The organism is Algoriphagus locisalis (assembly GCF_900116615.1).
GTDB lineage: Bacteria > Bacteroidota > Bacteroidia > Cytophagales > Cyclobacteriaceae > Algoriphagus > Algoriphagus locisalis.
Map to the genome: position 1 here is coordinate 1 of NZ_FPBF01000005.1, position 57,671 is coordinate 57,671.

Annotated in this window: 46 protein-coding genes (1 of these 46 running past the window's edge); 30 read left to right on the top strand and 16 right to left on the bottom strand. The window is 41.4% G+C overall.

Annotation, left to right across the window (positions count from 1 at the left end):
* From BM386_RS14135 to BM386_RS14145, 3 genes are all read left to right on the top strand, one after another.
* A partial coding sequence (locus BM386_RS14135) for a DUF7507 domain-containing protein (RefSeq protein ID WP_139235919.1) occupies positions 1 to 6,864 on the top strand: 6,864 nt, incomplete at its 5' end.
* Positions 6,865 to 6,992: 128 nt separating this feature from the next.
* Entirely contained in the window at positions 6,993 to 7,967 is a 975-nt protein-coding gene (locus tag BM386_RS14140; protein ID WP_091695503.1) for a PorP/SprF family type IX secretion system membrane protein, read from the top strand.
* 2 nt (positions 7,968 to 7,969) lie between these two features.
* The gene (locus BM386_RS14145; protein ID WP_244545534.1) at positions 7,970 to 10,375 is read left to right on the top strand and encodes an OmpA family protein; all 2,406 of its coding nucleotides are present in this window, start codon (positions 7,970 to 7,972) and stop codon (positions 10,373 to 10,375) included.
* 80 nt (positions 10,376 to 10,455) lie between these two features.
* Here the strand turns inward: BM386_RS14145 and BM386_RS14150 are convergent, their stop codons facing one another.
* The 6 genes from BM386_RS14150 to BM386_RS14170 all read right to left on the bottom strand — a co-directional run bounded on the left by BM386_RS14150 (position 10,456) and on the right by BM386_RS14170 (position 15,242).
* Positions 10,456 to 11,520, bottom strand: coding sequence for a transporter family protein (locus BM386_RS14150; RefSeq protein ID WP_091695506.1), 1,065 nt, complete (start codon positions 11,518 to 11,520; stop codon positions 10,456 to 10,458).
* Positions 11,517 to 12,563, bottom strand: a complete 1,047-nt coding sequence (locus tag BM386_RS14155; protein ID WP_091695508.1) for a cytochrome-c peroxidase — start codon at positions 12,561 to 12,563, stop codon at positions 11,517 to 11,519. Before BM386_RS14155 ends, BM386_RS14150 begins: the two co-directional genes overlap by 4 nt.
* A gap of 36 nt (positions 12,564 to 12,599) precedes the next feature.
* Entirely contained in the window at positions 12,600 to 13,322 is a 723-nt protein-coding gene (locus tag BM386_RS14160) for an MbnP family protein (protein WP_091695509.1), read from the bottom strand.
* 206 nt (positions 13,323 to 13,528) lie between these two features.
* Positions 13,529 to 14,647, bottom strand: coding sequence for a cytochrome-c peroxidase (locus tag BM386_RS14165; RefSeq protein ID WP_091695511.1), 1,119 nt, complete (start codon positions 14,645 to 14,647; stop codon positions 13,529 to 13,531).
* A 39-nt stretch (positions 14,648 to 14,686) separates the two neighbouring features.
* The gene (locus BM386_RS23685) at positions 14,687 to 14,833 is read right to left on the bottom strand and encodes a hypothetical protein (protein ID WP_170857103.1); all 147 of its coding nucleotides are present in this window, start codon (positions 14,831 to 14,833) and stop codon (positions 14,687 to 14,689) included.
* A 34-nt stretch (positions 14,834 to 14,867) separates the two neighbouring features.
* Positions 14,868 to 15,242 carry a hypothetical protein gene (locus BM386_RS14170; RefSeq protein ID WP_139235920.1) on the bottom strand — a complete coding sequence of 125 codons (375 nt, stop codon included), beginning with the start codon at positions 15,240 to 15,242 and terminating at the stop codon, positions 14,868 to 14,870.
* 302 nt (positions 15,243 to 15,544) lie between these two features.
* Between BM386_RS14170 and BM386_RS14175 the strand changes: the two genes are divergently transcribed.
* Positions 15,545 to 16,396 (top strand): glycoside hydrolase family 16 protein, encoded by an 852-nt coding sequence (locus BM386_RS14175; RefSeq protein WP_091695515.1) that lies wholly within the window; start codon positions 15,545 to 15,547, stop codon positions 16,394 to 16,396.
* 101 nt (positions 16,397 to 16,497) lie between these two features.
* On the opposite strand, the gene rluF is transcribed toward BM386_RS14175, so the two are convergent.
* Positions 16,498 to 17,229 carry a 23S rRNA pseudouridine(2604) synthase RluF gene (gene rluF / locus BM386_RS14180; protein WP_091696122.1) on the bottom strand — a complete coding sequence of 244 codons (732 nt, stop codon included), beginning with the start codon at positions 17,227 to 17,229 and terminating at the stop codon, positions 16,498 to 16,500.
* A gap of 764 nt (positions 17,230 to 17,993) precedes the next feature.
* Between rluF and BM386_RS14185 the strand changes: the two genes are divergently transcribed.
* Complete coding sequence (locus tag BM386_RS14185; RefSeq protein ID WP_091695517.1) at positions 17,994 to 18,713, top strand: hypothetical protein; 720 nt, start codon at positions 17,994 to 17,996, stop codon at positions 18,711 to 18,713.
* A 521-nt stretch (positions 18,714 to 19,234) separates the two neighbouring features.
* Here BM386_RS14185 and BM386_RS14190 read toward each other — a convergent pair.
* A complete protein-coding gene (locus tag BM386_RS14190) occupies positions 19,235 to 20,542 on the bottom strand; it encodes a peptidoglycan DD-metalloendopeptidase family protein (protein ID WP_091695519.1) in 1,308 nt (435 codons plus the stop codon).
* Positions 20,543 to 20,865: 323 nt separating this feature from the next.
* Here BM386_RS14190 and aspS point away from each other — a divergent pair, with 323 nt between their 5' ends.
* The 3 genes from aspS (at position 20,866) to BM386_RS14205 (ending at position 25,695) form a co-directional block, all read left to right on the top strand.
* Complete coding sequence (gene aspS / locus BM386_RS14195; protein WP_091695521.1) at positions 20,866 to 22,617, top strand: aspartate--tRNA ligase; 1,752 nt, start codon at positions 20,866 to 20,868, stop codon at positions 22,615 to 22,617.
* Positions 22,618 to 22,936: 319 nt separating this feature from the next.
* Positions 22,937 to 24,025, top strand: coding sequence for a DUF3500 domain-containing protein (locus tag BM386_RS14200; protein WP_091695522.1), 1,089 nt, complete (start codon positions 22,937 to 22,939; stop codon positions 24,023 to 24,025).
* 143 nt (positions 24,026 to 24,168) lie between these two features.
* Positions 24,169 to 25,695, top strand: coding sequence for an amidase (locus BM386_RS14205; RefSeq protein ID WP_091695524.1), 1,527 nt, complete (start codon positions 24,169 to 24,171; stop codon positions 25,693 to 25,695).
* A 67-nt stretch (positions 25,696 to 25,762) separates the two neighbouring features.
* On the opposite strand, the gene BM386_RS14210 is transcribed toward BM386_RS14205, so the two are convergent.
* Complete coding sequence (locus BM386_RS14210; protein WP_091695526.1) at positions 25,763 to 25,981, bottom strand: DUF3820 family protein; 219 nt, start codon at positions 25,979 to 25,981, stop codon at positions 25,763 to 25,765.
* A gap of 134 nt (positions 25,982 to 26,115) precedes the next feature.
* Here BM386_RS14210 and BM386_RS14215 point away from each other — a divergent pair, with 134 nt between their 5' ends.
* Positions 26,116 to 26,601, top strand: a complete 486-nt coding sequence (locus tag BM386_RS14215) for a hypothetical protein (RefSeq protein WP_091695528.1) — start codon at positions 26,116 to 26,118, stop codon at positions 26,599 to 26,601.
* Between the two features lie 76 nt (positions 26,602 to 26,677).
* Here the strand turns inward: BM386_RS14215 and BM386_RS23690 are convergent, their stop codons facing one another.
* Entirely contained in the window at positions 26,678 to 26,842 is a 165-nt protein-coding gene (locus tag BM386_RS23690) for a hypothetical protein (RefSeq protein ID WP_170857104.1), read from the bottom strand.
* Between the two features lie 152 nt (positions 26,843 to 26,994).
* On the opposite strand from BM386_RS23690, the gene BM386_RS14220 reads away from it, so the two are divergent.
* From BM386_RS14220 to BM386_RS14230, 3 genes are all read left to right on the top strand, one after another.
* The gene (locus BM386_RS14220; RefSeq protein WP_091695530.1) at positions 26,995 to 27,372 is read left to right on the top strand and encodes a PH domain-containing protein; all 378 of its coding nucleotides are present in this window, start codon (positions 26,995 to 26,997) and stop codon (positions 27,370 to 27,372) included.
* Between the two features lie 439 nt (positions 27,373 to 27,811).
* Positions 27,812 to 28,825 (top strand): PDDEXK nuclease domain-containing protein, encoded by a 1,014-nt coding sequence (locus BM386_RS14225; RefSeq protein ID WP_091695532.1) that lies wholly within the window; start codon positions 27,812 to 27,814, stop codon positions 28,823 to 28,825.
* Positions 28,826 to 28,939: 114 nt separating this feature from the next.
* Positions 28,940 to 29,530 (top strand): hypothetical protein, encoded by a 591-nt coding sequence (locus BM386_RS14230; RefSeq protein WP_139235921.1) that lies wholly within the window; start codon positions 28,940 to 28,942, stop codon positions 29,528 to 29,530.
* Positions 29,531 to 30,012: 482 nt separating this feature from the next.
* Here the strand turns inward: BM386_RS14230 and BM386_RS14235 are convergent, their stop codons facing one another.
* On the bottom strand, positions 30,013 to 32,454 hold the full coding sequence (locus BM386_RS14235) for a TonB-dependent receptor (RefSeq protein ID WP_091695535.1): 2,442 nt from the start codon (positions 32,452 to 32,454) through the stop codon (positions 30,013 to 30,015).
* Positions 32,455 to 32,597: 143 nt separating this feature from the next.
* On the opposite strand from BM386_RS14235, the gene BM386_RS14240 reads away from it, so the two are divergent.
* From BM386_RS14240 to BM386_RS14255, 4 genes are all read left to right on the top strand, one after another.
* Positions 32,598 to 33,626 (top strand): sensor histidine kinase, encoded by a 1,029-nt coding sequence (locus BM386_RS14240; protein WP_211482914.1) that lies wholly within the window; start codon positions 32,598 to 32,600, stop codon positions 33,624 to 33,626.
* Positions 33,619 to 34,335: a LytR/AlgR family response regulator transcription factor gene (locus BM386_RS14245; RefSeq protein WP_091695537.1), complete on the top strand. Its 717-nt coding sequence runs from the start codon at positions 33,619 to 33,621 to the stop codon at positions 34,333 to 34,335. The genes BM386_RS14240 and BM386_RS14245 overlap by 8 nt, the downstream gene beginning before the upstream one ends.
* Positions 34,336 to 34,810: 475 nt before the next feature.
* Entirely contained in the window at positions 34,811 to 35,251 is a 441-nt protein-coding gene (locus BM386_RS14250; protein WP_091695539.1) for a hypothetical protein, read from the top strand.
* Between the two features lie 220 nt (positions 35,252 to 35,471).
* Positions 35,472 to 35,909 carry a very short patch repair endonuclease gene (locus BM386_RS14255; protein WP_280141014.1) on the top strand — a complete coding sequence of 146 codons (438 nt, stop codon included), beginning with the start codon at positions 35,472 to 35,474 and terminating at the stop codon, positions 35,907 to 35,909.
* A gap of 949 nt (positions 35,910 to 36,858) precedes the next feature.
* Here the strand turns inward: BM386_RS14255 and BM386_RS23480 are convergent.
* From BM386_RS23480 to BM386_RS14275, 3 genes are all read right to left on the bottom strand, one after another.
* Entirely contained in the window at positions 36,859 to 37,101 is a 243-nt protein-coding gene (locus BM386_RS23480) for a hypothetical protein (RefSeq protein WP_139235922.1), read from the bottom strand.
* A gap of 11 nt (positions 37,102 to 37,112) precedes the next feature.
* Complete coding sequence (locus BM386_RS14270; protein WP_091695544.1) at positions 37,113 to 37,427, bottom strand: hypothetical protein; 315 nt, start codon at positions 37,425 to 37,427, stop codon at positions 37,113 to 37,115.
* 64 nt (positions 37,428 to 37,491) lie between these two features.
* Positions 37,492 to 37,749 (bottom strand): hypothetical protein, encoded by a 258-nt coding sequence (locus BM386_RS14275; protein WP_091695546.1) that lies wholly within the window; start codon positions 37,747 to 37,749, stop codon positions 37,492 to 37,494.
* A 95-nt stretch (positions 37,750 to 37,844) separates the two neighbouring features.
* Here BM386_RS14275 and BM386_RS14280 point away from each other — a divergent pair, with 95 nt between their 5' ends.
* The 9 genes from BM386_RS14280 (at position 37,845) to BM386_RS14325 (ending at position 49,091) form a co-directional block, all read left to right on the top strand.
* Positions 37,845 to 38,054, top strand: a complete 210-nt coding sequence (locus BM386_RS14280) for a helix-turn-helix domain-containing protein (RefSeq protein WP_091695548.1) — start codon at positions 37,845 to 37,847, stop codon at positions 38,052 to 38,054.
* 262 nt (positions 38,055 to 38,316) lie between these two features.
* Positions 38,317 to 40,023 carry a DUF2075 domain-containing protein gene (locus BM386_RS14285; protein ID WP_244545535.1) on the top strand — a complete coding sequence of 569 codons (1,707 nt, stop codon included), beginning with the start codon at positions 38,317 to 38,319 and terminating at the stop codon, positions 40,021 to 40,023.
* An 81-nt stretch (positions 40,024 to 40,104) separates the two neighbouring features.
* A complete protein-coding gene (locus BM386_RS14290; protein WP_091695551.1) occupies positions 40,105 to 40,596 on the top strand; it encodes a hypothetical protein in 492 nt (163 codons plus the stop codon).
* Positions 40,597 to 40,750: 154 nt separating this feature from the next.
* The gene (locus tag BM386_RS14295) at positions 40,751 to 41,107 is read left to right on the top strand and encodes a hypothetical protein (RefSeq protein WP_091695553.1); all 357 of its coding nucleotides are present in this window, start codon (positions 40,751 to 40,753) and stop codon (positions 41,105 to 41,107) included.
* A gap of 929 nt (positions 41,108 to 42,036) precedes the next feature.
* A complete protein-coding gene (locus tag BM386_RS14305; protein ID WP_139235923.1) occupies positions 42,037 to 42,723 on the top strand; it encodes an ATP-binding protein in 687 nt (228 codons plus the stop codon).
* A gap of 24 nt (positions 42,724 to 42,747) precedes the next feature.
* The gene (locus BM386_RS14310) at positions 42,748 to 43,038 is read left to right on the top strand and encodes an STAS-like domain-containing protein (protein ID WP_091695558.1); all 291 of its coding nucleotides are present in this window, start codon (positions 42,748 to 42,750) and stop codon (positions 43,036 to 43,038) included.
* A gap of 195 nt (positions 43,039 to 43,233) precedes the next feature.
* Complete coding sequence (locus tag BM386_RS14315) at positions 43,234 to 46,533, top strand: type ISP restriction/modification enzyme (RefSeq protein WP_091695559.1); 3,300 nt, start codon at positions 43,234 to 43,236, stop codon at positions 46,531 to 46,533.
* Position 46,534: 1 nt separating this feature from the next.
* Positions 46,535 to 47,557: a PD-(D/E)XK nuclease family protein gene (locus BM386_RS14320; RefSeq protein ID WP_170857105.1), complete on the top strand. Its 1,023-nt coding sequence runs from the start codon at positions 46,535 to 46,537 to the stop codon at positions 47,555 to 47,557.
* A 268-nt stretch (positions 47,558 to 47,825) separates the two neighbouring features.
* Complete coding sequence (locus tag BM386_RS14325) at positions 47,826 to 49,091, top strand: ApeA N-terminal domain 1-containing protein (RefSeq protein ID WP_091695561.1); 1,266 nt, start codon at positions 47,826 to 47,828, stop codon at positions 49,089 to 49,091.
* Between the two features lie 283 nt (positions 49,092 to 49,374).
* Here the strand turns inward: BM386_RS14325 and BM386_RS14330 are convergent, their stop codons facing one another.
* Positions 49,375 to 49,674 carry a helix-turn-helix domain-containing protein gene (locus BM386_RS14330; RefSeq protein WP_091695563.1) on the bottom strand — a complete coding sequence of 100 codons (300 nt, stop codon included), beginning with the start codon at positions 49,672 to 49,674 and terminating at the stop codon, positions 49,375 to 49,377.
* A 351-nt stretch (positions 49,675 to 50,025) separates the two neighbouring features.
* On the opposite strand from BM386_RS14330, the gene BM386_RS23485 reads away from it, so the two are divergent.
* The 5 genes from BM386_RS23485 to BM386_RS14355 all read left to right on the top strand — a co-directional run bounded on the left by BM386_RS23485 (position 50,026) and on the right by BM386_RS14355 (position 57,402).
* A complete protein-coding gene (locus BM386_RS23485) occupies positions 50,026 to 50,217 on the top strand; it encodes a hypothetical protein (RefSeq protein WP_139235924.1) in 192 nt (63 codons plus the stop codon).
* A 560-nt stretch (positions 50,218 to 50,777) separates the two neighbouring features.
* Positions 50,778 to 52,415 (top strand): TlpA family protein disulfide reductase, encoded by a 1,638-nt coding sequence (locus BM386_RS14340; protein WP_091695567.1) that lies wholly within the window; start codon positions 50,778 to 50,780, stop codon positions 52,413 to 52,415.
* Positions 52,412 to 55,582 carry a SusC/RagA family TonB-linked outer membrane protein gene (locus tag BM386_RS14345; protein ID WP_091695569.1) on the top strand — a complete coding sequence of 1,057 codons (3,171 nt, stop codon included), beginning with the start codon at positions 52,412 to 52,414 and terminating at the stop codon, positions 55,580 to 55,582. Before BM386_RS14340 ends, BM386_RS14345 begins: the two co-directional genes overlap by 4 nt.
* A gap of 86 nt (positions 55,583 to 55,668) precedes the next feature.
* On the top strand, positions 55,669 to 55,884 hold the full coding sequence (locus tag BM386_RS14350) for a hypothetical protein (RefSeq protein ID WP_091695571.1): 216 nt from the start codon (positions 55,669 to 55,671) through the stop codon (positions 55,882 to 55,884).
* A gap of 183 nt (positions 55,885 to 56,067) precedes the next feature.
* Positions 56,068 to 57,402 (top strand): RagB/SusD family nutrient uptake outer membrane protein, encoded by a 1,335-nt coding sequence (locus tag BM386_RS14355; RefSeq protein WP_091695573.1) that lies wholly within the window; start codon positions 56,068 to 56,070, stop codon positions 57,400 to 57,402.
* A gap of 63 nt (positions 57,403 to 57,465) precedes the next feature.
* Here the strand turns inward: BM386_RS14355 and BM386_RS14360 are convergent, their stop codons facing one another.
* Positions 57,466 to 57,671, bottom strand: the 3' portion of a protein-coding gene (locus tag BM386_RS14360) for a hypothetical protein (RefSeq protein ID WP_091695574.1). The gene runs 88 nt beyond the window's last position; the window shows 206 of its 294 coding nt (coding positions 89-294); its start codon lies beyond the right edge, outside the window; the stop codon is at positions 57,466 to 57,468.

Here is a 57,671-nt window from a genome sequence, read left to right on the forward strand (position 1 = left end):
GAGGCTGGCGATGAGTTGACCTACACGTTTGTAGTAAGAAATACAGGTACGGTGACGTTGGGTAATGTCTCTGTGTCTGAGTTGAGCTTCAGTGGCACGGGCACAGCACCGGCGATCACGTTTGTTGCCGCAGAGAGTGATAATACAGAGGGCACGCTAGCTCCAGGCGAGGAAGCGACCTACACAGCCACGTATGTGGTGACTGCACAGGATGTTGAGGCAGGTGTGATCACGAATCAGGCGAGAGCGGCTGGTCAGTTTGGCCAGAACACTCCGGTGACTGATGATTCAGGTGAGAGCTTCGATGTGGATGGTTTGACCAGCTTCGAGCTATGCCAGAAACCTAATTTGGAAATCACCAAAACTGTGAATTCTAACGCGGACATCCTCGAAGGAGACTTGATCTTCGACATCACTGTGAAAAACACTGGTAATGTTACCCTTTACAATATCTATGTAGAAGATATAGAAACAGAGGATAACTGGACTATCGCTGAACTTGCACCTAACGCAGAGGATACCCGCCAAGTAACGGTGGAAATCACGCAGGAAATGATTGATGGCAAATGCTATGAAAATACGGCTATTGCAGAGTCAAGAGAGTTCATTGATGGACAGCAGCAATCTCCGGGTGAAGGAGAATTCCCAGGAGGATTGCTATATAGAGTGGTGGCTCAGGATGAGGACATGGCTGATGCTTGCTTTACTCAAACTCCTGAATTGACTATCGATAAAGAAATCACTGCCGGTGATCCATATAGCGAGGTTGATGATGTAGTTGAATACAGCTATACCTTGGAAAACACGGGTAATGTGACGCTTTATGGTCCATTCACAGTGGAAGATGATAAGATCGATGGAACTATTGCTGATGAGAATAATACTGTAAGCTTGGCTCCAGGAGATGAGATTGTGTTTACTGCTACTTATGCTATCACTGCAGCTGATTTGGAAGAAGGGTCAGTGACCAACATAGCAACAGGTAAAGGATTCATCGGTGAGGGAGAAGGACAGGAGCCTATAGAATCTGATCCTGATTCTGAAACTGCTGAAGCTAGCTTCAATGAGATCTTGGCTGTGGATGACTTCGCGGGAACATTTGATTATGAGACTACTGCCCAGACTTCAGCTGTCAATGCTTTGACAAATGATGAGTTGAAAGGTGGTCCGGCAACTCCTGCCAATGTGACCTTGACAACAGTGATTGCAGATCCAGATGGGGTATTGAGTGTGGATGCAAACGGGGAGATCACCATTGCACCAAATCCTCAGGCAGGTAACTACCAGTTAACTTATAGAATTACAGAAACTGGAAATCCATCCAACTGGGATGAGGCAGTGATTACAGTCACGATCAACCCTGAACTTGGGTTGATCGAAGTGGATGAGTATTGTGAACTGGATGCTCCATACTTGAGATGGTTGCTATCACCGGTGAACTTTGATCTACAGGATCTGGCTCCAAATGATCCTAATCCGTTGACCATGACTTGGTATGACAAGGATGACAATGTGATCATCAGCTACGATAATATCCCAATGGAAGGCTACATGCTGTTCCCTGGTGCTGATACATTGGCTGGTGGATACGGTAGTGCATGGCCAGGATGGAAATTTGAAAACCAACAGTGGGTGGCTGGAGAATTTAACTTCTATCAGGTTCGTGAAGAAGGTGCTTATGTGATCTTTGAATTGAATCCTGAAGTTCGAACAGAAGTAACATATCCAGGAGCTTCTGAAGGATGTAACCCTAATCCGAACCCTCCTATTGCTGAGGATGACGATATGACCAGCATTCCGGTTTATGAGTTTGGATACGATGATATTGTCAATGTATTGACAAATGACAGATTGTTGGATGGTACATCACCATTGAATACTACTTTGGTAACAATAACTGAGGTGACTCAATCTACTCCAGGCGCATTGATCTTGGATACAAATACAGGTTTGGTAAGTGTATCTCCAGGATTGACTCCAGGTATTTACACCCTAGAATATAGAATCTGTACCAATCCTAATCCAACCAACTGCGATACCGCGATTGTGACGGTACGTGTGGTGGCCCCAGGATTAATGATTGAGAAATCAGTTCTTGAAAATGATAATGTGGTAGAAGGCTTTATCACATACGGTATCAAAGTCACTAACACTGGAGATGTTGAACTATTCAACATTGAAGTGAAGGATGACCTGACTGGTGAAATGTGGACTATTCCTTCATTGGCTCCGCAGGCGACATGGGAAGAAACTACGGATCTAGAAATCGATCAAGATTTGATAGACGGTCTTTGTGTAACCAATACTGCATCTGCTACAGCTTATGAAGAAGTTTATGAGCAGGAATCAGAGGTTGCTGAAGGAAGAGTAATAGCAAGCGATGAAGATTCTGTAGAAGAATGCTTTGAAATTTCTCCGGAAATCGAACTGTTGAAAGACGGAGCCTTCGTAGATGGCAACAATGATGGATTTGCTCAGGTGGGCGAGACCGTGGTTTACACCTTCACGGTGAGAAACACTGGCAACGTGACCTTGACCAACGTGACTATCGAAGATAATAAGGTAGCAGTAGTAGGGGGCCCTATAGCAACATTTGCTCCGGGTGATGAGGACAACTCAACCTTCACTGCGACCTACGTATTGACGCAGTCAGATATAGACAACGGCTTGGTGTCCAACCTTGCAATAGCAAGAGGCGAAGCGCCAGGCGGAGATCCTGAAGATCCAAGTGATGACATCACCGACGAGTCCTCTGATCCTACACCAGTAGATCCAGAGGTTACGGATCCTGAGTGTGAGGGAGACTGTACCATCACTGAGATTCCTCAGAATCCTATGATAGAACTGTTGAAAGACGGAGCCTTCGTAGATGGCAACAATGATGGATTTGCTCAGGTAGGCGAGACCGTGGTTTACACCTTCACGGTGAGAAACACTGGCAACGTTACCTTGACCAACGTGACTATCGAAGATAATAAGGTAGCAGTAGTAGGAGGCCCTATAGCAACATTTGCTCCGGGTGATGAGGACAACTCAACCTTCACTGCAACCTACGTATTGACACAGTCAGATATAGACAACGGCTTGGTGTCCAACCTTGCAATAGCAAGAGGCGAAGCGCCAGGCGGAGATCCTGAAGATCCAAGTGATGACATCACCGACGAGTCCTCTGATCCTACACCAGTAGATCCAGAGGTTACAGATCCAGAGTGTGAGGGAGACTGTACCATCACTGAGATTCCTCAGAATCCGATGATAGAACTGTTGAAAGACGGAGCCTTCGTAGATGGAAACAATGATGGATTTGCTCAGGTAGGCGAGACCGTGGTTTACACCTTCACGGTGAGAAACACTGGCAACGTGACCTTGACCAACGTGACTGTTGAAGATGATAAGGTAGCAGTAGTAGGAGGCCCAATAGCAACATTTGCTCCGGGTGATGAGGATAACTCAACCTTCACTGCGACCTACGTATTGACGCAGTCCGATATAGATAACGGCTTGGTATCTAACCTTGCAATTGCAAGAGGCGAAGCACCAGGCGGAGATCCTGAAGATCCAAGTGATGACATCACCGACGAGTCCTCTGATCCTACACCAGTAGATCCAGAGGTTACGGATCCTGAGTGTGAGGGTGATTGTACCATTACTGAGATTCCTCAGAATCCTATGATTGAACTGTTGAAAGACGGAGCCTTCGTAGATGGAAACAATGACGGATTTGCTCAGGTGGGCGAGACAGTGGTTTACACCTTCACTGTGAGAAATACTGGCAACGTGACCTTGACCAATGTGACTATCGAAGATGATAAAGTAGCAGTAGTAGGAGGCCCTATAGCAACATTTGCTCCTGGTGCAGAGGACAACTCAACCTTCACTGCAACTTACGTATTGACGCAGTCAGATATAGATAACGGCTTGGTATCTAACCTTGCTATTGCAAGAGGCGAAGCACCAGGCGGAGATCCTGAAGATCCAAGTGATGACATCACCGACGAATCTTCTGATCCTACTCCGGTATCTCCGGATGTTACGGACCCAGAGTGTGAGGGAGACTGTACCATCACTGAGATTCCTCAGAATCCGATGATACAGATTGTGAAATCTGACAACGGATCTGAGGTAAATGCAGCAGGTGATGTGATCACCTATACTTTGACTGTGACCAACACAGGTAATGTGACCTTGACTAATGTGATGGTTACAGATCCACTGACTGGTCTAGATCAAAATGCAGGTACTTTAGCACCAGGAGCTTCTACTGCATTGAACACTGAATATGTGGTGACTCAGGCTGATGTAGATGCAGGATTTGTATTGAATACTGCACTTGCTTCTGGCGAAAGCCCAGACGGTGAAGATCCTGAGGATGAGACTGAAATTGAAACTCCAATTGATCCATTACCATCGATTACGCTAGATAAAACCGTTGATGTGACTTCTGTAAGTGAAGCCGGTGTGGTACTGAATTATACCTTATTGGTGAAAAATACCGGTAATGTAACTCTTACTAGTGGTGAGCTGACAGATCCCAAAACAGGTTTGGCAGTAGGTTCATTAACCTTGGCTCCAGGGGAAGAAAGAAGCTTCCAGACTACTTACACAGTTACATTGGAAGACATTCTAAGTGGAGAGCCTATTCTGAATGTGGCTACGGTGAAAGCAGTTCATGAAAATTCTGAAACTCCTGTAGAAGCTGAAGATGATGCGACTGTGAATGTTGATCTGACCGCTGGAATCCAGATAGACAAAACTGCAGATAAGACTGTGGTCTATGAAATCGGGGAAGTAATCACTTATACAATTACAGTTACCAATACAGGTACAGCTCCATTGGTAGATGTTCAGGTAAATGATCCAATGACTGGATTTACGGAATCTGTTGAAATGCTATTGCCTAATGAGGTACTTGAGTATTCAACTACGTACACTGTAACCGAGTCGGACATTGCTAATCAGGAAAACTTGGTCAACGTAGCAACAGTTACAGCGACAAATCCTGTTGATCCAGAAAATCCGGTATCTGAAGAAGATGACCATGTGGTAGAAGTAGGTTGTGAAGGCCAGACCCTGATTACGGGTATTGCATTCAATGCTGAGGCGGATCTTCCACTGGCTGGAGTGCCTGTTACGCTGATTCCGCAGGGAGATACTCCTGGCTCTACGCTACTTGTTATTACAGGTGCGGACGGTAGATATACCTTCCAGGATTTTGCTCCAGGCAGCTACCTAGTACAAGTGCAGGATGCTAATCTAAATGCGGCAAGAGGTCTGTATCCAGTAGAAAGCTCCTTGTTCTTTACGGATATCGCTGACTGTGCTTATCAGACGCATGACTTCGGTTATGAAACCTATGATGGTATTGTACTGGGAGACTTTGTATGGTATGACTTGAATGGTGATGGTATCCAGAACGAATGGTTTGATGCCAATAACGACGGTCAAGTAACACTGAATGATCCTACCCAAGGTCCAATTGATATTGCGGATTGGGAATGGTTCGATCTCAATGGTGACGGCAGATACGATGGCCCTGAAAACGAGGGTGAGTTGAACAAAGCCGGCTTCGGCAATGCTCAGTCTGCCAATGTTCATGTAGATGGTCCTGGAGGATATGCTGCAGATATCATCGTCGGTATCATAGGATACTGGAGAGATAGGCCAGAGGGAGTAGAGTTCGGTGAGTTTACTGCTTACTTGAATAATGACGAATTCCTGGATGCTGAAGCGCAGAGAATGGGTGCAACTGGATTAGTGAAAGTTCTTCCTGATGCAGATGCCAGAATGACTGATATCAATGCTTCTAGAACTGAAGTAAGATGTGGTGTTACAGGTGGGGCAGATGGCATATCGGCCATGATAACTGCTGAAAACCCTGTAAATCTGAATATGGACTTCGGTATGAGATGTCTAGAGGTAGATGTTGAAATCATCGCCAATGACGATGACTTTGGTACTCACTTCATAAGCTTCGGTGGATTGCTAGGAAATATCCTGGATAATGACCGACTAGAAGGTGAGCGACCAGACCCAGCAGATGTGGACTTCGAATTCACAGAACTTGACGGAATCGTAGGTCTATTGATCGATGAAAACGGAGAGTTGAGCCTGATCCCAGGAGTGAACGAAGCTAGAGAATATACTTTGAGATATACGCTACGTGAGACAGCATTCCCAGATAACCAGGATGATGCAATTGTTGTCTTTAGATTGCTAAATGATCAAGTTGATCTTGGAGTTACTAAGACTTCGTTTGATGTGGAGATATTTGAAGGTGACGATTTTGAGTATGAGATTGTCATTACCAATGGAGATACTCCTGCTACGAATGTGGTAGTAACAGACAACCTTCCTGCCGGAGTGACTTACATCAGTAACACGGTAACTGCAAATAGCACGAATGCTACAGTGAATGATAACGTATCGGGAAGTGCCATTACTTGGACGATCCCTACGCTAGAAGCTGGAGCTACAATCACTATAAGAGTGAAGGTGAATGCAGTAACCGCAGGGGTAATTACCAATACGGTGATTATCGGTTCTGATGAAGAGGATATTGATGATACAAACAATCAGGATGACGATGTGAATACAATTATGCCATTCCATATACCTAATGTGATCACTCCTAATAATGATGGAGATAACGATACATTTGAAATAGAAGGAATTAATATATTTGTAAGTACTGAGATCACTATCATTAATAGATATGGTGACCATGTTCTAGAGCAGGAAAATTATCAGAATGACTGGAACGCTCCAGGGCAAACAGCAGGTACCTACTTCTATGTACTAAAAGCTGTAGATAGAAGTGGTAGAGAACATGAGTACAAAGGTTGGATTCAAGTAATTAAAAACTAATCATTGGTCCACAGACAGGTAGAAAATAGATAGCATATGAAATCGAGCATGAATCAAATATCACACACTGGGATTATTATAGTTCATGCGAGATTCCATATGAGCTCTAAAAGATAAATTATAAGCATATGAAAACTACTTTTAAAATCATTGGAATGACCTTTCTGGTGGCCATATTGGCCACCGGGGGGACTTTTGGACAGCAGCTTCCGCAGTTCAGCCAGTATATCTTTAATGGGTTACATATTAACCCAGGGTATGCAGGCTATAAGCAGGAAGGCTACATTCAGTCAACTTACCGAAGCCAGTGGGTTAATTTCCCAGGGGCACCGGAGACCTTCACCGTCACAGCAGATTTATCTGCAAACGAAGGGACGATGGGATTCGGGGTGTCGTTTCTGAGTGACAACTTAGGGCCAGCCAAAACCACCGGAGGCTTGTTGACTTATGCTTATCGTATTCAAACGGGAGCCAATAGTCATTTGGGGCTTGGAGTAAGTGCAGGCTTTTCACAATATTCTATTGATGGAAGCATGCTAGACCCGAATGACTTTCCTGATAGTGAAATACCCGATGGAAGAATCAACCTGACGACACCAAATCTAAACACAGGCTTGTTTTTTAACACTAACAAGTTTTATGCAGGGTTTAGTGTTTATAATATGATTGGTAAGAAATCTCTCGAAAGAGAAGATGTAGCTCTAGCTTACCATGATTTTCACTTTTACCTTACTGCAGGTGCCATATTTGATTTTGGACAGACAGTGAAGTTCAAGCCTAGCTTCCTTATCAAGGAAGTAAAAGGAGCTCCGACCAATTATGATATCAACGCGATGTTCTTGTTTGCAGAGCGAATTTGGGTTGGAGGATCGTACAGAAGCAATATGAAAATCTGGAACGATAATTTGCAAGAGAATCTAGATAGTCGAAATGCATTGGCAGCGATTATTGAGATCTACGCTACCAAGCGTTTAAGATTAGGCTACGCCTATGACCATAACCTGAATGTGCTGAGCAACTACAGAAATAACTCCCATGAGCTTTCCGTAGGCTACTACATAACTCCGAAAACAGCAGTAATGAAAAACCAAAGATGGTTCTGATTATGAAAAAGACATTTACAATACTCAGTATTACCGCAGCCATGATCTTTGGATCAGTTGGAGTTACAGAAGCGCAGAAAAGTAAAATCCGTTATGCTGACAAGCAGATGGAGCTAATGAACTATACCCATGCCCTTGAAGTATATGAGCAGGCTTATGCCCATAAGCCGAATTATGAAACTGCAAAAAAGGTAGCTGGAGTAGAGGATATCATCCGCGATTACGATAAATCATACGAGTGGTGGAAAACTACCGTAGGATATGACGAGGCTACTAATTCCGACTACGCACAATTTCTTAGAGCTGCTCAGTTGACAGATAATTTTGATGAGGCTGTCAGCATAATTGAAGCTAAAGGAGTCTCAGCAGACAGTCTGGATGTAGCAAAATTATTGACCATTAAAAGTAAGAAGAAAGTTAAGTTGGAGCCTGCTGAGGGGCTAAACTCTGCTGGTTCGGATTTTGATTTGGCCATTGACTCTAATGGAAACAAGTATTTTGTATCTGATCGTGGCGGCATATATCCTAGTGAGATGGCAAGCTTGAGATTTGATGCAAAAAATAAATATTTCAGCGAAGAGAAAAGTGATTATACAGACCGAGAATATTTTTCAGTATATAAACAAGATACATCCGGGAACGTCACCGAATTAGTATCAAATGTGCCAGGTACCTATAATTTCTCAGATCCTAGTTACGATAAAGGACAAGGCATACTTTTCTACTCTATTACTAGGGATATCAAAAAAGTAAAGAAGCGTGAGGATATTGTAGTTCAGCCAGAGATATACTACAGCAAATTGAACGAAGATGGGACAATGGAAGGATTTTACCCTGTTCCATTCAATGATTCAATAAGATATGCAGTGATGAACCCTTATGTAGATGAGGAGGCAAAGAGGTTATATTTTACTTCAGATATGCCAGGGGGCATGGGTGGCACTGATTTATATTATGCGACTTATGACGCAGAGATGACATTTGGAGCTCCTGTAAACTTGGGCTCAACTATCAATACATCTGGAAATGAATCACATGCATTCAGAAAAGATGATAAATTCTATTTTAGCTCTACCGGACACCCAGGAGTAGGTGGCATGGATGTATTCCAGGCTGATTATACCGATACTCAATTCAGCAATGTGCAGAATATGGGTATGCCTATCAATTCACTGGCTGATGATTTTGCATATCGAGAGGTATTAAACGAAAAAGGTAAAGAAGAAGTATTTATTTCATCCAATAGAAAAGGTGGACAAGGACTGGATGATATTTATACCATTCAGGATGTGTATAAGCAATTTCTCGCTAGAGTTATTGATTGCGAAGGTTTAGTAATTACCGATAGCTACATGGCTACCTTAAGAGACAAAACCCAGAATGGAAATGTGCAGACAACCAGAAGCGGTAACGGTGAACTTCTTGCCGAACTAGAGCCTGACAGTGATTTTGGGATCGTCATCTCCAAACCTGGATACTTTAGCGTAACTGACGAAAGTATCACTACGAAAGGCTTTGAAGGCGATACGGTAAAAAGAGAATATACCTTAATTGCGATTCCTTATCAGTTGCCAGTCTATGTGGATATTGTGTATTACGATTTGGATAAGTTTAAGATTAGAGACGATGCAAAACCAGCATTGGACAAGCTAGGTGAGATGATGAACAAATATCCATTCCTGGATCTACTTGTTGCTTCTCATACCGATTCCCGTGCTAGTGATGAGTATAACATTATCCTTTCCAATAATAGAGCAAAAGCTGTGACTGAATATATGGCACAGCATAATATATCTGCTGATCGAATTAGACTAGAGTGGTTTGGAGAGCAAGAATTGGTTAATGGATGTGAAGATGGCCAGCCATGTTCTGAAGTAGATCATCAGTTGAACAGAAGATCAGAGTTGATTTTGGAAGCATTTCCTGACCCAAGCAAAGGATACGAAATTCCTGAGAGCTTTAAAGACCTTAATTTCTGTGATCCAGAGACACTGTTTGAAGATATTCAAAAAGAGCTTGAAGCAATTCCTACCATCTATTTTGACTTTGACAAATCGATGTTGAGATCAGTGCATAGAAAAGAGCTTGAGCGTACTGCCATTATGTTGAAGCGTATGCCAAACCTAATGCTTTATATAGAAGGCCATACTGATCAGAGAGGTTCTGATGAATACAACAAGCCACTATCTGAGAGACGAGCTGATGCAGTGAAGAAATACCTTATTGAACGAGGTATCGAAGACAACAGAATGGAAGAAACTTGGTTTGGAGAAACTAAGCCAGTAAATGATTGTAATGAAATTACCTGTACTGAGGCTATGCACCAGTTGAATAGACGTACCGAACTTCGGGTAGGGAAGTCTTCATTTACCTATACAGGCAGGAAAAAGAAAGTTGATACGTTGTAACACGTTATTGATGTGAATAGTAAAGTTTGAAAAGGGTCCCGCATTTGCGGGACTCTTTTTTTCTCAAACATGTTTTAAAGTCAAAGCTTAAAATTCCTGATAACCCCCACACTCAATCTACTTGAATGCATGATCTGGTTACCATTTAGGTTCTGAGATAGTGGATACTGATAAATTAAATTTAAGGTAGTCTGAGTGACATTGAAATCTAATCCAATTTGTGCGAAGGTAACTTTCCCGCCCGTAAGATCTTGCTCAATGGTATTCCACAAATCCTTTTGCGAAGCTTCATAATAAAACCCGGCATTCGGAGCTAAAAGCACTTTTTCACTTGCCTGAAATTGATGAAAGTAGATTGCATAGGCATTGAAGCTATCTCCAGCCTGATAGTCTTGAGCTCCCTCCGTGCTGAATTGGTAACTTGCCCCTGCATTCACTCCCTGATTGTTTAAGAACCATTGGTAATTTACTCTCGGAATAAAAGCAAAGGCATTCTTGCCCGGTTGAATGATTGGATCGAAATAATCTCGGTTTTCATTGCCAGATTTTATCAATGCTTGACCAGTAGGTAGATTAATAGCAAACCCAGGTCGTATAGTGTGTCTGGATTTTTTATTGTAAATCAACCAAATGTAATCTCCCGCCAAGGTCAAATCTCCCCATCCCTGGACGAATAGCGTAGTGTCTCTTGTCGGTTTTGGCAAGTCAAGGTATTCTTCATAATAGACTTTGTTGAATTCGTATGGAAGCACCGCCGTGAAATTCCATTTGTTTTTCACTGTAAAATTCCCTCGAACCTCTATCGTCTGATAAGTCTCAAAATCCTCTTTCGATTTTCTCACATAGAGATTATTTCCTTCAGGTTCATGCATGACAATTGGATAACTACCTGGGAGTAATTTGGTAGAAAGCTGCTGTGGATAAGTGAGAATCGATTGGGAAGCTGGACTGACAGCAGTATAACTCTTGTAATCATTGAATCCTCGGTAACGGTAGAATAACCCTAAGTAACTTTTGTTTTGAAGCAGGCTGTATTCGAAGAAGTTGCAGCTATCACAGGCGTAGCTTTTCTGCATTCCCAGAAAGGAAAAGGAGGTAAGTCCAAGCAGCAGTATTTTATAATTAATTGATTTTATCAGTTTCATTTTTGATGTTTTTGAATAAAAAGAGAATCAGTCAAGGTGTTCAGAAATGCTATGATTGCAACTCTTTCGGTAGTACTGAGCTTGATCCCTTCGGATAGAGCCGGGGCCAAAGTTTCATTTACCTGAATTCCATTTTGGTAATGATCCAGTACTTCTTCCAAAGTCTGGAATCTTCCGTCATGCATGTAAGGAGCAGTCAAGACAATATTGCGAAGTGTAGGAGTTTTGTATGCCCCCATGTCTTCAGGATTTGAGGTGATTCTAAAGCGACCCTGATATAATCCTTCCAATGCTGGAGGATTTGGATATGCTTTGTCCAGTCCGTTATTGTGAAAGCTTCTATCAGTAAAGAGCCCTTCCTGATGGCAACTGGAGCAGTTTTTTTGATAAAGCTGATAGCCTGTAAGTTCCAATTCTGTTAATTCCGCTTCACTTCTTTTCCAGCGATCATACTTAGAGTCCTGGGAAATAAGTGATCTAACATATTGACTGATCGCCCGTGAAATCTGGGCGCTTTGGATTTGACCTTCCGAAAAGACAAATTCGAATTGCTCCTTATAAACTGGATCACTTTCCAAATAAGAGATAAGCTCATTTAGATCAGCGCCCATTTCATCAGGGTGAGTCAATGGGGCAAAGTTCAAAGATTCCAGATCATGTGCTCCACCATCCCAAAAGAGTCCCTCACTTTGCCAAGCCAAATTGAATAGAGGGGGCGAAGTGCGGTGCAATCCCTTTCCCGAAACTCCGTGCTTGGCCAATGCCAACCCATCAGTAAAAGCCAAAGAAGGGCTATGACAAGTGGCACAGGAGACTTTACCATTCCCAGATAGGTTTGGGTCAAAGTATAACCTCTTTCCCAAAGCAACCCCTTCCTCAGAAAGCATATTCCGCTCAGGCTGTGGAAATCCCGCAACCTGAAGAGTGGAAGAAACCTCTGGAATATAATAATGGATTTTAGGTTCTGAAATTACCGGATCTTCCCCTGAAGTACATGCCCAGACCAAAGGGAGGCTAAGAATAAGTTTAGAAAGCTTTTTCATAAAGAGACCCGGAGACCGAAGTCCCCGGGATGATAATTACTTCACGGTAATAAAACCTTCAGAATAGTTTTCGGCGACTTTACCGGCCATCTCTCCAAACATGATAGTGGTACTCTCCAACTCACTGAGCTGAAGGATGTTTGGATCTTTAAATAGCTCATCCAGATTTGATGTTAGCGTCAATGAAGTTGGGCTACCAGCGATCACGCCGGTCAGAGACTGTGTAACGGTCCTAAAGTTTGGGTTAGTGCCTATGTGAATAATAAGGCCTTGTCTTTCTCCGGAATTTGAGTTGGTGAATTCTCCTTCTAGCACAACGAACTTGTAACCTGTGTTCCAGTTCCAGGCCATGTCTGAATTTGGATCCAAATCTCCTGTCTGATCCGTTTTGCCATTTGCCACTTCATCCACACCTATTGAGAAAGTAAGTTGGTCGTAATTGGCAGAAGGGATCATTCCCAGGTCGATGCTCTTTTTTCCGTCCTCAGAGATTAAGTGATAGCTATTGGGTTCCACGTAAGTTTCACCGGAAACTGAGTTCCTCAACGCTACATTTGAGATGTAATACTTGAATTTTTTTGGAGTGAAATCCTCACCTGAAGGAAGAGTAAAAGATTTACCGTTAAGTTCCAAAGTTTGGCCATCCAGAACATGTTCAAGCGAAATGTCCATTGCCATAGTTGCAGGGACTTCCACATCATCACAAGAAGAGAACATCATAATTGAACCGAATAATGCTGTATAAATAAGATTTTTCATGTGTTTATAATTTTTTTTAAGGTCACATGGAATCTTCGCATGAATTATAATCATCCCTCTGTGTGTCGCTTCGGGTCATGCTTGATTTCATATGATTATAATTGATTTTTAAAGGCCATATGGAATCTCGCATGGTGAATAATCATTCCACCGTGTGTCGTTTTCGACATGCTCGATTTCATGTGTTTAAAGTTTTTAATTCAGAGTTAATTAAAAGGGTCTGAGAATTTTGGATTGCTAATAAATTGCTGATCTGTCAAGGTGTGGAGAAAAGCGATAATTGCCTTTTTCTCCTCCTCACTCAGATGTAGTTTGACAGCATTGCTACCATCGGGAAGCTCATTACTGGCTTCCAAAATCAATACATCCAGCGTGCTGCTGTTTTGTATGTGATCATTATAATGATCGAGCACTTCTTCCAAAGTTTCAAATCTTCCATCATGCATATAGGGAGCTGTAATGGCAATATTCCGCAAGCCTGGAGCTTTGAATTTTCCTTTATCAAAAGGATTTTCTGTCACAGACATTAGACCTGAAGGCAGATTTTCATCGGCATCCAATCCGTTATTGTGAAAACCAGTAAATCCATTTGGATCACCTGCTGTCAGAAATCCCAGATGGCAATCACTGCAATTTCCTCCTCTAAGCTGAAGCTTAGGCTCAGGATGGGTGAAGAACAGTTCCAATCCCAATTGCTCCTCTGGAGTTAGCTCAACTTCATTTCTGATCCAGGCATCAAATTTTGAATTGGCGGAAATTAACGTGCGCTCAAATTGGGCGATAGCCTTTCCGATCAGCTCCGCAGTGATTTCTTCACTGCCAAAAGCATTTTTGAAAAGACTAGGATACTGAGCATCAGCTTGCAGCCTGCTTACGGCCTCGTGGATTGGAAGATTCATCTCCCTGGGGTCTTCGATAGGCTGAACGGCTTGCTCCTCTAGCGAACTGGCACGTCCATTCCAAAAGAATTTGGTCTGCCAGTGAAGATTGGAAAGTGACATGGCGTTCATTTCTCCTATGGAGCCATTGACACCAAAGCTGAATTGTTTGCCATCAGAAAAGGCTTTTTGCTGCTGGTGGCATGAGCCACAGGAAATTGTGCCGTCAGACGATAGCTTTTTTTCATAGAAAAGCCTTCGCCCAAGCTGCACACCTTCCTCCGTCAGCGGATTGTCAGCGGGCATGGCAATATTCGTCGGAAAATAATCCGGCGAATCCAGTGAAATATTGGTAGGTCCACTTGCGGGATCTTCCTCATTGCTTCCACAGGAAACTAAGCCACACACGCAAACCAATCCCAGCCATGCAGGGAATTGAAATCGCATGATTTGTAGAATTTTAAATGCTTATCCGCATTTGGCCAATTAATGGACAAATGCATTCCAGAATATGGTCAACTTAAGCGTTAAAGCCACTTCAGCCTGTCCCGCCAATGCGGGAGTCTCCCGTCCTCGGTCTTCCGTCCACCAAAGCAAAGAACTATTGATTCTGGCATCATTGCGGATAAACATATATTTATTAGAAATCTGTTACTCGATCAAAAAATCACGCTTGTGGCGGATGGTCGATTTCTTTGCTTTCGGTTTGGCCAAACCAATTCTGGTAAAAAGATTCATGAGCAAATGGCTCAATGGAATTTGAAGGATGCTGATAGCTTAAAGTTGGGTTTTGGATGTAAACCCCAAAATCCTGACTAAATGTAAGTGCAGTCTTATTTTCCTGCCTTTCTTGTTCTTCCTTAAGCTTTGTTGCGAGGTAACACTTTCCGTCACAGTTCATCATTGGCTTGTCCGTGTTGACACAGAAATTGTCTATGATGTATTTCTGATTCATCGTGAAACTCACTTTGATCACCGAATACACCATACTGTTCATTACTAGAACAGCACATAGCCATATGTAAAGTGTGCTTTTAAGCATTTGCTGCAAAGGTATATCAGAATCCGTTTTTACACTATGATTTATAGTTTTTATTGAACAAATGATATTCCCTACTATGTGTATTCGCTTAACTGCATGTATTCTTGCTAGAAGTTTAAATTTGGCAATTCCCCATTTCTACAGGGGGCTAAGGGGATTTTTCCAAGGCCAAACAAAATTCTAGTACATGCACTAATGCGTACACACATACGCCCTAATGGGATATTCTCAAGGAAAAACCTTTTGGAGACAAACATTTTGGGCTTATCTTGATCTATCTTATTTACCCAAAATCCCTCAAGATGTTAAAGCAAAGCCTTTTCTATTTTTCGTTTACACTTGGAATTGTAACTACTGCCACCGCCCAATTCAACCCAACTGGCACAGATTACAAATTAGTCTGGCAAGATGAATTTGATCAGGAGGGAAAAGTGAATTCAGAGAAATGGTCTTTTGAAGAGGGATTCAAAAGGAATAATGAAGTACAGTGGTACCAAAAGGAAAATGCAGAAGTAAAAGACGGGAGGCTAGTGATCACCGGGAAAAGAGAACAGGTCAAAAACAGCAATTTTGATCCAGAAAGTACAGATTGGAGAAGAAATCGGGAGTTTGCTGAATACACCTCTTCCAGTATTAATACCCGAGGCAAATACGAATTCCAATATGGGATCATGGAGGTTCGGGCAAAGATCGATACCGCCTTGGGCATGTGGCCTGCTATTTGGACCTTGGGTATCACAAAGCCTTGGCCAGCCAATGGTGAAATCGATGTTATGGAATATTACCGGGTGAAAGGCGAAGCAACGATTTTGGCTAATGCTGCCTGGGCAGATGAAGGACAATACAATGCTAAATGGGATGATGCAAAAATTCCATTCACCGACTTTCTTCAAAAGGATCCTGAGTGGCCAAGTAAATTCCATCTCTGGAGAATGGAATGGACTGAAGATACCATCAAACTCTTTCTGGATGATGAGTTGCTAAATGAGGTAGATCTGGCAAGAACTGTCAATCCTGATGGTTTTAACCCTTTCCATCAGCCACATTATATCCTCTTAAACCTTGCCATAGGCGGTAATAATGGTGGAGATCCTACATATTCTGCTTTTCCACGAGAATATGCAGTGGATTATGTAAGAGTTTATCAGAAGTAGAAGATTAATGTGAGGTGAGTTAGGTTACTTTTCCAAAAGCAGCACAACTAAAACCATTGCGCCCTCTGCGAAATCCTCTGCGCTCACCGCGGTAAATCCCCTCAATCAAATGTCTTCGAGCTGTCAGCGATCATCTCGTTGATCTCAGCCAATTCCTTCTCTGTCAAGTCACGCCATTTACCTACCGGAATATCCAGATGCACGTTCATAATTCGGATTCGCTTCAATTGAAGTACTTTAAATCCAAAATGCTCACACATTCTACGTATCTGACGGTTTAAGCCTTGAGTAAGGGTGATTCTGAATTTGAATTTACTTATACGTTCCACTTTACATGGATCCGTTACAGTGTCCAAGATCGGAACTCCTGCTCCCATCAATTTGATGAACTCATCGTTCACAGGCCGATCTACAGTGACGATGTATTCCTTCTCGTGATTGTTTTTAGAGCGAAGAATCTTATTTACAATATCACCTTCGCTGGTTAAAAATATCAGCCCTTCACTGTCTTTATCCAGTCTTCCAATTGGGAAAATCCGCTGCGGATGACCTATGAAGTCAATGATATTATCCTTTTCCCCCTTGACGTCAGTAGTACTCACTATGCCCACAGGTTTGTTGAAAGCTATGTAAGTGTGGACTTGTTTAGGTTTCCCTACTGCTTCTCCATCCACTGCCACCACATCTGAAGGTCCTACCTTAGTTCCAAGTTCAGGAACTTTACCGTTGATAGTGATCCGGCCTTCTTCCAGAAGTTTGTCCGCTCCGCGTCGAGAGCAAAATCCAACTTCGCTCAGGTATTTATTGATTCGTATGTATTGATCTGTTTCCAAGGAATTCAAATTGGATTTGAAGCGCAAGTTACATAATTGATATTTACCGCGGTGGACGCAGAGGATTGCGCAGAGCGCGCAGCTGAATTATCTATTGGTTCGAGTCTCATGACTTGGACCTAGTATAATGCAGTCTCCCGACTGCAAATTTACTTGTTGAAATTCGGAAACTCTGCTTCACTAGAATCTTGGTAGCGGTATTCAATGAACGTTATTTTTTGTTTGCAAATTCATAATAATTGCTAATCTCGAAAGAGCAGTCTGAAGACTGCATTATCAATAGTCCAAGTCTAAAGACTTGAACAAGTACCAATAACTTCGATGATTAAATCTGCTTAAATCAGCGGATCTTTTGTCAGACTGATCCTAAAATCCTAACTAAATAATATGTACTCAAGCTCTTCAGGAATCTCGTAAATCGCACTTCGTATTTCGTAAATCACTAGAGATTGCTACGTTCCTTCGTCACTACCGATGACGTTGAATTTTTATTCCGCGTTCTCTCCGTAGCCTCTCTGCCCTTTGCGGTAAATCGAGTAAAATCATTCTAAAAACAGACTGCTTCATTTCCTCCCGATCCGATGAAACCAGTCAGAAGACTAAAAAGGATTTTGTTAAGGTATCTTGGTTACGGAGTTTATGAGTTATTTACTAATCTTAAACTACTCAGTTATCTTATCCCCATTTATAGGGATTTTAGGGTGGATTTTACCGACTTTCACTTTCATAAGATATATTTAGGCTTAGGCTATCAAAAGTGAACTATGAAAACTGATTTACTTCTCAAATTCTTCGTTTATATTTCGTTAATCTTGACTATCTCTTCCTGCGATTCTTTAGGTGACGGCCCGGGAGATGATGAACCGTATTATCCAGATAAAACGCAAACATTAGGAAAATTTGGAGGAGTTGTACTTGGCTCTTCTGGATTTTATATCATTACCCTGAAACCCTTAAATTCTGAAGCACTTTTTCATTTTGATGGTGAAGATTACACCTTGACTACCACCACTGAGATCAAACCTGAGCAAGCAGTGGAGGCAATGGTCCTCTCTGATGGGACTCGGTCTATTACCATTAGCGTTGACGAAATGCGTACCAATGCGCAGATTACAATTCTAGTTCCAGGCCATGATGTTATCTATACCTTGGACAATATGTTAGCAGAAAATGCGGTTTCCTTATATCTGGGTTCCAGTACCTCTTCCTTTGAAGATTCTTTTATCAATTATGACTACAACCTCAGCTTAAACCACGAAGTAGGTGATTTTACTATCATTCAGAAAACCACTGGCTCAAGCAACCCGAGTGAAATAGGAATGACTGAAACTATAAATGGGTCATTCTCAATCCAGGGAGGGAAAATAAATTTTTCAGGTGACTTTGGAAACCTAACTCTTAATTATAGCGCTACTGAAATCGAGTTTACCGAAGTCGGAGATAGTAACTATTTCTTCCAAATAGATCTCAATAAAGTTTATTGATTTAGCTTATTTAGGATATTCAGATAGCTTATGTTTAGCGGCTTTATCAATAATGATGACTTGCTGTAAATAGAGCGTTTAGTTTAGTAAATCAGATGCTCTATTGGTTCAAGGTCTCATGACTTGGACCTAATATAATGCAGTCTCCCGACTGCAAATTTACTTGTTGAAATTCGGAAACTCTGCTTCACCAGAATCTTGGTAGCGGTATTCAATCACCGGTATTTCTTGTATGCAAATTCATAATAATTGCTAATCTCGAAAGACCAGTCTGAAGACTGCATTATCAATAGTCCAAGTCTAAAGACTTGAACAAGTGCCAAGTTCTTCAGGAATCTCGTAAATCGCACTTCGTATTTCGTAAATCACTAGAGATTGCTTCGCTCCTTCGTCGCTCGCAAAGACGTTGAGTGTATATGCCGCGTTCTCCGCGCAGCCTCGGTGCCCTTTGCGGTAAAATTAAAAAACAAAAAAAAGCGCAAATCCGAAGACCTGCGCTTTTGTATGCATGTGGTTAAAGACTACTCACTTTTTGCTGGTACTACTGGCTTTAGAGTCTCCGCTACCAATCTATCTGGTTCTCCCGGAATTCTGATCGCTGCCAGTCTTTCCAAATAATCTGCTTTTGTTGACTCAAATGCTAACTTGTTGGCTGATGAAATAGGCTCAGAAGGTGGGATTTTCTCTCTCAACCAATCTTCCTGCTTGCCGTTTTTCCAAAATCTAAAGCAAAGGTGTGGACCTGTAGCCAAGCCTGTGCTTCCTACATAGCCAATCACTTGGCCTTGCTTGATGCGAGTACCTGGCTTGATTCCTTTGGCAATCTTCGACATGTGCAGGTATTGCGTGGTATAGGTGCCATTATGCTTGATCTTTACATAATTTCCATTGGCAGAAGTGTACCGAGCATCGGTTACTGTTCCTTCTCCTACGGATCTTATTTCTGTACCGGTTGGCGCGGCGTAGTCTGTACCCAAGTGAGCTTTGTAACGCTTCTGAACGGGATGAAACCGCTTCAGACTATATCTAGAGCTGATTCTGGAGTACTTCAGTGGGTCTCTCAAGAATGCCTTTTTGAAGCTATCTCCATTTTGATCGTAGAAGGCTATCTCGCCATTTTGCTCAAATGGAATCGCGTAATATGGAGTCCCTTTGTGCTCAAAAAATGCGGTTTTAATATCTGAAACACCAACTACAACTCCATCGATTACTTTTTCCTCATAAGATACTTTGAACTTGTCTCCTTTTTGCAAAGCTCCAAAATCTATTGACCAACCGTATAAATCGGCAAACTGATCAATGATGTCATAAGTAACTCCTAAACCAGTCATGTCAGCAGAAAGGTTGGAATCGATAATTCCGCCTGCCTCTTTGGTTCTGTATTCAGCAGGTTTTTCTGCTTTGTAAATGTCTATGGAATCCAGATTGAATACTACATATTCAGCGGGATTTGGTTCGTAGATGAAAAAAGCTGCCTGTGATGAATCGGCAGGAGTTACTACCGTAAACTTTTTATTTGCCGCTATTCCTCTTACATCAAAAATCTCCTTTGACTTTTTGGCGATTTGATCAATAATCTGGTAGGGGACATTAAAAGGGGCTAGGATAGATCCGAGTGTCTGGTTTTTACTGACTGTTCCTTCTACAATATTCAACCCGGTGACGTTGATTCCATAGAGGAAAACCTGGTTCGCAAGGGAATCTATCAAAGGCGGTTCAACGATCTCAGCTTCCTTTTCGGCTTGAAAAGGCAGGTCGAAAAATTGGAGCGAAGATGCTGCGCCAATGGTGATAACGAGAGCAGCAATTCCTATCCAAATCTTTTTCATTAATCTATACTATTAGGGGAATTTTTGAAATTTAACTCAAAGAAGTAAAAAAGGGCTTTTAATCCAAGTTTTGGGGTGTAAACCTTTCGATTCCACTTTACCAACTATCATACCAACGTAGAAATTGAGGGTATTATTTTATTGGTAAATGTATATGACCGACTTCAAGCATTTTCTGGAAGTTTTGCCTTTTTTTGAAGTTATGTATGGTTTTCTGGGAAAATCTTAAAGAAATTGACGAAAATATTGCTAATCATCCATTGATTCGTGTGTACTCACGGTCATTTCTTTATCTTTGACATCCCAAAAAACACTAAAAAAACATGCTGAGAACGCATACTTGTGGCGAACTTCGCCTGGATCACGTAAATCAAGAAGTAACTCTTGCCGGCTGGGTACAGCGAGTAAGAAATAAAGGAGGTTTAATCTGGGTTGATCTTCGCGATCGATACGGCCTGACCCAATTGATTTTTGAAGAGGACTCCAGCGAAAAAGCATTGTTGGAAAAAGCGGCTGAATTAGGTCGTGAGTTCGTAGTGCAGACTACTGGGAAAGTAATCGAGCGAACTTCCAAAAACGATAAAATCCCAACCGGTTCTATTGAAATCAAAGTGACAGCTCTCGAAGTATTGAATGCGGCGAAAGTTCCTCCATTCATCATAGAAGATGAAACAGACGGAGGTGACGAGCTCCGTATGAAATACAGATACCTCGATCTGCGTAGAAATGTGGTTCGTGAGAAACTCCAACTGCGCCACAAGATGATGCAGGAGACCCGTAAATACATGGATGCGCAGGATTTCATCGAGGTGGAGACTCCCGTTTTGATCAAATCTACTCCAGAAGGAGCCCGTGACTTTGTAGTACCTAGTCGTACCAATCCGGGTGAATTCTATGCTTTGCCTCAGTCTCCTCAGACTTTCAAGCAATTGCTGATGGTTTCCGGTTTTGACAGATATTTTCAGATCGTAAAATGCTTCCGCGACGAAGACTTGAGAGCTGATCGCCAGCCGGAGTTTACTCAGATTGACTGCGAAATGGCATTCGTAGATCAGGAAGATATCCTAAATACTTTCGAAGGCTTGACCAAGCATTTGTTCAGCACGGTGAAAGGCGTGGAGCTTGAAGAAGTGAAGCGTATGACTTATGCTGATGCCATGAAATTCTATGGTAACGATAAGCCAGATCTTCGTTTTGAAATGAAATTCGTTGAGTTGAACCACCTTGCCCAAGGCAAAGGGTTTAGCATTTTTGACAATGCAGAATTGGTAGTAGGTATCTGTGCCAAAGGTGCTGCGGAATATACCCGTAAGCAATTGGATGCCTTGACAGATTGGGTGAAACGCCCACAAATCGGAGCCAAAGGAATGGTTTACGCCAAATACAATGCAGACGGAACCATCAAATCCACTGTGGATAAGTTCTATTCTGCTGATGATCTTCAGGATTGGGCAGATGCATTTGGTGCCACTCAAGGCGACTTGATGCTGATCCTCAGCGGGGATGCAGATAAAGTACGCAAGCAACTTTCTGAGCTTCGTCTAAAAATGGGTGAGGATCTTGGACTTCGTGATCGCACCGTCTTCAAACCACTTTGGGTGATGGACTTTCCATTGTTGGAATGGGATGAGGAAACTGCAAGATTCCATGCCATGCACCATCCATTCACTTCTCCGAAGAAAGAGGACATTGCATTGCTGGATTCCGATCCGGGAGCAGTGAGAGCAAATGCTTATGATTTGGTGATTAATGGTGTGGAAATAGGAGGTGGATCTATCCGTATCCACGATAGAGCTACCCAGCAATTGATGTTCAAGCATCTTGGTTTCACAGAAGAAGAAGCCCAAAAGCAATTCGGTTTCCTGATGGAAGCCTTCGAATATGGAGCACCACCACACGGCGGGATAGCTTTCGGATTTGATAGATTATGTGCGATTTTCGGTGGTTCTGATTCGATCAGAGATTACATCGCTTTCCCAAAAAACAATTCTGGAAGAGATGTGATGATCGATTCTCCAAGCAGCATCGCAGATGAGCAATTGAAAGAATTATCTATCCAATTAGCAGTTAAGTAGGGGCGAATAAACATTCGCTCCCTGGCAAATAAACATTCGCTCCAGGGAGAATAGACATTCTCTCCCGGACGAATCAATATTCGCCTGATGGCGAAAAATCTTTCGCCCTTTTGATGAACATATTAGAGGCTGTTTCAGAGATGAGACAGCCTTTAGTGTTTTATAGCTAACTTAAGTAAAAAGTTATAGTGGAAGAGCTAGGGAACTAGCATTAGACAAGCGCAAGGATGTAGATGAATAGCACTTTTGTTATATTGAGAAGGAGTTTGATTTCAGGCTTTGAAATTCAAAACAAAACATACATCTATTATTCCTAAGAATGAAGCCTAAAAAAAAAATTGCCAGGAAAGCGTATTTAACTTTTACTATTTTTTTACTGTTTGGACATTTAGCTTTTGCCCAGACGGCTGAAAAATTACTTTCTACCACCCAGGCTTTTATGGAGACACTGGATGAGGATCAAAAAAACCAAGTGATGTTCGCTATGGAGGATAGCATGCGAACTGAATGGACAAATTTACCTCTTGGACTCGCACCTAGAGCGGGACTTAGATATGGAGATCTTTCCGAGGAATCCATGATCCAATTCCATAAGATTTTAAGTGCAGTTTTCAGCTCACAAGGTTATTTGAAAACCTTCAGTATTATGCAGGTGGATGATATTCTGCATGAATTGTTTGAAATAAAATATAAGAAAGGCGAAGTTCCAGAAAGCTCAATGGAAATGATCCGTGGCTTGAATTGGGACTATGGGAATTATTTTATAGCAATCTGGGGAGAGCCTACGCGGGATGGCGCTTGGGGATTCAAATTCGAAGGTCACCATCTTTCAATTAACTTGACTGTAACAGGTTCAGAATATGCGGTGACCCCGTTGTTTTTTGGATCAGATCCAGCAGTAGTTGAGGAAACTCAATATGCAGGCTTAAGGCCTTTGAGCAAGGAAGAGGATTATGGGTTTTGGTTTGTGAATACCCTCGATGAGGAGCAAAAAGCAAAAGCTGTGTTCGAGGATAAAGTTCCTGGAGATATTATCACCAGCCCTGATAGACCGCAGTGGATTTCTGAATATAGAGGGATTAAAGGCTCAGAACTGAATCCTGATCAACAGCAAATTCTTCATTACCTGATAGAAGAATATATAGGAAACCTCGAAATCCAGAAAGCTGAAGAATACTTGGCTATTCTCCATGAGAGAGGGTTAGGTGAAGTTTATTTCTCTTGGATCGGGAGTTTGGAGCCTATGAAGGCGCATTATTATTTAATCCATAGTCCTGACTTTATCATCGAATACGACAACGTAGGCTTCTTGGATAACGCCAACCATATCCATTCAATTTTGAGAAAAAACAACAATGATTTTGGTGCTGATATCCTGAGAAAGCATAGAATGGATCATCAGCATTAATTTTTTTGAAAAAGCAACTTTGTATAACTTACTTAGGATAGGGGTTTTTCAACTGAATGTTTTTTGTTCGGCTAAGTCCGAATCTGAGCAGCATTGATTAATTCTTGAGTTGATAAATAGATCAAGTTGTTACCAATACTGCCATGAATAGATTACTGCCGTTTTTTGTTTTTCTACTGCTTTTTTCAGCCTGCCTTCCTGAAAAGGAACGGTTAATTCTTGATTTGGAGGAGCTGAGTATTGAGTCAATTCACCAGAAATACAAATCTGGGGAATTGAGCGCAGTGCAATTGGTGGAGGCATACCTCGCTCGCATTGATTCGGTAAATCCTAAAATAAATGCACTGACCATCGTCAACCCCAAGGCATTAGAATTGGCAAAAGCCTTAGATGAAGAGTATAAAGAAACAGGCATTCTCAGACCGCTTCATGGCATTCCAATGATCGTAAAAGACAATATCAATACGATTGGTATGCCGACTACGGCAGGATCCTTAGCTTTAGCCGATTTTTACCCGGAGACAGATGCATTCATCATTCAGCAGCTGGAAGCAGCAGGAGCAATTATTATTGCCAAATCCAATATGGCCGAATGGGCTTTTTCCCCTATGCATTCTGAGAGTTCCACAGCTGGCATCACTCGAAATCCTTATAATTTGGATTATGTTCCGGCAGGATCCAGTGGAGGCACAGGAACTGGAATAGCTGCTAATTTGGGGGTCATAGGGCTGGGAACTGACACCGGCAATTCAATCCGTGGCCCTTCTTCGCATAATGCCTTGGTTGGATTCAGAACTACACTTGGGCTAGTAAGCAGAGAAGGTATCGTGCCACTTTATCTTCGAAATGATGTAGTCGGCCCCATGTGCAAGACGGTTGAGGATGCTACCAGAACCCTGCAAGTCATGGTAGGAGTCGATCCAAAAGATCCATTGACTCGCTATTCTGAAGGGAAAGCAGAAAAAGATTACCTGCAATACCTTGATAAAAATGGCTTACAAGGAGCTAGAATTGGTGTATTTAGAACCTTGAGTGAAAATGACCCAGACCCTGAAATCTCTGCCCTTTTTAACCAAGCCTTGAAAGATATGGAGGGCATAGGAGCCACAATTGTGGATTCTGTTTCGGTACCTAACTTTAATGAATTAAGACAAGACCAGTGGTGCCCTATGTTCCGCAAAGATTTGGAAGATTTCCTTCAAACCTATGTCAAGCGGGATACGATGAGCAGCTTGGAAGATGTGATTCGGGTAGGCACAAAGTCAGACTTTGCCCGCGGACGAATAGCTTCCTTTTCGGAGGATTCATTGAGAAGAGGAAATCCAGAAATCCCCTGTGGCAATGCATATGAAGATGAACGTAGAATTGCTTTTCGAGAAGCGATCGAACATACCATGGATTCACTGCAATTGGATGCTTTGGTTTACCCTTCTTGGAACAATAGGCCAGCGCTTATTGATAATTTTCAAGAAGAATATCGAGGTGACAATTCCCAGATAATTGCTCCGGCTACCGGTCAGCCGGCATTTACCGTCCCAATGGGTTATAGCTCAGGTAATCTCCCTGCTGGACTGCAGTTTCTAGGAAGAATGTATGCTGAACCTACCTTGATACGACTGACTTACAGCTATGAGCAAGGGACAAATCATAGAGTTGCGCCGAAATTATAAGTTTTATCAATCAAATTGTAAGCAAAGTGGTATTTATGGATAGCAGTTTGTTTTGAAACTATACCACTCAACCATACCGCTTTTTCAATTCCGATAAGATCCCCTCCAATCCATTCAGCCGGATTTCATACAGGGTATGTAACCACATTCCGAGTTTCCCTTCTGGAAAACCCTGGCCATACATCCATACCAAATAGTGTTCGGGAACATCACAAAGTAAACGGCCTTTGTACTTCCCGTAAGGCATTCTTTTAGTCACCAGATCGATAAGAATTTGTTGGTCCATAGGGGCAAAGGTAAAAGGAATTTGATTTTGACATTCTGCTTAGCTTCAATGCTGAAAATCTTTTCTTTCTGAATCAGGTTTGATTTATTATTGAATTAGTTTAATTTTTCGCATTAATTCTTACTACTCCATTTATGAAAACTAGTTTACTTATTCTTTCCTTTCTAATCCTTTCGTTTACATCCACATTTGGGCAGGCAGCTCAGGATTCCATTACTCTTAAGAAAGATTTTTGGGGATATAAATTTTATCAGGGAGACAAGAGGGTACAGATTGGGGATTTGGTGAATATCATGCGAACGAACGAAGAAGCTTACAAGTCAATAAAATCTGCCCAGTCCAACTACACTATGGCCTCAATTATCGGATTTGCAGGAGGGTTTATGGTCGGCTGGCCTATAGGAACAGCTATTGCAGGTGGGGATCCAAGCTGGGGACTGGCAGGTATAGGAGCAGGATTTCTGGTAGCAACCATCCCTCTTACAAATAGCTTCGTCAAAAAATCTAAGTTTGCTTTAGATGCTTATAACGGAGGAAGTACCTCAAGTTCAGTTTGGGATAGAAGTGAAATGAGTCTTTCTCTTTCAGGATCGGGACTGGGGCTATCGCTTAGATTTTAGAGAAGCCAATTAAAAAAAATATAGCTTAGACCTACCAGTATATGTGTGAATACTCACACCATAAAACAACTTCAAATCACTCATGCTGTGCATGCTGTTCGTGATTTGAAATCGCGAACCAATTTCGTAGGATTTCTAATCCGTCTTCATTCGATCCAAAGTATTCGGAAAGTTCATTAACCGATAGATAATCAGACCAAGAATTGACTCTTCTACTCTGAAAATCAAAAATGGTAATCATTATTTTCAAGCTGAAAAATCTATGGCTTACATCTATTAAACCTTTTCAGTGAATTAAAATATCTTGACTACGTCCTGTTATCCAAAGAAAGATGCTACTGGTAGAATTGCATATATCCAAAAAGATTAATTAATCAAGCTAAACCTCAAACCATGGGAATATTCAATAAAATTTTAGGCAATGCAAGTGAAGTATCTGTAGAGAAACTTACCGAGAGCTTCGGTAGATTATTAGCAGAGGGAGAGCAGATCGAACTTGGATTTAAGCTCATTCGCGATACGTTTATGTTCACTGACAAGCGTCTGATTTTGATAGATGTGCAGGGACTCACCGGAAGCAAGGTGGAGTATAAGTCCATGCCATATAAAAGTATTTCCAGATTTTCACTGGAAACTGCAGGTACTTTTGATTTAGACGCAGAGCTGAAGATCTGGATTTCCAGCGAAAGTTTACCTTCGGTTAGTAAGCGCTTCAATAAAAGCATTGATGTCTATGAGGTGCAGCGATACCTGGCAGCAAAGGTGATGTAAGCCTAGCTATGAGTTGGAGCAGTATCGGTCGCCTTGTCCTCAATGCCTACCCCATCGTTTGGCAGGGTGCCTGTCGCGAGAACCGGGAAGTAGGATAGAATGAGGTAGAGAAGCCAATTGCATCTTGGTAAGGATGAGGGTAGGACATTGCTTGAAGAAATAGTCCAGTAGGCTATTTTAGTCCCTAGAGAGAAACGATTCGGGAGGCCAGCTTGTAGGAGGACTGAGCGTTTAGGATTAGTCCGGTGGACTAATCTAGCGAAGGGCCAGCTTGTAGGGTAGGCAAATCCCACTCAGTGCTTGACGGTGTCTCCGAAATTCTTAATTTGGTGTCAGAAGACTCGCATAACCCTCTTGGCAAATCTAATATAAAACGGGAAGCCAAAATGGACTTAGCCCACTTACAACCAAGAAATATCATTTCCGAAACCCTTATCTGATGGAGATTAAAAAAGATATAATCATGCAAATTCAAAGCATTGTTTCCAATGCTCAATCAAAAGCCATTCGGGCAGTTGATAAGGAACGTGTATTGATGTATTGGCAGATCGGTAAAATAATTTTTGAAGAAGAGCAAGAGGGGAAAGACCGCGCTGGCTATGGCACATATCTAATAAAATCTATTTCCCAAGCATTTCAGCCCAGTCTAGGAACAGGTTTTTCGGTTCGTCAATTGGAAAGATACCGGCAGTTTTACCGCACCTTCCCAATTGCGTCCGCACTGCGGTCGCAATTCAATTGGACTCATTACAAAAACCTAATAAGTATTGATAATCAAGATAAAAGAGAGTTTTATTTAGCAGAGACAGAAAAAAATAATTGGACTGCCAGACAATTGGAACGTCAAGTAAATAGCCAACTTTTTGAAAGACTGCTAATGAGTAACGATGTGCAAGCTGTATTGGCAGTTGCCAGAGAAGAAAAAATGCCATCCGATGCCAAAGAAATTATTAAAGACCCTATGGTATTGGAATTTTTGGGACTTAAGAGAGAAGCGACTTTTTACGAAAAGGATTTAGAATCAGCCATTATTACACACTTACACGATTTTTTATTGGAAATAGGCAATGGTTTTTCTTTTGTGGCCAGACAAAAACGTGTTCACCTAGAAGGGGATGAATTTTTTATTGACCTTGTTTTTTACAACCGCCTTTTACAATGCTTTGTAATCATTGAAATCAAAACAACCAAACTCAAACACGAAGACATTGGGCAGTTGCAAATGTATGTAAACTACTACGATCGCTTTGAAAAACAGGATTTTGAAAACCCCACGATTGGCATTTTACTCTGTGCCGATAAAAACGATGCGGTAGTAAAAATAACCTTGCCCGAAAACAACAAAACCATCATTGCCAGTAAATATCAACTATATTTACCTTCTGAACAACAACTAATAGCCGAAGTAAAGAAGGAAATAGAAAAACTGGACTCTAAAGAAAATGAAAAATGAAAAGCTAAGACTTGGTGCTGGATCAGGACCTATCGCTTTGTCCTAAATGCATCTTCCTAAGTATTTCCACCTCCTTTAATGCCTCTTTATTTCCCCCTTATTGTTCCCTAGAATATGAGATTAATCTGCCTATTGCTATGCACTTTGCTTCCGCTCCTTGCCTTGAGCCAGTCCCAGGAAATGGAAATAGCAAATTCAATATGTAATAAGTTGTCAAGTCTTGATTTAACAGAGCCGACAACGGTGTTGAACCAGAAATCAATAAGTGCGATGCAGCAGGTATATCAGGGTTTTCAATCAAAATCAGCCGATTTGATTGAGGGCTACAGAAAGAAGTACCCTAATAAATCAGATATAGAAATCACAAAAGCTATCGGACAGGAGGTGACGGCCTTGTTAATGCACGAATGTATTGCCTATCAAAGAATTACAATGTTCAATGCGCAGCCTGTTCCTGAAATTTCTGATGCAGTCACTAAAGTAGGCAAGGACTTTACTCTCCTTCTGACAAGCAAGGGAGTAATTGAAGAATTGTCTCAAGGCTTAATTGACGAATGTATAGTGCAGGTAATGGATCAGAATTCAGACCTTATTTTAAAAGCCTATGGCAATATCAGCTCCCCAAAGTTCATGCAGGAGTTTCAGGCTTACTTAATGACAGAATCCATTCCTTACATTAGGTGGGTAGCAAGTCAATTGAATTAAATGTGAGATGTAATGGAGTAAGTAAAAAACCAATTAGGATTTTAAATTCAATCCAGTCACCCCTAGCATTTTGACTACACCCGGAGGGGGGAAGCGCTTCAATAAAAGCATTGATGTTTATGAGGTGCAGCGATACCTGGCAGCAAAGGTGATGTAAGCCTATCTATGAATTGGAGCAGTATCGATCGCCTTGTCCTCAATGCCTTCCCCACGTATGGTAGGGAGCCTGTAGCGAGTACCGACCGGGGAGTAGATAGGATGGGGCAGGAAAGCCAATTGCAAATTGTCAAGAATAGTTGGGTAGGACATTGCGTGAAGAAATCTTCCAGTAGGCTATTTTAGTCCCGAGAGAGAAACGATTCGGGAGGCCAGCTTGTAGGGTCGGCAAACTTCACCCAGCGTCCAATTGAACTTCAGAGGTACTGAGAAGAAACTACACCCAAAGGGTTTTATGGAGAATAGCCACCCATCTGTTTATCCCACTAAAATATTCCTTTACGCATTGGTTTTCCCTCACTTTCGTTAAACTCCTTTTCATCGCTGCCTGGACGGTCCAGCATCCCTAATTTCCAGCTGAAAGAAATACTAAATGAACGGTTGTAGAAATTCGTTGACGTCCTGCTGCTGAATGTTGGAGCTGTAGCGTAGCTGCGCTGGGATAGCGTTTTCTGGAAAGGGTTGTTAACATTCAACAGAATGCTCGCCCTCTTATTAAAAACCTCTTTTTGAGCCGATAATCGATAGCTCCAAAAAGCGGAGCTTCTCCCTTGAAGCTTAACAAAACCATTACTGTAGTCTCCTGAGATCTGCAATGTATAGTTTTTAGGAAGGGTGTATGATGTGTTAATGTTCAGTGAATAAAAATTCCCCTTGTTACCTATATCCAAGGCAGTACTATTGAACCATACACGGTAAAGTTCCAGCCCACCGTTTGCCATCCATTTATTATTCAATTCCATAGATAAATTAATGTTACTACCCAATCGTTTGGAAGAGGCCACATTACTAGGCGTTGTCTTGGAAACACCCTGTGCATCAACCGTAGTTAGTGATTCGATGGCATTACTGTTTGAATAATAATACATGCTGCTATTCAGCGTAAAGCCGGAGGAAGCATTCAAACTATGCCCGATCTCCAGCATCCTCGTGGTTTCCGGGCGTAATTGTGGATTACCCGATGTGAGATTACGGGGATCACTTGCATTAACATAGGGATTCAAATCCCAAATCCATGGCCTGCGTATCCTTTCAGTGTAATTTAGTTTTAGTTCATGGGTGTCATTCAGGGATTTTGAAATAAGGAAACTTGGGACCCAGTTATTGAAATTGGCGTTAAAGGAAGGTGAATTACTTTTGAAAGTACTGGCGATCCGTGTTCCTTCAAAGCGTAAACCAGGACGAAAAGCCCATTTGTTGTCGGTTTCAAATTTCAGGCTGAGATAACTGGCATAAATAGTACTCGAATAATCCATCTCATCGGAACGGGATGCGATTTGTTCCAACTGTTCGCTACCAGGATTTGCCTGGTTATTATACACCTGATACGTTGTATTGGAGTTAGCCCGAGTAAACTTTACCCCGGTCTCCAAAAGGCTGCTTCCTGAGTTATTCAGCGGATAGGCATAATCGACTTGTATATCGCTATCCCAGGTCTTGCCCCTATTGGGGCCTTTCTCTGTAAAATACATAGCATCAGAAAGACTAAACTGATTGGTGGTATAATCAGAACGGTCGTCTGAGCGCCCCAACAACCCTGTGATCTGCAACTCGTGTTTATTTTTACTGAACTTCTTCTGATAGTTCATTGCCAGCTCATAATACTGAAACTTGCCAGTTTGGCTACTGCGTTGGTTATATTCAGAAACAGTTGCACCTTCCTCATAACGGTTATACAGGGTGTTCTTAACAGGCCAACTACCACTCCAAAGAGACAAGTCTGCTCCAAGTTTTTGTGTAGAGTCGGGGCGATAAGCAAAGCCGGCTCCCGCATACCCACCCCTTTCATACTGGGTAGCATCATTTTGTTGGAATAACGTCCCGACAGCCTGCATGTTTTGTATGGATGTTCTCTCGAGGATCGAACTATTCCGCTGCCTAGTGCGGCTACCATTTAGATTAAAGCTGTAATCGAATTTATCCCGGGCGATGTTCAGTGAGGCATTTATAGACTGTTCCAGATTTCCCCCACTGATATTAAGATTTCCGCTTGTACCCAAAATGTTTTTCTTGGTAATAATATTGATCACACCTGCAGCACCTTCAGCTTCATATTTTGCTGACGGGGAAGTGATCACCTCTATAGAGGTGATACTGCTTGCAGGGATCATTTTTAGTGCTTCCTTTAGGTTTTTGGCCATTATTCCGGAAGACATCCCGTTTAGGAGCACTTTTAGGTTGGAACTGCCACGCATTTTTACTTCACCATCAATGCCTACGGTAAGAAGCGGGACCTTTCGCAATACATCTGATGCTGAGCCGGCCTTGTTACTTATATCAGCTGAGGCATTATAGATCATCTTATCACCGCTGGTTTGTAGCAGTGTTTTTTTGCCTGATATCACTACCTCTGTCAAGGATAAGTCTTTGCTTCGCAACAGTATTTCCAGCGTGTGTGATCTACCTTCGAGGGGCGATTTATAGTTTTCATAGCCTATGAAAGACACTAAGATTTCTTTGGGGGCAGGTTCAGTAGTGACTAACTGAAACTGCCCTGCTTGATCAGTGACGGCCGATGCTATTACTTTCCCATGTGCCCAGATGCTTACTATGGCAATTTCTATAGGCTTGCGGTTTGCCGAATCAAGCACGGTTCCCTTGATCTCTATAACAGCTGTATTCCCAGTCAGATCTTGCCCAAAAGTTAACTGTGAGGCAAAGACTGCCAAAAGCGTAAAGAAGGCTAAACAAAATATGAAGTAGCGCATGTATTTAGTTAGTTTGTTAGGCGCAAAACAAACAACTAGCTGCTGGCTTTAAAGAAAAAGAATGATGAATAGGAGGGTTAGATGACGAACGCTGTTCGTCAGTAAATTTTGGAACTTGTATGCCAATAGTTGACCTTTGACCTGTGAAATTTTACAAGAGCAAATTTTTTGAAGAACTGGTCATTTTCATTGCCATGTTTGTATTGACCATGCTGCATGAGTGGATGAAGGTGGATACTTTTATCGATCTGCTAAAAGGCCTGATATTTTTTATTTTGCTTTACAGCCAGGCTCAGCTTCACAGACATCTGATTTTCCCCTTTTTCCTCTCTCAACGCTACGGTGTTTACATATTCTTATTATTTATTTCTACCCTAGCCGTATCGGCGATGTTGTTAGCGCTTGATTATTTTTGGATTGCACCGGAATTGTTTAGGGGTGAAGTCTCCTTAGGGATGGGGATGACTTATCATTTTGTGTTATGTCTGATCAGTACCTTCACCATATTATCCTTGTTTTTGATTAAGCAATATTCCAGGGAGTTGCACAATCGGAATGAAACTCAACTGTTGTTAAGCCAGATGAACCTTAAATATCTTCATGCACAGCTGAATCCTCACTTTTTTTTTAATTTATTCAACAATCTGTATGGTGTTAGCCTTACCGACCCCCAGAGAACACCCAGCCTAATCCTTAAGCTTTCTCAGTTGATGCGGTACCAGTTGGAAAGCGGTATGAAAGAACGGGTAACCATCGGCGAAGAAATCAGTTTTATTGAAAATTACGTGGCGATGGAACAGGAGCGGACCGGTAAGCGATGTGAGATAAGTTACAATTACCCGAATGCGGATAATCTGTTGGCGACCTATTCCATTGCACCACTTATATTGATTACTTTGGTAGAAAATGCCTTTAAGCATAGTGTCACAATTACCAATAGGTGGTTTGTCAATATCCTCATAACCCTTGACGATAACCATCTGATCGTAGAGACCCGGAACTCTGAGGCTGATGAAAAACTAAAGAACCCTTCGATTGGAATTGGCTTGGTTAACATAAAAGAGAGGCTTAATATGCTTTACCCTGGTTCTTATGATTTGAAGGTACTGGCAGATGAAAGCACTTATACCACTACCCTAAAACTTACATTAAATGCATTGAGCAATGGATAGGGCTTTACGTTGCATAATAGTTGATGATGAAGAAGGTGCACATTTAGTCCTTCGGCATTATTTGAAAGACCTTAAGTACATTAAGTTGGAAGCCTCTTTTTATAATGCGCTGCAGGCGATGGAATATATGTATCAAAATACAGTTGACCTGATGTTTCTTGATATAAACATGCCCGGCCTTACCGGACTACAAATGCTTAAATCATTTACAAACCCACCTATGGTCATCCTAACCACAGCTTATGGGGAATATGCATTAGAAAGCTACGAATACCGGGTCATTGATTATTTAGTAAAGCCATTCGATTTCCATCGCTTCCTATTGGCTATTGACAATGTACTTTCACGGCTACCTTTTAAAGAGGCCGAAGTAACCGATATGCCAACCGAAGAAATCCGGTCCGGAATTATGCTCAAAGTTGATGGGGACATCCTCAAGGTTAGCTATAATGAAATCCTTTATATCCAAAGTTGGGGCAATTATGTAAAAGTGTTTACCGTTGAGCGGATGTATTTAAGTCCCATAACCACCGCAGAGATAGAGCAAAAGTTGGACACCACCATGTTTATACGAACCCATAAATCCTATATAGTGGCGCTTAAACATATCAAAAGAATTGCAGGTGGCCAGATTGAACTAGACAATGATGCCTTAGTGCCAATTGGAAGTTCCTATCGACGCCAGTTTCTTCAAAGGTTCACAAGTTAACCCGGACTATTCGTAGCAGCCTTTCCCGATCCTTTTCCGTAGTAGATTTGCAAATGCATCATGCGGATTAAAAAAAACTAATTTCACTATATGCAAAATCACCATAGCATCCTTTTCCTGCTCAACCTCAATAAACTGCCTCAGCGCCCGGGAAAGCGTTTCGATTTGCCTAGCCTTAGTAATTCATGCATGAGGAAATGGATTAGCGTTCTCAGAAATAATCGCATCTATTTTCGCATCCACCCGTTTCTCCAGATCCTTTAGCTCGCTGCAGATTTCTGCCCAGTTATACATGTAGTGAAGGGGTTATAAGTAAACAAAGATCTGCTGTTTCTGGGCTTAATGAAAGTAATCAAGCTGGATGTGCGATAAACTGTGTCGGGTTTTACGATCATTGGGAAAGCTGGATTTTTAATGAGATAGTTTTCTTTAATTTGAAAACTATCTTATATTTATATATTATAAAATACTGCTTATGAGACATCTAGAGGAGTATCCGAATTGGAGTTCGAAAAAAATAAACGAAATCGAATTAGCAGAAGCCAAATCGAAGCCAAATACTGCTTGGGTTTTTGGGATCGTTACCGGAGTCCTGATTATACTTATTGTTTTAGACATAACGAATGATTTACTAAGCACAAAATACCCTGTAAATGGAATAGTGGTAGGATATACTTTTTCAGAAGGAAGACCCGCTGGCTCACCCTTACTGTTTTTTGATCATCCAAGTTTGGAATCTGGTTCTACTAACGGAATTGCTGATGCTTACGAAGTATCATCAAGATTGGAATCGGGCGAAGTAGTTTCATTTTTATGTTTTACCTGTACCGAGTCCAGTTATACTACTGGTGATTCGATTAGTATTCTGGTTTCAGAGAGAAAAATAGGTGGTATCATTTATTCAGAGAACAAGTGATGGAAACCTAAACCTACGATCCACATAAAGCAAATTAAATCACTTGACTGACAGGGAAAAAGGAGTCAAAACTATCCGGCCACATCACAGATCCGTAATTAATAGCCCGCAGTTGATTAATTCTTACCTTTCCTTTCCCACATCTAAAAACCATCATTATCCTCAACCACGATACTTACGTAAGTATAACCATACCCATACCTGTAGTGAATTAAGGAATTTGAAACCCAAACCCTACATAAGACCCAAAACAGCAGTCCCCCAGTTCTCGGAGGAAAACGGCTTCTACACCACCAAAGCCCGTTACTTCAACATGTCCAAAATCCGGAGCCACAACACCAAACCCGAAAAACTCCTGAAGAAAGCCCTGTGGCATGCAGGAGTGAGATACAAATCACCCAAGAAACCTCTCCCAGGCAAACCCGACATCAGCCTGAAGAAATACAAACTCGTCATCTTCGTGGACGGTACCTTCTGGCATGGGTACGACTGGGAAAATAGAAAAGGCACCATCAAGTCCAACCGGGAATTCTGGATCTTAATATATAGTCCCATGGGGACGTCCGATTCCTTAGCCAGCCATTTCAATGGCTGGAAAAAGTCGTCAAACAATTTCCAGAGTCCCATCCGGGACGGTTCATTTCTTTACATGCTCTAGAAAAAAATCAAATGTAATATCCAACGGGATCATGAAATCAACGCCTACTACAAATCAAAAGGCTGGACAGTATTAAGGTTTTGGGATTTTGAGGTGAAGGGGGGAGCCTGTATCAAAAGGATATTGGATCTATTGGATTTCTTTTTATGAATTGATTATGCAGTTTCCATCTTAATCAAGTTGACTAGAGCAACAATGGAGCAACACCAGAGCAACGCCTTAAAACAATTCGAAATCATTTAGCACAAAATTGTTATAATTAATTGGTCTTGATTTTGTAAAATGTTTTTCTGTTTCCTGGATTTTGAACAGATTCATGCTTAAAATCCAGTAATTTTTAGAATCAAAAAAATAAGAGCCCAACTTAAGCTGAGCTCCTTGCCGATCGGGGACACCCCGGTCCAAATGTTTATTACGCAAGTTTAAATTATGTGGTTGCATTGGCCTAAAAAGAAAAAGTCATTCAAAGTAGAAGAATGATATCAAAAGTCACACACAAATAGATTTCATATTTTTGGCCTTAATGAATCCAACCACCTATAGCCACCAATACCTTTCCTCTGACCAACCCACCACATGCCCCAAATGCGGAAATAGGACTGAGATCATCGCAGACCTATGCCATACCAGCAGCCAAACCCAAATTCATCAATGTCCTGATGAATCTTGTGGATTTGAATTCGTGGTGACGCTCAAGTAATGATAATTTTTAATTTACCCCATAGGCTTGTTTTTAGGGGCGGGGAGGCCGTCGAAATAGCGGGCCAGCGCCCGGCCTTGTGCGGATGAAGCATTATTTCGACAAAGGTTTTTGTTACTTTTTGCCTTCAAAAAGTAAGGGATAAATGAATCATGTAAGAGCTAGACGGTGGTTCTTTTCAATGAAGCTCCAAAAATCTCATTTTCCCTATTTAACTTTCTAACTAACTAATACTAAATCTTGAGAATTTCACAGCAATACCCTCTCTAAAAAACAATCCAACTCTTCTTCTGTATCTAAATGATAATCCTCGGCTACACCTGATTCAAAAAATGAAATCAAGGACACTAAATGCTCAAGTACCCGGAAAGAATACCCTTCATAGTTATAAATATAGAACGCCCTGACATTAGAGCCATCTGACATATATACAGTTTCAATAGTCCTAGACGGTCTTACATATTCGGTGTGGGAGTAAATGAAAGTATTCATGTGCTAAATAATCATAGTTCATAGCCCTTCACCACCCCCTCCAAAAACTCCCCAATCTCCCGCTCATCAGTAACAGACTCATCCGTCTCCTCAAAGTCCTCAAATTCATGCCACTCATGATCCACAGCTGGATTGTAAGGTGCAGCATGAAGCCCTGGCAAGCCCCAATCCTGAGGAACAAAAAACTCCTCAGAGATCAACTTAGGCAGGAGTAGGACAGTGGCTTCTTCCACAGTCAATCCAGTAGGATTAGAAAATACCACAGCACCAAACTGCTTGTAATTATGCGCATCCCGGTAGCGGTAGGTGAGTTTAATATTTTTCATTCTTGTCTGTAGTCAATTCGAACGGAGCCTGCGGAGAAGCTTGTCCGCCGGGGCGGAAGAAATCTCAATCATTTAACCCTCTCCCAGATAATTCATTCAAAAAATCATCCAACTCCTGCCCACTATAAAAGGATCGATTTGCCTCCAATCCCTCTTCAAAAAATTGTATCAGCCTAATCAAACTGTCAAAATAATGAAAGTGCAACCCTTCGTAATTATAGATATAGAAGGGTTCAATTCCCTCCGAACTTTCGAGATGAAGTATGTCTATGGACCGGGATGGTTTGATATACTCTGTGGTAATAGGGATCAGTTTTCTCATGGGTTTATACTATTGACATCCAAATATACCCAATTCTGCTCAGTTTGTCGACTATAGTCGGTGGTACGATAGTCTACATTTTTTCAGATTGCAGTATGGACGTCAAGGCGGAATACGGCAAAAAAGTAAGAGCTATACGGAATAGTAAAAAGGTATCCCAGGAGAAGTTGGCAGAATTGGCGGATCTCGATAGAACCTATGTTTCAGACATTGAAAATGGAAAACGGAATGTTTCAATTGAGACCATGTATAAAATCGCAAGAGCATTAGATACGCGATTAACTGACTTTTTAAATATTGATTAATTTTTTGATGCAAAGAAGCTACTACTCTAATTCCATTTCTGAATTTATAAAGGATAATAACGACAAGATTCTTGGTCAGTTAATTAGGAATCACGATTTCGCAGCTGACAACTTACAGCGAAATGCATGGATCAAACAGATCGAAATTCTTAAAGTAGAACTGGCACCATTTGATAGGGGGCAAATCCATTTTGAGTTTTCTATTCCTAGAATGGGAAAACGGGTTGACAATATTCTTATCATTGAGGATTTCATTTTTGTATTGGAATTTAAAGTCGGTGATACAGAGTATCAAAAACATGCAATAGATCAAACTGTAGACTATTGCTTAGACTTGAAAAATTTCCATGAAGCAAGCCACCATGAAAAACTGGTTCCTCTAGTGATTTCTACCCGAGCTCCCAATTTTACCAACATATATGAAGTTAACGACAAGTTATTTGAGCCTCTAAAGGCTAATCAAAGCAATATTGGGAGTATCATAGCTCAAACACTTTTATTTAGTAATAGTATAGAAATCGATTCATTTCTGTGGGAAAACTCAATTTACAAACCTACTCCAACTATTATTGAAGCATCGCAGGCACTTTACAGAGGGCATTCTGTTTCGGAAATTTCTAGACATGATGCGGGTGCAATTAATTTATCCATAACCACTGAATGTATAAATAGCATTATTGAACGATCAAAGTCTAATGGTTCTAAATCAATTTGCTTTCTAACGGGTGTGCCAGGCGCTGGCAAAACACTCGCTGGACTTAATATTGCTAATGAACGGAGAAAAGCCCACGAAGATGAAAATGCAGTATTTCTCTCAGGAAATGGGCCATTAGTGTATGTGTTGAGAGAGGCTTTAGTGAGAGATGAAGTTCAACAAGCAAAGGAAAAAGGCCAAAAGCTTACCAAGAAACAATCAGCGATAAAAGCCAATGCCTTTATTCAAAACATTCATCATTTTCGGGATGACAACATCATCTCAAATCAAGCTCCTAATGAAAAGGTGGTTATTTTTGATGAAGCACAAAGGGCATGGACTAAAAAGAAAGCCTCGTCTTTTATGAAGTCGAAAGGCAAGGAATTCGACATGTCCGAACCTGAATTTTTGATTGATGTGATGAATAGGCATACTAGTCATTGCACAATAATTTGCTTAATCGGCGGTGGACAGGAGATCAATACTGGAGAAGCAGGTCTTTCGGAATGGGTAATGGCGTTAAAAAATCATTACCAAAATTGGGATGTTTATTATTCCAACCTCATTGTAGATGATAACGATTACTTAGATGATGAAGAATTAAGAGATTGGCTAAAAGCTAAAGGCAACTCAGAAGAGCATCTTCATCTTTCAGTTTCTGTTCGCTCATTTCGATCAGAAAGAATATCATCTTTTGTTCATGAGCTAATTAAGGGGAATTACAGTCAGGCTAAGTCTATAGTCGCAGAATTCAATAGTGTTTTTCCAATTTGCATAACTAGAGATTTTAGTAAAGCGAAACAATGGCTCAGAAGAAAAGCTAAGGGAACGGAAAGAATCGGATTAGTTGGTAGTTCTGGAGGCAGGCGATTACGGGCTGTAGGTATTGATGTGAAAAATGAAATTACAGCAGAGGACTGGTTTTTAAATGATGCCTCTGATGTTCGTTCCTCTCATTATTTAGAGTTGGTTGCAACTGAATTTGATATTCAGGGTTTGGAAATAGACTACTTGTGTTTGGCTTGGGATATTAACTTCTATTTCAGGGATGGTAAATGGAACTATCAATCTTTTGAAGGATCAAAATGGAAGGCTGTTAAAAATGAGGTGGAGAAATCGTACCTAAGAAATGCCTACAGAGTACTCATGACTAGAGCTCGGCAAGGAATTATTATCTATATCCCTGAAGGAAATAGTTCTGATCGGACTAGGCCTCCAGGCTTGTATGATAGTACCTTTGAATTTTTACTTTCTTGTGGAGTCAAAGAAATTTAATTTGCTAAGATGGGCTCATCTGGTGCATGGATATGCTGAGTGTGGTGGAATTAAGAAATAGAATTAATAGATTCTAATAAAATGAATTTCAAGGCAATACTATTTTTCATTCTTTGTTTGGGTCATCTTCATCTAGCAAGAGGCCAATCCAAAAATTGCGATACCCAAGAGACCACGCTCATTGGAATTTGGGAATTTGTCGATTTAAGAGACTCATTAGGGGCTAAGGTTGATACAATCTGGCACGAGGTAGTAAAAGGCTACGAGCTACCCAAAGGACCACTAACTACGTTTGGAGCAGATGGAGTTTATACCAGCCAGTTCACGCCAGAAAACACAGATCAAGGGCTGTGGTGCTACGATGCTGAAAACTCTAGGATCATCCGAAAGCTTTATTACCAAAGACCTTACAGTCCCTCAGCAAAATATATGATTGCAAATGGCTATGCCATACAGGATGAACAGGGAGGTTATTATGAAGTTCAGATAGATACGGTAGTCAAGTTAACGCAGAAAACTTTAATTCTACTAGAGGAAAACAATCGGCAAAGGAAATTTAGGAAGGGGAAATAACTTAAAACTATTAATAACAGGATACGGCATGGCGCAGTCGTAAAGCTGGGTTTAGCTGTGCTTGAAAGTTCTGTAGTTTTATCTAGCTTTAAATTGTTTTGCTCTGTTAAATCTAGCCCGGCCACATCATCAATCGTTCTGCACTAGTTAAGAAATGACCGAACTATCCGAGAATATATACTACGCTGACCAAAATATTCTGAATAGGATTGAATTGGACTTTGAGCTAATCGACAGAAAAGATTGGTACAGACTATATTATTGCAAGAATGACAACTCGTATTGGCGACTTGATGAATGGGACAAATATCAGGAACAATTACTTGTTCGACTCCCGTCACCTGAAAATTGGACTACTTATGACGACATAGAATTGAGAATTGACTTGCTAAAACGGCATCATGGAACAACGGCCAATAAATGTATTTGGAAAGATTGTGACAGGATGGCCCTGAAAGATATGGCAATCTGCGAATTTCACGCCTATACAGAAATGGGAGTGAGGAAATGACGTTTATACATTCTGGGATTCTCTTTCTATTTTTGTCTGCAAAACGGCACGGTGAGACGAAGATAATTCTGATGACCAACCAGAAAACACTGCATTTCTTTCACTTTTCCTCCCATTTCTCCAAAAAATACCCTGTATAGGGTATGTACTGTTATCATTTTATTCTTTTTATTGCAGATGTCTTTTAGATACTGAAAACTATCAGTTACCGCTGCCAATCGCCTCCTCTTCAAGGAGGAGGATGGGAGGAGGTAGAACAGCCAACTTTTATCAACCATCCGGCCTTAAATCCGGAAACCACTCAATTCTGAATCAGATAGTAAAATGATAGCAGAGCCATGCGCCCTCTCTTTAAGGAGGAGGATGGGAGGAGGTAGGAAAGCAAATTGTCAAGAATACTTGGATGGAATTACAAATCCCACCCAGTCCCGACTACCGATTTGACTACACCCAGACGGGGCCAAACTCACCAAGTTCCTAATAACGACAATACAACACCCAGTGGGGGTGTACCCTATGTTTTTTCAAATGAATAATTTCAATCCTCAAATCAAGTTCTTAGACCACCGCTTCAAGACATCCATCCCGATAAGTCACTTATAATCTGTTTTTTGGATTGCATATTTATTAGTTTTTCTCTTTATTTATTAAAATTCTTATTATGAGATATTTGTGAATCCAAAACTAAGTCAATAAGCTTTCAACAATTTTTTATTTTATCAGAGATGAAAGAATTTTCAACAAACTTTATTCTATAAATGAATATTGTAATTAAGCGTCAAGGGGATTATCATAAGCTCTTTCATATTATTTTGAATCCCATTACCGATGAGAATGTGACTATTCATCTTTTTCAGCCTTTTCTGAGGCCGATGGACATATTGATTCTTACGGAATTTATCATTTATCAACTAAATACTATAGGTAGGGTGAATTTGAATGTAGAGAATCAGCCAGTAAAAAATTACCTTCAAGCTATTGGGCTTCTTGAAGTTTGTTCTCCAAATCACTTTTCAAACAATGAACTTTTTCAAATTTCTGATTATACAGCAATGCCTCTTCATAGGGTGAATCAAGAGAATATGACTGAATATATTCTCAAGACTCAGGCGCTGTTTCAAACTTTTTGTCCGGAAAAGGATTTAGGTGTCTTGCAAATAGCACTTTCTGAATTAATCAACAATGTCTATGATCATTCCGAGTCACCATTTGATTGTCTGGTTTTTTGCCAGTATTATGCAAAACAAAGAAATATAGTTATAGCTGTCGCAGATCTTGGGTATGGCATTCCACTTATTGTGAATAGATTTTTGGAATCACATGGAATGCGGAAGCTTCCGCAATTTGATGCTGTAGGTTGGGCTTTAAAATTGAATCAGACAACTAAGTCTGAACCGCATAACGCCGGAAAAGGGTTGGACACTATAGCTTCTTTTATTCAGGCTATTGATGGAACATGGAAGTTATTCTCAGATGAGGTAAAAATGGAAAGTTCGCAAAGTGGGAATCAGTTTTTGCCCAATCCAATTCAAAATTTTACCGGAACGGTAATTGAAATTTCAATCAAAGTTGATAACTTATCAGACATTGAAACCGTTGAGGTTTTGGAATGGTAGTCAAAAAATCTAATTTTGCATCCCATGAAAATTTTTATAAAAGATCTTGTCTCTGATACTTACTCAAATGCCTCTGGCTATCAATTGTATCTTGCTTTAAAGAGTGATTTGATGCAGGGTAAGGTTATTCATTTGTCTTTTTTAGGAGCCACATCACCATCTACATCCTTTTTGAATTCTTCTTTTGGTACCCTCATAGAGGATTTGGGGTTGGAAAATTTTCTTGCCCAAATCAAACCCGCGGAAGTTACCCAGACACAAGCAAAAATGCTAAAGCATTACATTGAAGGCTTTCGCTCAGGGGCTAAGGCTTGAAAATCAAAAACATCTAAGAAAGGAACTTCACGAAGTTCCTTTTTTTATATCCATATATTTTGCTTCGAACTGCACTTCCATTCATTTTTCCACGTTCAAAAATTCCTCAAAAATTTGAACTGCTTCTTTAAATCTGCTTCTCATTTTACGGGGAAATGATATCTTTAAGGAGTTCTTTTTCATTAACTCTTTTTCATGACTGTTTCCGAATACCTGCAAAGCATCAATTCCCGATACCGTCTTGGCCACGCTACAGAACATACGTTCCGCGGTGATCTACAAAATCTAATTGAATCGCTAGTTCCTAACATATCCGCTACTAACGAGCCAAAGCGTCAGGCATGTGGTGCTCCCGATTACATTCTGACGAATAAAAAAGAAATCCCTGTCGGCTTCATTGAGGCAAAGGATATTGGATATTCCGATCTCACAGGTGCCAAAAAGAACGGGAACAAAGAACAATTCGACAGATACAAGGGCTCACTGGACAACCTGATCTTTACCGATTACCTGGATTTCTATTATTACAAAAGCGGTGAACTGGTCACTTCCATCCGTATAGGTGTGGTGGATGCAGGCAAAATCTTACCACTTCCGCATAACTTTCCTGCATTCGAACTTCTGATCACGGAGTTTACCACCCATATCAGCCAAAGCATCAAAAGCCCAAAGAAACTGGCAGAGATGATGGCGGGCAAAGCTAGAATGCTGGCGAATGTGATCGAGAACTCTCTGAATTCTGATGAGATCAATCAGGAGAATTCTACCCTCAGGGAGCAGATGAATGCTTTCAAGGAAATCCTCATTCATGACATTACCCCAAAGGAATTTTCGGATGTCTATGCCCAGACCATTTCCTACGGGATGTTTGCTGCTCGATTGTATGATGAATCTTTAGATACTTTTTCCAGACAAGAGGCAGCCGAACTGATCCCCAAGTCCAATCCTTTCCTGAGAAAGCTTTTCCAATACATCGCCGGATATGACTTGGACGATCGAATCAAATGGATAGTGGATGCCCTGGCCGATATCTTCCGGGCCGCGGATGTGAATGCCATCCTGAGCAACTTCGGTAAGGCAACCCAGACCGAGGATCCTATCATCCACTTTTACGAGACCTTCCTGAGTACCTATGATCCTAAGCTGCGCAAAGCCCGGGGGGTATGGTACACGCCGCATCCTGTGGTGAATTTTATCATCCGAGCGGTAGATGATATCCTGATCGATGAATTCGACCTACCGATGGGACTGGCGGATACCTCCAAAACCAAGATCAAAGTACCCATTCCTACCCATGACAAGCGCTTCTCTGGAGGCATGCGGGAAGTGGAGCAGGAAGTGCATCGGGTGCAATTTCTCGATCCGGCTACAGGCACGGGCACCTTCGTAGCAGAGGCGATCAATCACATCTATTCCAAATTCAAAGGACAGCAAGGTGTATGGAATTCTTATGTGGAAAGTCACCTGCTGCCACGCATCAACGGCTTCGAACTTCTGATGGCTTCCTACGCCATGGCGCATCTGAAGCTGGATCTGCTGCTCAAGCAAACCGGCTACACTGGCACCAAAGGTCAGCGATTCCGAATCTATCTCACCAATAGCCTAGAAGAATACCACAAGGACACGGGCACCCTCTTCGCCAACTGGCTCTCCGCCGAGGCCAACGAAGCCAATCAGATTAAGAGAGATGCGCCCGTGATGATAGTAGCGGGAAATCCTCCTTATTCTGTGAGTAGTACCAATAAGGGAGAGTGGATCGAAGGCTTGGTATCTGATTATAAAAAGAATCTGAACGAAAGAAATATTCAGCCACTTTCTGATGACTACATCAAATTCATTCGCTATGGACAGCACTTTATAGAGAAGAATGGATCAGGTATTTTAGCCTTTATTACCAATAATAGCTTTTTGGATGGCTTGATTCATAGACAAATGAGAAAAAAGCTTTTAGAAACTTTTGATAAAATCTATATTTTGGATTTGCATGGGAATGCTAAGAAAAAAGAAACAGCTCCTGATGGATCAAAGGATGAAAATGTGTTTGATATAATGCAAGGAGTGAGTATTAATATTTTTATCAAAAATCAAATTTCCCAGAAAGACGCATTATTACTTAAATATGATCTATTTGGAAGAAGACAAATGAAATATGATTTTTTAGTCAATAATTCACTTGATACTATAGAGTGGGAAAAATTAGAATTAACTCTGCCTAAGTTTCCTTTTGTTAAAAGAAATAATGAATTATTAAAGAAATATGATACAGGTTTATCGGTTGCAGATTTATTTAAAACCTATTCAAATGGATTTACAAGCGAGAGAGACTCGATTACTATTCATTTTACTTCCCATGAATTATCTGACGTAGTCTCAGATATCCAGCTTCTCGAAGTTGAAGAATTTAGAAAGAAATACAATGAACGGCCAGACGGCAGAGATTGGACTGTTGCAACTGCTAAGGCCGATTTGATGAATAATAGTTTCATCAATTGTAAAGTGTTGTATAGACCATTTGATTTTAGATTTTCAGCTTATACAGGGAATACTAAAGGGTTTTATGCATTTCCTAGGCCAGAAGTGCTGAAAAATATAATTAATAAAAATAACATTGGTCTAATAGTAACTAAACAGACAAAAGATAATATTGGAGCTTTTGTGTCTAATAAAATAGCTGGTCATAAATCATTTTCTGGTTATGATAAAAGCACTGTTATTCCCCTCTACCTCTATCCAGATTCCGATTCCCAACTTTCCCTAGATTCCAACCCTACCCGAACTCCCAATCTGGATATGAAATTGGTGGCAGAAATCGCCAAGGGCTTGGGCTTGAGTTTTGTGCCCGAGAAGGAAGAAGGCGGTGAAGTTTGCTATGCGGAGAGTGGGGAAGTAAGCCCAGCCTTTAGACAGAGCTTTGCGCCAATAGATTTACTGGACTATATTTATGCAGTGCTGCACTCGCCAAGCTATAGAGAGACGTACAAGGAGTTTTTGAAAATAGATTTCCCTCGTGTGCCTTATCCAACCGATGTGGAGGAGTTCTGGAGACTAGTCGCCCTAGGCGGAGAGCTTCGACAGCTTCACCTGATGGAAAGCCCAAACCTAAATGATTACATTACCGAGTACCCCATCAGTGGCGAAAACGAAGTGGAGAAGCCACACTTCGTCATTGGTAGGGAGGATTCCCCTTCATTGCGAGGAGGTACGACGAAGCAATCTGATCCAGACAAAGAGACTGCTTCTCCGCCGAGGCGGATCGCAGTGACGGGAAGAGTATATATCAACGCCGATCAATACTTCGACGGCGTACCCGAACTAGCCTGGAACTTCTACATCGGCGGCTATCAGCCCGCCCAAAAATGGCTCAAAGACCGTAAAGGCCGACAGCTAGAATTCACAGACATCCTGCATTACCAAAAGATCATCAAGGCGCTTTTCGAGACAGAGAAAGTAATGAGGGAGATAGATGGGGAGGAAAGAATGGAACAAGCTGATTGATATGAAATTAGAATCAGTTTTTTCAAGATTGTTTTCATATCGTCAGAGGGAAAATATAACTCCCTTAGAAAATTACTTAACAGAATTATTTGCATTCTGTCTTGAATCAGATGTTATTTTTCGTAAAGTTTTTTTTGAAAATTGTTTAGGAATTTATAATGTTTCTAATGATGTTAAAGTAAAAACACAAGTAAGTTATAAAAATTTTGGAAGACCGGATATTGAAATTTCATTTGCGGATACGATTATTCTAATAGAGTGTAAAGTTAACTCATTTGAAAGGAAAGATCAGCTAAGTAATTATATTCAAATATTAAAGAAATTCCACAAAGAGACTCCTTCAAAATACTTGGTTTATTTGACTAAATTTTTTGAAAATAGAGACTTTGATGATCTAGGGGTTGAATTTCGCTTGCTTAGATGGTTTTCAGTTTGTGATATAATTACCAATACCAACTCAGAAATAACAATTGAATTAAAAAAATTTTTAATAGAACAAGGCATGGAAAAATCGAAGAATTTTACAATTAAAGACCTTTTAGCAATGCAGACAATTCCTGAGACTATGACAAAAATGGATGAGCTGTTAGAGTTATTTAAAACGGAATTTATGACCGAATTTGGTGGGTATTCCAAGAATTCAAGTAGGAGTTCCCAGTTTTATTATAATTCATATTTGAACTACGTTGCATTAAAATTTTTATCCAAAGTATATAAATTGCAAATTGGGTTCTTTTGGTGGTGGGAAGATCATGAGCTGCCTTATGTTGGCGTTTCCATTGAGCTGCCATTAAGATCGTTCAAGAACTCTGAATTTTTAAGACTACTTGAAGAAAAACTAGTTAAAAAACACAATTGGGAATTTGAAGAAAATGAGAATTTTTATAATATATCATCTTTTCTACCAATCACCGATTTCCTTCATGAGGACGATAATAATTTCGAAATGCATAAATTCTTACAAGATCAATTACAAATATTATATGACTTAAGATTTAAAGATAAGAGATTATTTACTAAGTAATCCGTCGTTTAATATAGAAAGTGAGTATGCATTTAATTTTGGGATTCCTCCCCGAGGCAGCCTGAAACTTCTACATCGGCGCTACTAACCCACAAAAAAATGGCTCAAAGACCGCATAGGATGAACATTGGATTTCCAAGACATTCTTCGTTATCAGAAGATCAGCAAAGCATTGGTGGAGAGTCATAGAGTGATGAGGGAGACAGATGGAATAATGGGAAAATAGAATTTTTCTTATGATTACGGGACAAATTTAAACTTAGAAATTTTGAGGCAAGAATTGAATTTTAAAGGATTATGGCACCTCCCTAATCTTAAAGATAGAAAGATCGCAGGAATCTTAACCTTTAAGCCTGAGCTAGAATCAAAACTAGAGCTGATTGGAACTTTAGAAGAGCCCAAGAAGAAATTTCTTGAACCAGACAATGGGCCTTATTATGAGGTGATTTTAGGATTGTTGGAAAATGGTGATACTATCTCCCTGATTGACTGTTATAGAACAAATTATAAAGCTAATTTTAAAGTAAATATTTCAACTGCATCTTATAATGTCAGGATTATTTTGTCAAACCTTGGCTTAGAGTATAGATCAAGTAAGTTGTTTAATAAAATTTCTTTTAATATAAATGTTTTTCCTCAATGGATGAAGGTAAATATTATAAATCAGAAATTGTTTTATCAAGGAGAAAACATTGATGGGTTTGAGTTGAAATTTTTAAAATCTAAAGATCAAGATATTTACAGATTTGACACGGCAAATGATTTTTCAATTGAATTTTCATCGTTTGCAAGCTATAAAGAAGTTAATTATTCTGGGTATGAATTGTTTTCAAGTTTTAGTATAATAATAAGTTCTTCTGAAAATAATAATCTAAGTTATTTTCTTGAAAAATCAAATAGATTTATTTCATTCTTAAGATGTTGCTTTTCTGATCACGTGTTTTTTACGAATTTCTACTTTCATGTAGAAACACTAACAAAAAATCAATATGAACACCCTTGGAAACGCTGTGTATTTAAACAAAAATACTTTAAAAATAAAATTGATCGAAGCTCATATATGAAAATATCTTTTATTGATATAGAAGAAAAAATAAGTGAAATTCTATCAAGTTGGATGAAATTAAACAAACAAATAGATCCAATAATTGAAACTTTAATCGAATTGAATGAAAGAGGTCGTGAATTTACTATTAAGGATTTTTTAGCCATTACGCAATGTGTTGACGGGTTCCATAGAATGTTTAAAAGTTCCAAGCAAATGCCTTTTGTAAAAAGAATAAAAAAGCTCTATTATGAATTGATGTCCATTAATATAATTGATTTTTCAGAAGGAGAAATAAAAAGGATAGTGGATAATAGAGATTATTACACCCATTTACACCAAGACAAGGGCGTTGATTTTTTTACAATACCTGAATTATTTCAAAAAACTAGAAAACTATATGCTTTGGTTTTATTTTCCATACTAAAAGAGGTAGGATTTACAGAAGAAATGCTAAGAAAATATGGAGAGGATGATTATTTAAATTAACAATACTCTCGTCGGACTTGTATGATTGATGGTATCTGCCCTTTCATAATTCGTAGAATTTTTCGAATTAATATGTTCAACCCCTCTGGGGTTGCCTTTTCAACTCAATATTTGGTTATACGCAGGTTGCACCCACGGTTATTTAATTGTTTGATCCCTGCGGGATCTTTAACTTAAATGTTCTCAAATCAAATGCTCACTGATTTTTAAACGACCATGAAGTGATTCAGCTTTGAATACCATGGGTAACATCTTTCAGTTGTCACTTACTCCCTTCGCCGAACTATCTCGATCTTTCAGGTTTAGAGTTCGTTTTGGTAAATTCCTCCGGTATATCCACCCCCTCAAAAAATTTTTCAATTGTCATATTATTATAGCTATGAATAATACGAATAAGCGTCGATATCTGAAGATCAGAATTTCCTTTCTCATATTTTCCATATTGGCTTCTGTTGATTCCTTTGTCATAAGAAAAAATATCAGAGTTTGTATATCCTTCTAACTTCCGCAGATACTCCATTCTGTCTCCAATCGATTTAAGTAATTCTGCTTTTGGGGTCAATTTCTCTTCTTGATTTTCCATTCAGGCAATCACATAATTGCCGTGAAAAATTATTACTCCTAATTAGGAGTATTTGATTAAATACTCTATATTAGCTGTGGATATTTTAGAAATACCTCGGATATTTTATTCAAAGGGATAACTTTGAATTGATATTCGAAATGATTTCTAAGCGTTCGCACTTAGTGTCTCAGAACTGAAAACGGCCAATTTTCTTTATGGAACGAGACAAGAGTGGGAATGCTCACGCCATTGGCGTGGGCTACTCGCTTGCTTGTTCCCAGGTGCTTGGCCGTACCTCAGTTCTTGCAAGAAGGAGAGTCCACTTCAATGGCTTTTTTTCTTGGGGACTATCGTTATAACCCAAGTATCATGGAACAGGCCTTGATTTTTTCTGGATTAAGTAGCTTCCCGGGATCAGTATTCTCGAAGAAAGATCTGTCTGTGCTTTTTTACTTTGGGGCACATTGCTCATTACCTATGGCCTATTATTCATTACCAGAGGTACAGGGCATTATCGCTTCAGATCGCCTGTATCCCCTGAAGCCCAAGAATCCTATATAAAGGGTTCGTTTTTTATCGCCGATTAATGGGAGGTGCACATCCCTGAGCAGATCGGTTACTACACACTCACGTCAGCAAGCTCACAGTAGCCGGTAGAGCTGACACATTTCTTAGTATTTATTTATTGCAGGTTCGACGGGCTCACCACAAGTGGTTGCTCGGTTGGGGCAAGGTGGGATTTCTATGTCTTGTTTGGAGTACAAAGTATCAAGTACAAAGTACCAAGTAGGGGAGTGCTCACTTCATTATTCAGAATTCATCATTCGACATTTACTATTAAAGTGATGGATTTGCTTGAAGAAGAGATTTCTCCTTCCCGATGAATCGGGACAGGCTGTCCCTCGTCGAAATGACCCGGAAGTGCGACTTAGATTGCTTCTCCCGATTCTCGGGATCGCAATGACGGTAACATTGACGACTGATCACTTCGACTGAGACTCAGATTGCTTCGTCTCTCTTTGTTCTATTCACGGCCGTGGACCGTCGTCTGTCGACTGTGAACACACCACCTGACATCGGACACCCGACATCGGGCATCCAGCAATACAAACATCAAAAGCATGAAAAAAATAATACTCATCTGCTTACTGGGATACCTATGCGTACCCACAAGCACTTCCACAGCACAAGTTGCTGATTCACCTCCGGGGCAGAATTTGGTTTATAGCCTCGGAAATCCAGGGCAGGAGGGCGAAAGCTCTTCTGCCTCAGTGGGGGAGGCTTATATCTATGGGGAAGTGGTAGGAAAGCAGCTATCAGATACAGTTTACCTGGCTTCCTGGACCCATTTTCTGGATGATGACCAGCAAAACCCTGCGCCTTTACAGCAGCAATCTGAACTTATGCGGGGCAATCTATTTGAAGGATCTTATGGCAAGCAAGTCTTTGAGTTTAACCTGCCTGTTACAGATGCTGTATCTTTATTTTCCCTCAGATTGGACAAGTTTCCTGTCCTAAAAAATTACCTCATCGCTGCAGGAGACAGCATCAAACTACTGATTGATCTACGGGCAGGTCAGGTGCTGTTTACCGGACCTTCAGGTCCCAAGTATCAGGCACAGCATCTGATCCGCCAAAGTTTGGAGGCAAGCAGACAGGATCAGGATCCGGTGATGGTTAGCTCCCCCAGTGGAAAGGAGAAAATGATCTCCCGCTACCCAGAGATGTATCAAAAAGCCCAGGAAGAGGCTTCCGGATTGAGAAAAAGCCTACGCTTTATCACAAACAGAGCAGATAGCCTGTATCAAGTGGAAAGTCTGGCTCTTACCGATCCCTTCAGCCATCCTGCATGGAGCCTGTTGGAATCCCAGACCCCGTTTCTGGGAGAGCAGTTTGCTTCCCTAATTTCCTCCCGGATTATTGCCGCCCAGTTACTGCCCTTTTTCCGTTCTGCCAGAGCATATGCTGACCTAGGGAAGCAGGTTTTTGAGCTTACACAGGAGCAAAGAGAATTCTTACTCGAAGCAAAAGAACGGTTCGGCTGGAATGCCCAGGCACCCGAACTCATAGAAATCCTGCTGCTGGAGCGCTACCTCACGGCACTCAGGGAAGGCACCACCCTTTTCTTCCAATACGATCAGATGGAGCAGCCCATCCGGGATAGGCTGTATGGAAAATACCTGGCCAGTAACATAGAACACAGGGCCATCAGTCCAGAGGCATTTGCCCATGCAGGTCAGACAGTTCAGACCCCCTGGATTTTGGATATGATCCGGGACATGCAGGATCATCTGGTGGCAGGGGCAGATCTGAGCGGATACTCCTTTGCCGATGAAGCTGGAGACCGGGTGAACCTACAGCAGTTTGAAGGCAAATTGGTTCTGGTGAATTTCTGGCTTTCGGGCTGCGTGTACAGTCAGGCGGAGTTTGAAAATGTGGTCCATCCTGCAGAAGAGCATTTCAAAAACGATAAGCGCATAGTGTTCTTATCTGTATCTGCTGATCCCAGAAAGACAATATGGCTGAACACCCTTGGCACAGGGGAATTTACCTCAGCCCTTTCCCTGCCGGTATATGCAGGAGTGGAGCATGCCATGATGCGGGATATGGGCATCCATAGCTATCCCCGAAAAGTGCTGTTGGGTACCGAAGGACAGTTGTTGGCATTTCAGGACTTACCTAGAGATGCAGCATCCCTGATCAGTATCCTGGAAGAATCACTTGAATCTATTCCTTCACCTCAACCTCTATCAAAATGAAAAATTACTACCTACTATTGATCTATATCCTTTTGGCTGGGATGCCGCTACTGGCACAAACCCAGCGGACCGTCACCGGAACGGTGACTGATAGTCAGGACAAAAGCGCCCTGCCGGGCGTGACTGTATTGGTAAAAGGAACTACGAATGGTACCGTGACCGATGAGGAGGGTACCTATAGCCTGAATGCTCCGGGAGAGTCTGTCGTTCTGGTGTTTTCCTATTTGGGATATTCCACCCTGGAGCAGGAGCTGACTTCTGGGCAATCCATGTTAAATGTGCAGATGACGCTTTCAGATTTTGCACTGGATCAGGTAGAAGTTCTGGCCACAGGTTATCAGGAAATCCCCAGGGAACGGGCTAACGGCTCCTTTGTAGGACTGGATAAGGAGCTGGTCAACCGACGTGTCAGCACAGGCATCCTAGAGCGCCTGGAGGATGTGACACCCGGTCTGATATTCAATCGGGAAGGAACAGAGAGTATCAGTATCCGGGGTAGATCTACCATACAGGCCAATGCTGAACCCCTGATCGTGGTGGACAATTTCCCTTATGATGGACCCATAGAAAACATCAACCCAAACGATGTGGAAAGTATCACGGTACTGAAAGATGCATCCGCAGCTTCCATCTGGGGAGCAAGAGCAGGTAACGGCGTGATCGTCATTACCACCAAGAGGGCAAAGCAGGGTCAGAGTTTCAGGGTATCATTTAATGCCAATACCACCGTCGTAGAAAAGCCGGATCTGTTTTACAATCCTAAAATGTCCATCTCCTCGCTGGTCGATTTACACCGGACTTTATTTGACAGGGGCCTGTATAATTCCAGTATCAACTCCCGAAACAAAAGCAGTGTACCACCCGCGGTAGAAGTACTGCTGCAAGCACAAAATGGGGATATCACCCAGGCTGAGGCAGATGCGCTGCTGGAAGGGTTTAAAAGACGTGACTTCAGAAATGAGCTGGACCAGTATTATTATAGACCGGCAGTGAATCAGCAGTATGCACTGAATCTATCAGGTGCAGGTACAGTCCATCAGTATAACCTTTCCTTGGGTTATGACCGCAATAGCAGCCAGATCGTAGGAAATGAAAATAGCCGATTGACTTTGTCTCAGAACAATGCCTGGAAGCTACTGGATAACAAGTTGGATATAGGAGCAGGCATTTATTGGGTACAGGGAAAGGATATCAACAGGACCACCCTGGCGAGAGGAGTTGCCTATGATAGGCTTACCGACGATGAGGGGAATCCCATAGCAATCAGTGAAGCCTATTCAGACCGCTATTTGAACAGTGTGGAAGCCGAACATCCGGATTTGCTGAACTGGCGCTATGTTCCTTTAGAGGAGATAGGCCTCTTGGATAATAAAAGTCTAAGTTCTGACCTGAGATTGAATGCAAATCTCGGATACAGGATTCTACCCGATCTTAAGGCAGAGATCCGGTATCAGTACTGGACTAACCTGACCGAAACCAGAGACCATATCCCACAAGAGGCCTTTTATGTACGTGATTTGATCAACCAGTTTTCGGAGTATGATGCGGATGGAATCCTTACCCGGCATATGCCATTGGGGGGTATTTTGGACCATGGGACTGGCAGGGGAGAAAGTCATTCCTTCCGCTCCATGCTGAGCTATGAAAAGTTATTTGCTAGCGGCAACAGGATCAATGCTATAGGTGGATTTGAATTCAAAAATCTGATAGCCTATAATGATGCAATGCGCTATTTTGGTTATGATGATGAGTTGGGGCTGAGTGTAGCGGTAGATCCCAATACAAGATACAGGAAGCTGTTTAATAATATCCTAGGATCCCTTCCTGCCAACCAGTCGCATACGGGATCCACTGACCGCTTCGTATCGTACTTTGCCAATGCTTCCTACCAGATTGGCACCCGTTTTAATTTCTCTGCCAGTGCCCGTAAAGACCAGTCCAATCTCTTTGGGGTCAATGCCAATCAGCGGGGAGTGCCGCTTTGGTCAGTAGGAGGGGGATATACTCTATCGGAAGAGAAATGGTACAAAATGAAGGAGCTGCCTTATCTCAGGTTAAGGGCTACTTATGGGTACAATGGAAATGTGGACAAGCGTACCTCTGCTTACACCACGGCCAGGTATTTTATTTCCTCTTCTTCCACGATCCCCAACCTTCCCATAGCGGCCATTACCAGTCCTCCTAATCCCAATCTGGGTTGGGAGAAAATAAGGATAGCCAATTTGGGCTTGGATTTCTCTTCCAAAAATTCAAGAATCTCGGGTACGCTGGAATTTTATCAGAAAAAAGGTGAAGATCTGATCGGGGACATAGAAGTTCCTGCCTCATCGGGATTTTCTAAGTTTAGGGGGAATTTTGCCAATACAGCTACGTTTGGGTTCGACTTTAACTTCAGCACCTTGAATATAGACAAGGGATTCCAGTGGAAATCAGATTTTTTCTGGAGCTATGTAAACGAAAAGGTCACCCGGTACAATTATACCTTGTCTCCTTCCAATTTTCTAAATACCGGTGCGATCAACCCTTATGAAGGCAGACCGCTCTTTGGGGTGTATGGCTATGATTGGGCTGGGCTGAATCCTGAAAACGGCAACCCTATGGGGTATTTAGATGGAGTTCCAAGTGAGGATTACAGGGGGATTCTGAATGCCGCCACGTTGGATAATCTGGTCTATGCGGGACCTGGCAGGCCGGTGCATTTCGGCTCCATCCGGAATACCTTCAGCTGGAAAGGTTTGGAACTGTCTGCCAATATCAGTTTCAGACTTGGGTATTATTACCGTAGAGCCTCAGTGAGCTATAGAAATATTTATTCTGGAAGTTTTGAGCATGGGGATTATGATAAGCGTTGGCAGACTGCAGGTGATGAGCTACTTACACAGGTGCCGTCAATGCCAGAAGTCGCCAATACCTTCAGGGACAGTTTTTATCTGTGTTCCGAGGCACTAATTGCCAAAGGCGATCATATCCGGCTACAGGATGTCCGACTGGCTTATTCATTTAGGGAGGGGAGACTTTCAGGTTCACTTATTCGAAACCTGTCGGTCTATACCTATGCCAACAATCTGGGGATCATCTGGAAGGCAACAAAAGATGAGCTGGATCCGGACTTTAGAACTTCCCGGCCACAGCGTTCCATAGCATTTGGGCTTAACTGGAACTTTTAACCTAATGCATAAATAGCCTAAAATCGTGCCTACTGACCGGTAGCCATATGTACTTTAAAAATCAATTATTATCGCACGAAATATCCATGACGGGCATACTAAACACAGGGGATGATTTTATCACAGCATACTCCTCATTAGCAGATTGGTTTGTTATTAGGGCGCGCTGGGGAGACGCAGCAGCAGTCTTGTCCGCCGAAGGAGGAAGCCAGGCGGTGGGCCTGCGGGTTGAAGCTTTGCTGGCGTCTTGGCCTTTTGGTTTTTGGGCTAAGCCAAAAGAACAAATAAAATCTAGCATATAGCTAGCTATTTAGAAGGATAAGATTCTTAAACCCTTTGATGATTTTCTCAAATTCTGTTAGTGTAAAATTTATAAACTTAAACTATAGACACGTGAAATCGAGCATGTCGGAAGTGACACACAGAGGGATGATTATCTCCCAGGCGAGATTCCATATGGCCTTTAAAAGACAAAATATAATCATATGAATAATTACCTAAGAATAATATACCTATCCGGATTCATTTTATGCCTCATCAGCTGCAATGATTTTCTGGATGAAAAGCCAAGCAAAAGTCTGGTGGTACCGACAACACCGGAAGATATACAAGCCCTCCTGGATGGTGATGGATTGATGAATTCAGATGCGTTTACACTTTTTCTTCAATCTGACGATTTTGAATTGGGGGATGCGGGTGCCGCAGAGTTGGATGATTGGCAACGCAATGCCGTGTTCTGGAAAGGGGAAATTGACAACCCGGATGGGGTCACATTAGAGTATAGGAATAGTTACGAGAAAATCTTTGTATCCCATTATGTGATGGAGCAAGTAAAAGGATTTGAGGATTCCTCTCCCCAAACCAATGAACTCATGGGGCAGGCCTTATTTTATCGGGCTTACGGATACTTTACGCTAGCCCAGCTGTTTATGCCGGACTATAGAATGGCAAAAGAGTCCGAAGAAGAAATAGTGCCCTTAAGATCTGAATCCCAGTTGGATGTAGATGTGCCAATGGCTACAGTTTCACAGATGTATGCAGAAATTGTATCTGATCTTGAACAGGCAATTTCTCTTTTGCCGGAAACAGCCAAGTATGTGACCAGGCCTTCCAGAGTAGCGGCTTATGCATTATTGAGTAGAGTGAATTTGGCGATGGGAGACTATGAAAAAGCCTTGGAGAGTTCCACAGCTGCCTTGGCCATCCGTTCGGAATTAATGGATTACAATACTATTGATACAGTAAATACCTATCCCATCCCTTTTCTAAATGAGGAAATCATTTTCAATGGAATCCAAACTGCCTATTCCTTCTCTTTTTCCACCAATCTACTGGTGAATTCTGAGATTTATGAAAGCTATGATGCTATGGATTTGAGGAAGCCTTTGTATTTTATGCTGAATAGTGAGGGTTCCCCTAATTTTACCGGAAGCTATAATGGCAATTTTGAACTGTTTTCAGGTATTGCGGTAGATGAACTGATGTTGACTGCTGCAGAATGTACGGTAAGAGCAGGGGACCTACAGGCAGGTATGGACTATCTGAATAAGTTGCTGGAAACCCGTTGGGTGACCGGTTACTATGTTCCGTATGTAGCTTCCTCCCAGCAGGAGGCGATGGATATCATATTGATGGAAAGAAGAAAAAGTCTCCTGTATAGAAGCACCCGTTGGATGGATTTAAAACGCTTAAGCAATGAACCTTTATTTCACAAAATATTGAAAAGGGAAGTAAGTAGTTTTAGTGGGAGTCTGGATCTGAGCCAGGAAGCCTATGCGCTGAAGATCCCGGCAAGAGAATTGGTGTTTGAGGGCAAATAGAAATGCAAAAGGAGAGGCACTTTGCCTCTCCTTAATCTTTTACCAAAAGGAAAAAGAATCTGCTTAAACCTCAGTCAGTTTACTGGCATCGATGACATTCAGTTCTCTGTCACTGTCTGATGAATTGATAGGCATACCAAATTCATCAGGAGAACTTACCCTACAATTGCTGTCATCTTCTGGATCACAGGAATAGGTATCAGGAGCTGGGTTCTGATCGGTCAGATCATACCAGATTCCCGTGTCTGGATCCTGAGCATATTGAACTA

What these genes read in the sequence shown, in the direction of transcription:
- BM386_RS14140 (WP_091695503.1), top strand. Translation starts at nt 6,993, where the DNA reads ATGAAAACTACTTTTAAAATCATTGGAATGACCTTTCTGGTGGCCATA.
- BM386_RS14145 (WP_244545534.1), top strand. Translation starts at nt 7,970, where the DNA reads ATGAAAAAGACATTTACAATACTCAGTATTACCGCAGCCATGATCTTT.
- BM386_RS14150 (WP_091695506.1), bottom strand. Translation starts at nt 11,520, where the DNA reads ATGAAACTGATAAAATCAATTAATTATAAAATACTGCTGCTTGGACTT.
- BM386_RS14155 (WP_091695508.1), bottom strand. Translation starts at nt 12,563, where the DNA reads ATGAAAAAGCTTTCTAAACTTATTCTTAGCCTCCCTTTGGTCTGGGCA.
- BM386_RS14160 (WP_091695509.1), bottom strand. Translation starts at nt 13,322, where the DNA reads ATGAAAAATCTTATTTATACAGCATTATTCGGTTCAATTATGATGTTC.
- BM386_RS14165 (WP_091695511.1), bottom strand. Translation starts at nt 14,647, where the DNA reads ATGCGATTTCAATTCCCTGCATGGCTGGGATTGGTTTGCGTGTGTGGC.
- BM386_RS23685 (WP_170857103.1), bottom strand. Translation starts at nt 14,833, where the DNA reads ATGTTTATCCGCAATGATGCCAGAATCAATAGTTCTTTGCTTTGGTGG.
- BM386_RS14170 (WP_139235920.1), bottom strand. Translation starts at nt 15,242, where the DNA reads ATGCTTAAAAGCACACTTTACATATGGCTATGTGCTGTTCTAGTAATG.
- BM386_RS14175 (WP_091695515.1), top strand. Translation starts at nt 15,545, where the DNA reads ATGTTAAAGCAAAGCCTTTTCTATTTTTCGTTTACACTTGGAATTGTA.
- BM386_RS14185 (WP_091695517.1), top strand. Translation starts at nt 17,994, where the DNA reads ATGAAAACTGATTTACTTCTCAAATTCTTCGTTTATATTTCGTTAATC.
- BM386_RS14190 (WP_091695519.1), bottom strand. Translation starts at nt 20,542, where the DNA reads ATGAAAAAGATTTGGATAGGAATTGCTGCTCTCGTTATCACCATTGGC.
- aspS (WP_091695521.1), top strand. Translation starts at nt 20,866, where the DNA reads ATGCTGAGAACGCATACTTGTGGCGAACTTCGCCTGGATCACGTAAAT.
- BM386_RS14200 (WP_091695522.1), top strand. Translation starts at nt 22,937, where the DNA reads ATGAAGCCTAAAAAAAAAATTGCCAGGAAAGCGTATTTAACTTTTACT.
- BM386_RS14205 (WP_091695524.1), top strand. Translation starts at nt 24,169, where the DNA reads ATGAATAGATTACTGCCGTTTTTTGTTTTTCTACTGCTTTTTTCAGCC.
- BM386_RS14210 (WP_091695526.1), bottom strand. Translation starts at nt 25,981, where the DNA reads ATGGACCAACAAATTCTTATCGATCTGGTGACTAAAAGAATGCCTTAC.
- BM386_RS14215 (WP_091695528.1), top strand. Translation starts at nt 26,116, where the DNA reads ATGAAAACTAGTTTACTTATTCTTTCCTTTCTAATCCTTTCGTTTACA.
- BM386_RS23690 (WP_170857104.1), bottom strand. Translation starts at nt 26,842, where the DNA reads ATGATTACCATTTTTGATTTTCAGAGTAGAAGAGTCAATTCTTGGTCT.
- BM386_RS14220 (WP_091695530.1), top strand. Translation starts at nt 26,995, where the DNA reads ATGGGAATATTCAATAAAATTTTAGGCAATGCAAGTGAAGTATCTGTA.
- BM386_RS14225 (WP_091695532.1), top strand. Translation starts at nt 27,812, where the DNA reads ATGGAGATTAAAAAAGATATAATCATGCAAATTCAAAGCATTGTTTCC.
- BM386_RS14230 (WP_139235921.1), top strand. Translation starts at nt 28,940, where the DNA reads ATGAGATTAATCTGCCTATTGCTATGCACTTTGCTTCCGCTCCTTGCC.
- BM386_RS14235 (WP_091695535.1), bottom strand. Translation starts at nt 32,454, where the DNA reads ATGCGCTACTTCATATTTTGTTTAGCCTTCTTTACGCTTTTGGCAGTC.
- BM386_RS14245 (WP_091695537.1), top strand. Translation starts at nt 33,619, where the DNA reads ATGGATAGGGCTTTACGTTGCATAATAGTTGATGATGAAGAAGGTGCA.
- BM386_RS14250 (WP_091695539.1), top strand. Translation starts at nt 34,811, where the DNA reads ATGAGACATCTAGAGGAGTATCCGAATTGGAGTTCGAAAAAAATAAAC.
- BM386_RS23480 (WP_139235922.1), bottom strand. Translation starts at nt 37,101, where the DNA reads ATGAATACTTTCATTTACTCCCACACCGAATATGTAAGACCGTCTAGG.
- BM386_RS14270 (WP_091695544.1), bottom strand. Translation starts at nt 37,427, where the DNA reads ATGAAAAATATTAAACTCACCTACCGCTACCGGGATGCGCATAATTAC.
- BM386_RS14275 (WP_091695546.1), bottom strand. Translation starts at nt 37,749, where the DNA reads ATGAGAAAACTGATCCCTATTACCACAGAGTATATCAAACCATCCCGG.
- BM386_RS14280 (WP_091695548.1), top strand. Translation starts at nt 37,845, where the DNA reads ATGGACGTCAAGGCGGAATACGGCAAAAAAGTAAGAGCTATACGGAAT.
- BM386_RS14290 (WP_091695551.1), top strand. Translation starts at nt 40,105, where the DNA reads ATGAATTTCAAGGCAATACTATTTTTCATTCTTTGTTTGGGTCATCTT.
- BM386_RS14295 (WP_091695553.1), top strand. Translation starts at nt 40,751, where the DNA reads ATGACCGAACTATCCGAGAATATATACTACGCTGACCAAAATATTCTG.
- BM386_RS14310 (WP_091695558.1), top strand. Translation starts at nt 42,748, where the DNA reads ATGAAAATTTTTATAAAAGATCTTGTCTCTGATACTTACTCAAATGCC.
- BM386_RS14315 (WP_091695559.1), top strand. Translation starts at nt 43,234, where the DNA reads ATGACTGTTTCCGAATACCTGCAAAGCATCAATTCCCGATACCGTCTT.
- BM386_RS14320 (WP_170857105.1), top strand. Translation starts at nt 46,535, where the DNA reads ATGAAATTAGAATCAGTTTTTTCAAGATTGTTTTCATATCGTCAGAGG.
- BM386_RS14330 (WP_091695563.1), bottom strand. Translation starts at nt 49,674, where the DNA reads ATGGAAAATCAAGAAGAGAAATTGACCCCAAAAGCAGAATTACTTAAA.
- BM386_RS23485 (WP_139235924.1), top strand. Translation starts at nt 50,026, where the DNA reads ATGGAACAGGCCTTGATTTTTTCTGGATTAAGTAGCTTCCCGGGATCA.
- BM386_RS14340 (WP_091695567.1), top strand. Translation starts at nt 50,778, where the DNA reads ATGAAAAAAATAATACTCATCTGCTTACTGGGATACCTATGCGTACCC.
- BM386_RS14345 (WP_091695569.1), top strand. Translation starts at nt 52,412, where the DNA reads ATGAAAAATTACTACCTACTATTGATCTATATCCTTTTGGCTGGGATG.
- BM386_RS14350 (WP_091695571.1), top strand. Translation starts at nt 55,669, where the DNA reads ATGACGGGCATACTAAACACAGGGGATGATTTTATCACAGCATACTCC.
- BM386_RS14355 (WP_091695573.1), top strand. Translation starts at nt 56,068, where the DNA reads ATGAATAATTACCTAAGAATAATATACCTATCCGGATTCATTTTATGC.